The sequence below is a fragment of the Providencia sp. PROV033 genome, assembly GCF_028484855.1.
Taxonomy (GTDB): domain Bacteria; phylum Pseudomonadota; class Gammaproteobacteria; order Enterobacterales; family Enterobacteriaceae; genus Providencia; species Providencia alcalifaciens.
Genome location: NZ_JAMPSW010000026.1, coordinates 1 through 43,588, shown reverse-complemented (window position 1 = coordinate 43,588; position 43,588 = coordinate 1). Strand labels below are relative to the sequence as shown.

39 protein-coding genes and 1 pseudogene are annotated in these 43,588 nt (G+C 44.1%); 29 read left to right on the top strand and 11 right to left on the bottom strand.

Annotated elements, in window-relative coordinates:
• Positions 1-15: 15 nt before the first annotated feature.
• The 3 genes from PSF16_RS06835 to PSF16_RS06825 are packed head-to-tail and all read right to left on the bottom strand — an operon-like array spanning position 16 to position 4,413.
• Positions 16-204 carry a hypothetical protein gene (locus PSF16_RS06835; RefSeq protein ID WP_006658244.1) on the bottom strand — a complete coding sequence of 63 codons (189 nt, stop codon included), beginning with the start codon at positions 202-204 and terminating at the stop codon, positions 16-18.
• A complete protein-coding gene (locus tag PSF16_RS06830) occupies positions 201-3,305 on the bottom strand; it encodes a MexW/MexI family multidrug efflux RND transporter permease subunit (RefSeq protein WP_272689012.1) in 3,105 nt (1,034 codons plus the stop codon). The genes PSF16_RS06835 and PSF16_RS06830 overlap by 4 nt, the downstream gene beginning before the upstream one ends.
• A gap of 10 nt (positions 3,306-3,315) precedes the next feature.
• The gene (locus PSF16_RS06825) at positions 3,316-4,413 is read right to left on the bottom strand and encodes an efflux RND transporter periplasmic adaptor subunit (protein ID WP_006663344.1); all 1,098 of its coding nucleotides are present in this window, start codon (positions 4,411-4,413) and stop codon (positions 3,316-3,318) included.
• A gap of 86 nt (positions 4,414-4,499) precedes the next feature.
• Between PSF16_RS06825 and soxR the strand changes: the two genes are divergently transcribed.
• The 7 genes from soxR (at position 4,500) to PSF16_RS06790 (ending at position 11,243) form a co-directional block, all read left to right on the top strand.
• Positions 4,500-4,997 carry a redox-sensitive transcriptional activator SoxR gene (soxR, locus tag PSF16_RS06820; RefSeq protein WP_006658247.1) on the top strand — a complete coding sequence of 166 codons (498 nt, stop codon included), beginning with the start codon at positions 4,500-4,502 and terminating at the stop codon, positions 4,995-4,997.
• Between the two features lie 237 nt (positions 4,998-5,234).
• Entirely contained in the window at positions 5,235-6,020 is a 786-nt protein-coding gene (locus PSF16_RS06815; RefSeq protein WP_006658249.1) for an SDR family oxidoreductase, read from the top strand.
• 35 nt (positions 6,021-6,055) lie between these two features.
• Positions 6,056-7,303 carry a styrene monooxygenase/indole monooxygenase family protein gene (locus PSF16_RS06810; RefSeq protein ID WP_006658250.1) on the top strand — a complete coding sequence of 416 codons (1,248 nt, stop codon included), beginning with the start codon at positions 6,056-6,058 and terminating at the stop codon, positions 7,301-7,303.
• Positions 7,304-7,341: 38 nt separating this feature from the next.
• Positions 7,342-7,851 carry a flavin reductase family protein gene (locus PSF16_RS06805; protein ID WP_228075626.1) on the top strand — a complete coding sequence of 170 codons (510 nt, stop codon included), beginning with the start codon at positions 7,342-7,344 and terminating at the stop codon, positions 7,849-7,851.
• Positions 7,852-7,865: 14 nt separating this feature from the next.
• Positions 7,866-8,648, top strand: coding sequence for a cyclase family protein (locus tag PSF16_RS06800; RefSeq protein ID WP_006663342.1), 783 nt, complete (start codon positions 7,866-7,868; stop codon positions 8,646-8,648).
• Between the two features lie 3 nt (positions 8,649-8,651).
• Positions 8,652-10,265, top strand: coding sequence for a phytoene desaturase family protein (locus PSF16_RS06795; RefSeq protein WP_006663341.1), 1,614 nt, complete (start codon positions 8,652-8,654; stop codon positions 10,263-10,265).
• 81 nt (positions 10,266-10,346) lie between these two features.
• A complete protein-coding gene (locus PSF16_RS06790; RefSeq protein WP_272689011.1) occupies positions 10,347-11,243 on the top strand; it encodes a SphA family protein in 897 nt (298 codons plus the stop codon).
• Between the two features lie 156 nt (positions 11,244-11,399).
• Here the strand turns inward: PSF16_RS06790 and PSF16_RS06785 are convergent, their stop codons facing one another.
• Entirely contained in the window at positions 11,400-12,407 is a 1,008-nt protein-coding gene (locus PSF16_RS06785; RefSeq protein WP_006663339.1) for an AraC family transcriptional regulator, read from the bottom strand.
• Between the two features lie 721 nt (positions 12,408-13,128).
• On the opposite strand from PSF16_RS06785, the gene PSF16_RS06780 reads away from it, so the two are divergent.
• The 13 genes and pseudogenes from PSF16_RS06780 to PSF16_RS06720 all read left to right on the top strand — a co-directional run bounded on the left by PSF16_RS06780 (position 13,129) and on the right by PSF16_RS06720 (position 27,745).
• Positions 13,129-15,327 carry an indolepyruvate ferredoxin oxidoreductase subunit alpha gene (locus PSF16_RS06780; RefSeq protein WP_272689010.1) on the top strand — a complete coding sequence of 733 codons (2,199 nt, stop codon included), beginning with the start codon at positions 13,129-13,131 and terminating at the stop codon, positions 15,325-15,327.
• 8 nt (positions 15,328-15,335) lie between these two features.
• A complete protein-coding gene (locus tag PSF16_RS06775) occupies positions 15,336-16,844 on the top strand; it encodes an indolepyruvate oxidoreductase subunit beta family protein (RefSeq protein WP_272689009.1) in 1,509 nt (502 codons plus the stop codon).
• Between the two features lie 10 nt (positions 16,845-16,854).
• Positions 16,855-17,277 carry an acyl-CoA thioesterase gene (locus PSF16_RS06770; RefSeq protein WP_179897581.1) on the top strand — a complete coding sequence of 141 codons (423 nt, stop codon included), beginning with the start codon at positions 16,855-16,857 and terminating at the stop codon, positions 17,275-17,277.
• 29 nt (positions 17,278-17,306) lie between these two features.
• A complete protein-coding gene (locus PSF16_RS06765) occupies positions 17,307-19,622 on the top strand; it encodes a bifunctional salicylyl-CoA 5-hydroxylase/oxidoreductase (protein WP_036979025.1) in 2,316 nt (771 codons plus the stop codon).
• Between the two features lie 28 nt (positions 19,623-19,650).
• Positions 19,651-20,778, top strand: a complete 1,128-nt coding sequence (locus PSF16_RS06760) for a cupin domain-containing protein (protein WP_272689008.1) — start codon at positions 19,651-19,653, stop codon at positions 20,776-20,778.
• A gap of 80 nt (positions 20,779-20,858) precedes the next feature.
• Positions 20,859-21,770 (top strand): fumarylacetoacetate hydrolase family protein, encoded by a 912-nt coding sequence (locus tag PSF16_RS06755; RefSeq protein WP_272689007.1) that lies wholly within the window; start codon positions 20,859-20,861, stop codon positions 21,768-21,770.
• An 18-nt stretch (positions 21,771-21,788) separates the two neighbouring features.
• A complete protein-coding gene (locus PSF16_RS06750; RefSeq protein ID WP_006658263.1) occupies positions 21,789-22,820 on the top strand; it encodes a carbon-nitrogen hydrolase family protein in 1,032 nt (343 codons plus the stop codon).
• Positions 22,817-23,572: a maleate cis-trans isomerase family protein gene (locus tag PSF16_RS06745; protein WP_036959819.1), complete on the top strand. Its 756-nt coding sequence runs from the start codon at positions 22,817-22,819 to the stop codon at positions 23,570-23,572. The genes PSF16_RS06750 and PSF16_RS06745 overlap by 4 nt, the downstream gene beginning before the upstream one ends.
• An 85-nt stretch (positions 23,573-23,657) precedes the next feature.
• Entirely contained in the window at positions 23,658-24,110 is a 453-nt protein-coding gene (locus tag PSF16_RS06740) for a MarR family winged helix-turn-helix transcriptional regulator (RefSeq protein ID WP_006663331.1), read from the top strand.
• Between the two features lie 274 nt (positions 24,111-24,384).
• Positions 24,385-26,031: a Na+/H+ antiporter gene (locus PSF16_RS06735; RefSeq protein ID WP_006663330.1), complete on the top strand. Its 1,647-nt coding sequence runs from the start codon at positions 24,385-24,387 to the stop codon at positions 26,029-26,031.
• A gap of 246 nt (positions 26,032-26,277) precedes the next feature.
• Positions 26,278-26,693, top strand: a pseudogene (locus PSF16_RS06730) (YybH family protein).
• 164 nt (positions 26,694-26,857) lie between these two features.
• Positions 26,858-27,151: a zinc ribbon domain-containing protein gene (locus PSF16_RS06725; protein ID WP_272689005.1), complete on the top strand. Its 294-nt coding sequence runs from the start codon at positions 26,858-26,860 to the stop codon at positions 27,149-27,151.
• Between the two features lie 36 nt (positions 27,152-27,187).
• The gene (locus PSF16_RS06720) at positions 27,188-27,745 is read left to right on the top strand and encodes a class I SAM-dependent methyltransferase (protein ID WP_006663327.1); all 558 of its coding nucleotides are present in this window, start codon (positions 27,188-27,190) and stop codon (positions 27,743-27,745) included.
• Between the two features lie 47 nt (positions 27,746-27,792).
• On the opposite strand, the gene PSF16_RS06715 is transcribed toward PSF16_RS06720, so the two are convergent.
• Positions 27,793-28,413, bottom strand: a complete 621-nt coding sequence (locus tag PSF16_RS06715; RefSeq protein ID WP_036959812.1) for a flavin reductase family protein — start codon at positions 28,411-28,413, stop codon at positions 27,793-27,795.
• Positions 28,414-29,111: 698 nt separating this feature from the next.
• Between PSF16_RS06715 and PSF16_RS06710 the strand changes: the two genes are divergently transcribed.
• From PSF16_RS06710 to PSF16_RS06670, 9 genes are all read left to right on the top strand, one after another.
• The gene (locus PSF16_RS06710; protein WP_154601045.1) at positions 29,112-29,453 is read left to right on the top strand and encodes a helix-turn-helix domain-containing protein; all 342 of its coding nucleotides are present in this window, start codon (positions 29,112-29,114) and stop codon (positions 29,451-29,453) included.
• A 95-nt stretch (positions 29,454-29,548) separates the two neighbouring features.
• Entirely contained in the window at positions 29,549-30,100 is a 552-nt protein-coding gene (locus PSF16_RS06705; RefSeq protein WP_006658272.1) for a fimbrial protein, read from the top strand.
• Between the two features lie 61 nt (positions 30,101-30,161).
• Complete coding sequence (locus tag PSF16_RS06700) at positions 30,162-30,743, top strand: fimbrial protein (protein WP_006663324.1); 582 nt, start codon at positions 30,162-30,164, stop codon at positions 30,741-30,743.
• Positions 30,744-30,815: 72 nt separating this feature from the next.
• Entirely contained in the window at positions 30,816-33,320 is a 2,505-nt protein-coding gene (locus tag PSF16_RS06695) for a fimbria/pilus outer membrane usher protein (RefSeq protein WP_272689004.1), read from the top strand.
• Between the two features lie 37 nt (positions 33,321-33,357).
• A complete protein-coding gene (locus PSF16_RS06690; protein ID WP_006663322.1) occupies positions 33,358-34,086 on the top strand; it encodes a fimbrial biogenesis chaperone in 729 nt (242 codons plus the stop codon).
• A 30-nt stretch (positions 34,087-34,116) separates the two neighbouring features.
• On the top strand, positions 34,117-34,509 hold the full coding sequence (locus tag PSF16_RS06685) for a hypothetical protein (protein ID WP_006658276.1): 393 nt from the start codon (positions 34,117-34,119) through the stop codon (positions 34,507-34,509).
• Positions 34,502-35,032 (top strand): fimbrial protein, encoded by a 531-nt coding sequence (locus PSF16_RS06680; RefSeq protein ID WP_006663321.1) that lies wholly within the window; start codon positions 34,502-34,504, stop codon positions 35,030-35,032. Before PSF16_RS06685 ends, PSF16_RS06680 begins: the two co-directional genes overlap by 8 nt.
• The gene (locus tag PSF16_RS06675) at positions 35,032-35,565 is read left to right on the top strand and encodes a fimbrial protein (RefSeq protein WP_272689003.1); all 534 of its coding nucleotides are present in this window, start codon (positions 35,032-35,034) and stop codon (positions 35,563-35,565) included. Before PSF16_RS06680 ends, PSF16_RS06675 begins: the two co-directional genes overlap by 1 nt.
• Before the next feature lie 13 nt (positions 35,566-35,578).
• Complete coding sequence (locus tag PSF16_RS06670; protein WP_272689002.1) at positions 35,579-36,643, top strand: adhesin; 1,065 nt, start codon at positions 35,579-35,581, stop codon at positions 36,641-36,643.
• Positions 36,644-36,645: 2 nt separating this feature from the next.
• On the opposite strand, the gene PSF16_RS06665 is transcribed toward PSF16_RS06670, so the two are convergent.
• The 6 genes from PSF16_RS06665 to PSF16_RS06640 all read right to left on the bottom strand — a co-directional run bounded on the left by PSF16_RS06665 (position 36,646) and on the right by PSF16_RS06640 (position 43,265).
• On the bottom strand, positions 36,646-37,419 hold the full coding sequence (locus PSF16_RS06665; protein WP_272689001.1) for an AraC family transcriptional regulator: 774 nt from the start codon (positions 37,417-37,419) through the stop codon (positions 36,646-36,648).
• 183 nt (positions 37,420-37,602) lie between these two features.
• Entirely contained in the window at positions 37,603-38,304 is a 702-nt protein-coding gene (locus PSF16_RS06660; RefSeq protein WP_272689000.1) for a fimbrial biogenesis chaperone, read from the bottom strand.
• A 12-nt stretch (positions 38,305-38,316) separates the two neighbouring features.
• Positions 38,317-39,393: a fimbrial protein gene (locus PSF16_RS06655; RefSeq protein ID WP_272688999.1), complete on the bottom strand. Its 1,077-nt coding sequence runs from the start codon at positions 39,391-39,393 to the stop codon at positions 38,317-38,319.
• An 11-nt stretch (positions 39,394-39,404) separates the two neighbouring features.
• On the bottom strand, positions 39,405-41,912 hold the full coding sequence (locus tag PSF16_RS06650) for a fimbria/pilus outer membrane usher protein (RefSeq protein ID WP_272688998.1): 2,508 nt from the start codon (positions 41,910-41,912) through the stop codon (positions 39,405-39,407).
• Between the two features lie 14 nt (positions 41,913-41,926).
• Positions 41,927-42,619 (bottom strand): fimbrial biogenesis chaperone, encoded by a 693-nt coding sequence (locus tag PSF16_RS06645; RefSeq protein ID WP_272688997.1) that lies wholly within the window; start codon positions 42,617-42,619, stop codon positions 41,927-41,929.
• A 52-nt stretch (positions 42,620-42,671) separates the two neighbouring features.
• Positions 42,672-43,265 (bottom strand): fimbrial protein, encoded by a 594-nt coding sequence (locus PSF16_RS06640; RefSeq protein ID WP_006663314.1) that lies wholly within the window; start codon positions 43,263-43,265, stop codon positions 42,672-42,674.
• Positions 43,266-43,588: the final 323 nt, after the last annotated feature.

The window sequence follows — 43,588 nt, the reverse complement described above, 5'->3', positions numbered from 1 at the left end:
ATTTAAATCTAGAGGTTATTTACGCTGTGGATCTGTGACGTCCGAATGTGAGGTACTTAATGGATAAGGATGATAAATCATCATCATCGCGATGCTATTACTCATCGGGTTGGCAGAAAAATCAGTTGATTTATTGTCATGAGCTGCCCGTTTTTCCTTGCGTGTAGGCACCAGTGAAAGATGGTTTAACGATGAGTAATTCATGGCGCCGTCTCCTCAGAATGTTTAATTAGGCGGTTAGCTTCAGCAAGCTCATAACGTCTTGGGGTTAATGTCGTCGCATTGTGATTTCGAGCGAGTACGGAATAGATGGTCGGTAGCACAAACAGGGTAAATAGCGTGCCAACCAGCATGCCTGTGACAATCACTAAACCCAGACCAAATCGACTATTTGCACCTGCTCCTGTGGCAAACAGCAGAGGTACTAAACCAATAACCATTGCTGCCGTTGTCATTAAAATAGGGCGTAAACGAATTTGTGCAGCTTTTAAAATGGCGTGTCGCTTATCTAAGCCTTCATTGGCTTGGAGCTCGTTGGCAAACTCCACCATTAAGATCCCATGTTTACTGATTAACCCAATTAAGGTGACTAACCCAATTTGGGTATAAATATTGAGGGTGGCATAGCCGAGGGCGAGTGGGATCAAGGCGCCACAGATTGAAAGTGGCACAGTAATTAAGATAATCAAAGGATCGACAAGGCTTTCATACTGCGCGGCGAGCACTAAATAGATAATAATCAGCGCCGCCATAAAGGCAAAGGCGAGGGTGTTTCCTTCTTGTTTATATTGACGTGAATCAGATTGCCAATCATGGCTAAAACCGGCAGGTAGTTCGCTGGCCATCTCATCTAAATACGCTACCGCCTGCCCCAATGTTACTCCGGGAGCGGGGATAGCTTGAAAAATAGCGGCATTCTGTTGGTTGAATTGGGTCAGCTTATTTGGTTCAACTTGCGTAGAAATATCCACGACGGTTGACAGCGGGATCATGCTGCCATCCTCGGATTTCACATAATGGTGAGACAAAGCTTCAGGTGTGAGTCTTTGGCTACGTAAGCTCTGCGGGATCACGTCATAGGAGCGACCATCCATGCCAAAGCGGTTGATATAGTTCTCGCCGACGAGCAGTGTGAGAGATTCACCAATATCCTGCATGCGAATGCCAAGGCTATTGGCTTTTGAGCGGTTAATACGCACCTCAACGACAGGATTGTTGTAGTCGAGATCGCTATCTACCACCATAAACAGACCGCTTTCACGAGCGCGTTGTTTAATTTCTTCCATCGTACGATACAGTACCGGATAATCCTGCGGGCTTTTTAACACCATTTGGATTGGCAATCCGCCTGTTGAACCGGGTAGTGCAGGTAATTGAAAAACAAAGATACTGTTACCCTCCACATCACCAACTCGTCCTTGTAAATCAGATTGAATGGCTGAAGCAGGGCGCTCACGCTGTTCCCAGCTAGTGAGGTTAGTTCCCCCAAAGCTGGCGGACGGGCCATCAGTACCGTTGATAATCCACGTACTTTCCGTTTCGGGAAGCGCCGTAAAGACATCATGTAACTTACGTGAGAATCGCTCCACATATTCAAGGTTGGCATGCTGTGGGGACTTAATCGCGGTTAATACACTCGATTGGTCTTCAACAGGGGCGAGCTCTCGCGGCGCGGCGTGATACAGCATTGGCAAGCTGACCACGACACCTAACGCTAAGATTCCTGTCATCCAACGATTTTTCAACGAGAAATTCAAAATGGCAGTGTAATAATGGGCAAGCGTTTCGAAGAAGGTTTCTGCCATTCTCGCCATACGTCCTTCATTCTGTTTTGAATTCAGCATAAATGAGCTCATTACAGGAGAAAGCGTTAATGCCACGATACCTGAAACAATCACGGCACCGGCTAAGGTGAGTGCGAATTCTTTAAATAGCGCACCAGTTAACCCTGACATCAAACCAATAGGCGCATAGACCGCTGCGAGTGTAATGGTCATGGCGATAACAGGACCTGCCACCTCACGGGCACCAATTAAGGCCGCGAGAACGGGGGATTTCCCCTCTTCAATATGCCGATGGACGTTTTCCACGACCACAATGGCATCGTCCACCACCAACCCAATCGCCAACACCATCGCTAGCAGGGTAAGCAGGTTAATACTAAAACCGAACGCCATCATTAATGCAGCGGCACCCAACATGGACAGCGGAATTGCTAGGATAGGGATAATGACACTGCGAATAGACCCAAGACACAGGTAAATCACCGCAATAACGATTAGCAGGGCTTCAACTAAGGTACTGACCACTTGGTTGATAGAGGCCTTAATAAACCGTGACGTCTCGAAGGCCATTTCCACCTTCACATCTGGCGGCAGTGTTTTCGTGATATCAGGCATGAGTTTATTCATGCCATCCACAATGACCAGCGGGTTACCCGTTGGGGTGGCAAATAAACCTAAATAAATAGCGGGCTCGCCATTCATTAATCCGCTGGTTTCCGTGGAGGCGGCCCCAAGCTCAATGGTGCCCACATCTTTTAAGCGCACAAGCCCGTTGCCATCATTGCGGATCACTAAGTCTCGAAATTCATCCACATTGGTCAAATCGGTGTTCATATACACGTTGGAGATAACAAATTCTCCTTTGACCTTTCCGGGCGCCGCTTGGTAGTTATTTTGGCGTACGGCTTGCGCAACTTCAGCCGCAGAAATACCTCGACCGGCGAGTTTATCCGCGTCTAGCCATAGGCGCATTGCGAGCTGCTGCCCGCCAAATACTTGCACTTTTGCCACCCCATCAATCGCCGAATACATGGGTTCCACCACGCGGGAAAGATAATCTGTCAGAGCAGGGATAGCGAGTTCGGTACTGGAAAAACCAATATAAGCTACAGCGGTAGATTCCCCAGAAGAGAGTTCAATAACGGGGTCATAAGCTTCTTTGGGTAACTTATAACGAACTTGATTCACCTTTGCCATCACTTGGGTGAGCGCTTGAGTGGAATCGCGATTAAGCTCCATACGTACGGTAACGAGGCTACTGCCTTGAACGGATGATGATGATAAGTAATCGACCCCCTCTACGGAAGAGACGGCTTGTGCAATGGGCTGGGTAACAAATCCCTGCATGAGTTTTGCCGATGCACCGGGGTACTGAGTTGTAATGGTGATCGTCGAACTTTCTAGCTGTGGGTATTGGCGAATGGGTAACTTGCTCAGTGCGAAGAGCCCAATAAGTACAATCAAGGCACTCACCACTAAGGCTAAAACAGGGCGGCGAACAAACAAATCCGTGAATTTCATGATGCTGTCCTTATGAGCCTTGAGGCGTTTCAGATAATGTATCTTGTGCCACAGGAATAATCGCTGAGCCATTATTCAGGCGTAATTGCCCCGACCTCACGACTTGGTCACCTTCCATGAGCCCGTGCTCAATTTCGATATTGCCATCAAAACGCTGTCCTGTTTTTACAGAAACACGTTTAACGGTCATGGCATCAGCTGAACCTTCAGCGATAAACACCGTATCCCCATAAGCGGTATAAGTGACCGCAGTTTCAGGGACAGTTAGTACCGCATTATTGGCTTGGCGAACTACCGTGACATTAGCGTACATACCGGCTTTGAGTTTGCCATTGCTGTTATCCAATGTGGCTTGCAATGCAATCGTACGGGATTTACCTATCAGCGGATCAATGGCGGTTATCTTCGCGGGAAACGGCGTGTTTGGGTAAGCATCAACAGCAAGATCCACCACTTGCCCTTGATGCAATTCAGGGGAGGCTTGTTCATCTAATGAGAAATTTAGCTTCAAAGTTTGCGTATCCACCAGACTAGCAATGGTTTCCCCAGGGCTAAGGTATTGACCCTCATGAACTTGCCGGATACCGATGATGCCATCAAAGGGGGCATGAATGGCTTTTTGTGCAATTAAGGCTTGGGTTTGTTGAATTAACCCTTGCGCCATATCTCGCTCAGCACGCGTACTATCTACTTGAGCTTCGGCCACCAAATGTTGAGCAGATAAAGTCCGCGTTCTCTCATATAAACGAGCTGCATTACGATATTGCGCTTGATAGCGAGCCAAATCGGCTCTTTCTACGGCATCATTGAGTTGGACTAGCAGTTGCCCTTTTTTCACTGGCTGTCCGGATTCAAAACCGATTTTAGTAATGCGTCCACTGGTCTCAGCAGCCACCAATACTTGGCTGCCGGCTTCTAATTCTCCCACGCCGTAGAAGGTTCGGGGGGCATTAGCGAGCGTCACCGGCGCCAAAGCGACTTTTATAGGAGGATACTGATAAGCCGCTTGTGGTTTATCGTTTGAATTGGCGTATGTCGAGTAAATCACTGTTCCCCCACCTGCGGTGATAAGTACAGTGCATAGCAAAGTTAGCGTTTTTTTATTCATTATCATTGGCATCTTAAATTGACAATTAAAGAGGCTGGCACTATAAAACCTTAAGTTAAGTTGAGGTCAATAGGGGGTGGGCAAAAATGGTGGGCAAAACCATGAAGACGATAAAAACGCGGGAAATTGCGGCGGAAAAGGGGGATTTTTCACGAGCACTTACCGTGGGAGAAGTGGCAAAGCGCGCGGGTGTACCCGTATCAACCGTGCATTTTTATGAAGCAAAAGGGTTAATTCAAAGCGCTCGAACCCAAGGAAACCAACGACGTTTTCCACCTGTCGTTTTACGCTATATTGCCATCATTAAAGTGGCTCAAAGCACAGGAATTCCGTTAAAAGAGATCCAAGATGCGCTAGGTAAATTTCCTGCCAATAGCACGTTGACCGCAGAAGAATGGAAGAGCATGTCCACAGAGTGGAAAAGTTCTTTAGACAGACGAATCAAGCAGTTAACTCGATTACGTAATGAATTAGACCATTGTATAGGTTGCGGTTGTTTATCACTGCGTGACTGCCCATTGCGCAACCCTGAAGATATTTTAGGGAATCAGGGTCCGGGTGCTCAAATTCTAGAACGCCCATAAATCACACTTTTCACTATCTGGATAGTCACTGCAAAATGTGGCTATTTATTCAATATAATCATTAAGTTATTAATCAAATAGCCGCGCTGTGCGGATAATCTTTGCGCATATAGGCTACAGCGTTTTGCCTTTTTTGCGTAATGATGCGTCATGTTAATTTTTTGTGAACGCATTATTTTGTGAACATATTCTTTTGTGAACCTATGGTGAGCGAATGAGAGCAAAGAGGGCACAGCGATGAAAGGTCTGAACAACAAAATTGCCATTGTGACAGGTGGTGCAACAAAAATCGGCGCAACGGTGGCGAAAATCTTATGTTCTTATGGGGTGAAAGTGACCATTTTTGATATTGATAAAACCAATGGAGAAAGTGTGGCGCAATCGGAGCCCAATATTGACTTTCTACCTATCGATATCACCGATGACCAACAACTAAAACACGGTATTGACCGTGTTGCGCAAAAGTACGGTCAACTCGATTTTTTGGTTAATCTGGCCGCAACCTATTTGGATGACGGTCAAGCGTCTTCTCGCCAAGATTGGCTCACGGCACTCAATATCAATGTCGTGAGTGCGGTGATGGCAGCGCAATTTGCCAAACCTTATTTAGCGAAAGCAGACAAAGGGGCAATTGTTAATTTTACCAGTATTTCCTCTTCGGTCGCGCAAACAGGTCGTTGGCTCTATCCCGCGTCCAAAGCTGCCATGCTTGAAGTCACGCGCAGTCAAGCAATGGACTATGCTCCCGACGGTATTCGCGTCAACTCTGTTTCCCCTGGTTGGACATGGTCACGGGTCATGGATGAACTGACTGGCGGCGATCGTCAAAAAACCGACCGCGTCGCTGCGGATTATCATCTTTTACAACGTGTTGGCGACCCAGAAGAAGTGGCTCAGGTCGTGGCATTCCTACTTTCTGATCTGGCGAGTTTTGTGACTGGCTCAGATTACTCGGTCGATGGTGGATACTCTGCCATGGGACCTGAACAGGCGAAACCCGCCATTCCCCGTCTTGCTGAATAAGACACCCTTATTTTAATTTTATCGAGGAATTCACTATGCGTCGTATCGCAATCGTAGGTGGTGGTCAGGCGGGTATGCCATTGGCATTAGGGCTGCTAGACAAAGGTTATGATGTGACGGTTGCCACCAACCGTACCCCAGATGATGTGAAAAATGGCAGAGTTATGTCTAGCCAATGTATGTTTGATATTTCGCTGCAATTTGAACGCGATCTTGGCATTAATTTCTGGGAAGACAAATGCCCACCCGTTGAAGGAATCGGTTTTACTGTGCCACACCCAGAAAAAGCGGGAGAGAAAGCTATTACTTGGCGTTCTCGCTTAGATAATTACGCTCAAGCGGTTGATCAGCGTATCAAAATGCCCTATTGGCTGGAGTTGTTTGCTGCTCGTGGCGGTAACTTACTGATTGAAGATGTGGGTGTCGCTGAACTTGAACGCTTAGCAGAAACTCATGATTTAGTGATCCTCGCAGGAGGAAAAGGCGAAATTGTGAAGCTGTTAGAACGCGATGCATCCCGCTCGCCGTATGACAAACCACAACGTGCATTAGCACTGACTTATGTTCACGGAATGCTACCAACCCCTGAATTTTCACAAGTTTCCTTCAACCTGATCCCAGGAGTGGGGGAGTACTTTGTGTTCCCATCGTTAACTAACAGCGGTGATTGCCACATTATGGTATTTGAAGGTGTACCTGGTGGACCGATGGACCAATGGGGAGAAGCCCGCACGCCGCAAGAGCATCTGGCTTATAGCAAAAAAATCATCGATACCTACTTACCTTGGGAAGCTGAACGCTGCCGTCATATCGAGTTGACCGATGAAAATGGCATTCTGGCTGGGCGCTTTGCTCCAACGGTCCGTAAACCCGTCCTCACCCTGCCGTCAGGGAAAATTGTCTTTGGTTTAGGTGATGCATTAGTCACGAATGACCCACTGACCGGGCAAGGTTCTAACAATGCCACAAAAGCTAGCAAAGTTTACTATGACGCTATTTTAGCGCGTGGTGATAAGCCATATACCGCCGAGTGGATGAATGACACTTTTGAACAGTTTTGGAAATATGGTCGCCATGTCGTGGAATGGACTAACGCTTTGTTAGCGCCACCAGAGCCACATGTCCTGAATGTATTAGGCGCTGCTCAGCAGTTGCCAACCCTTGCTCATACTGTCGCGAATGCTTTTAACTACCCACCGGTACTTGCTCCGTGGTGGCACGATGCCCATGCCTGCGATACGTATATTCAATCGTTGATGCAAGAAGAAGTTCGCGCTTCGTAGGAGAGATCAGTATGTCGATGATTGCAGAGGACACACTTATGTGCGAGAGCGAATGGGGTCATACCGAGTTTGAATCGAAAACCTTACGCAATTTACTAGGCTGCTACCCCACAGGGGTCGCAGTTGTCACCACGCGAACGCCTGATGGACGTGATGTTGGTCTGACGATCAACTCATTTGCATCACTCTCATTGGATCCTCCTTTAGTGTTGTGGAGCCTAGTGAATCATTCCCCTAATCTTGCGGTGTTTCGTGATTGCCAGCATTTCACGATCAACATCTTGGGAAAAGATCACCAAGAGCTAGCTATGCGTTTTGCCAATCCGCGTGTTGAAAACAAGTTTGAAGATGTAGCGGTACATATGACACCTGAAGGGATCCCTGCCTTACATGGGGCGATCGTGACGTTGGTGTGTGAAAACCACAAACAAGATCATATTGGGGATCATTTACTGATGGTGGGGCATGTGCGTCGCATTGGTAGCGAAACCGGTAAGCCGTTAGTTTTCCACAGTGGCACATTTACAGCCTTACATGAAGCGCAATAGGCGCAGGAGATAGTATGGAACAGCAAACTTTGATGTCATTCGCCAGCGAGTTACAAAAAGGCAATATTCAGATTATCGACCTGACGCAAACCTTATCGCCTTCATTTCCTGCATTACAGCTACCCGCTGAATTTGGGCAAGTCTGGTCATTTAAAATGGAACAAATCTCCCGTTATGATGAAAATGGTCCCGCGTGGTATTGGAATAATTTTAGCTGTGGTGAACACACCGGAACCCACTTTGATGCACCTATCCATTGGATAAGTGGTAAAGATCAGCCGAAAAATACCGTTGATACTATCCCGCTTCACCACTTTATTGCCCCTGCGGTGGTGGTTGATGCCAGCAAAGAAGTCGCGAAAAACCCAGATTGGATCTTAACCGTGGATTTCCTACAAAAGTGGGAAGAAAAATACGGCAAAATCCCAAAAGCAGCGTGGGTCTTACTGCGTACAGATTGGTCAAAAAAATCGGATAACCCAGAAGCGTATGTGAATATGCGAGAAGATGGCGCTCATACCCCTGGTCCTTCTCAGGAAGCCGTAGAATGGCTTATTCATCAACGTGATGTGAAAGGATTCGGGGTTGAAACTATCAATACCGATGCTGGGCAATCTTATAGCTGGCCAGTGCCCTATCCCTGCCATACCTTAATGCATGGCAATAATAAGTATGGTCTGCAATGCTTAAAAAACCTCGATCAATTACCCGCAACTGGCGTGGTCATTGTGGCGGCACCACTGAAAATTGAGGGTGGTTCAGGTAGCCCACTGCGTGTGCTTGCGCTGGTGGGGTGAGGTATGGCGACCTTATCAAATCCTCAAGTGATTGTGGTCGGCAGTGGGATGAACTCGCTGATGTGCGCGGCGTTATTGGCGGTGCGCGGAAAATCCGTATTGGTATTAGAACGCAACGACCGCCTTGGTGGTTGTATTCGTACTGAAGCGCTATTTGACGGATACACTCACGACCTACTTTCTTGCTGGTATTCCCTGTTTGTGGGCAGTCCCGGTTATCAAGAACTCGCTCCTTTACTGCAGCAGCATGGCTTGGAATTTGCTCAGTGCGATTATTCCACCGGCTTGGTGCAACCCGATGGTAAATCGGTGGCATTAAAACGAGATATTGGTGCTGCCGCCAAACAGCTGGATGAAATCGCACCCGGTGATGGCTTTGCATTTCGCCAAATGGCAGAAAAATTGTTCAGTGAAGATGCCGCTCTGACCTTTGGTTTGTTGGGGCAGAACCCCTACAGCGGCGGCATGTTTAAACTGCTGTTTTCGGAATGGCGTAAACGTGGCGTCGACGGTCTACTGGATTTTGCCAAGTCTGGCGTGGAGAGTTTTCGGCGCTGGTCTGAGCGGGAATTGCAGCATGACTTTAGCCGAGCACTGATGGCACCGTGGGTGCTGCATACAGGGCTAGGGCCTGATGAAGCCAGCTCAGCGCTGATAGGAAAGCTGACTTTTGCGGCGGTAGTGGCGGGGGGAATGCCGGTCGTGAAAGGGGGAAGTTATCGGATTGTTGAAGCATTTACCAAAGTCATTGAGCAACATGGTGGTGAGCTGCGTACCCATGCTCATGTGGAAAAAATCATCACGAAAGGCAGTGGTAAAGCGAGCCGTGCGATAGGTGTTCGGGTCGATGGGCAGTTTATCCCCGCGAGTGAAAGTGTGGTGTGTAATGTGACACCAACTCAGCTGTATGGCAGCCTACTTGATGAGGTTTCCCCTCAAGTGAAGCAACATGCTAAGGGATACCGTTATGGTCGCGGGGGCATGCAAATTCACTTTGCGCTCAGTGCGCCGCCACCGTGGTGTAATCCAGAGTTACGCCATGTGCCATTGGTGCATTTTACAGAAAGTATGGAGCAAGTGTGTTTGTCTGTCACGCAGGCGAATAACGGATATTTACCAGATAGACCCACCTTTGGTATTGGTCAGCCAACAGCGTTAGATCCAAGTCGAGCACCTGATGGTGGCTGGATCTTATGGATCCAAATGCAGGAATTACCTCGCCATTTGAAAGGGGACGCGGCGGGCGAAATCACGGTACCTGAAGATGGTTGCTGGAATGAAACGGTGCGTGAAGCTGTAGCCGATCGTATTCAACAGCGTTTGGAAATGGTGATGCCAGGAGTGACTAACCTGATCATTGGTCGTAAAGCAATTTCTCCGGCAGATCTGGAAAACTACAACTGCAATTTGGTGGGGGGAGATCCTTATTCAGGAACTTGTTCTCCAGATCAATTCTTTTGGCTACGACCGTTTGCCGCTTCAGGACAAACTAAGGCACATCAAACGGCAGTCAAAAATCTGTTCCACATTGGGGCATCAACACATCCGGGTCCTGGTCTTGGCGGGGGCTCTGGGTATTTAGTTGCTGAGCAATTAGCAGCGAAGAAAAAGCGGTAATGGGCTTTACCAAATCGTAGGCAAGATAAACACAGCAAATATAAAAATCACCACCATAAAAACAACTATAGCGGCAGGTAAATGATGAATAAAGAAATGGTCAATAAGCTAATCGTCGGTTCATGCTTGGGGGCATTGTCGTTCGGTGCCGTTGCAACCGAGGGGGGGGGGCTTGGGATCTACCCAGATGGACTCGAAAACTTTATGTCTGGCGCATTGCCACCGCAAGGTGTGCATGTGTTGGTATATGGCGGTAATGCGCATTATGACAGTGTTCGTGATGATAAAGGCGATAAAATCCCTATTCCTGGCTTTAGTGTCAATGTGAATGTGCTCGCACCGCGTTTTATCTGGGTTACCGATCAAAAAGTGTTCGGTGGTGATTTGGCATTCCATACCATTCTTCCACTGCTTGATGTGACTGCAAAAGCGGCGGGGAATAAGGAAACTAGCCGTGGATTGGGGGATATCACTTTTGGTCCCGCATTAGGCTTCCATCCTTCAGCAGATTTACATTATGTGCTGGGCTTGGATGCTTATGCCCCAACCGGAAAATACAGTAAAACTGACCCCTCAAGCTTAGGGAAGAATTACTGGGTATTACAGCCAGTTTGGGCAATCAGCTATATTCCCCCAGTGGGCGTTAATGCGGATTTAAAAATGATGTATGACTTTAACTTCCGCAATAATGATACGGACACGCGTTCAGGTCAGGCATTCCACGCCGATTATGCGATCGGTTGGGGCTTTGGCAATGGTTGGGTTGCGGGTATTGGTGGATATGGGTTTATGCAAACCACGAATGACAGCGGTCCAAACTCCGCACAAGGTAAGGCTCAAGCTTTCGCAGTAGGTCCGTCAATCCGCTATGCTAACCCACAAGGCTGGTTATTTACGGCAAAATGGGAGAAAGATTTCTCGGTGAAAAATCGCCCTGAAGGTTCCCAAATTTATCTCAAAGCATCCATTCCGTTTTAATCCTGCCTTATTAATATTGGCAGCCGAAAGGCTGCTGATATCCCTATTAACGACTCGTTTCCAAGTGATGGTTGAGAGCATTATCGATGAAAAAAATAACCGCATGGCTTTTTCGCTATACGGTCATTTTAATCAAAGACTGCTTTAAGTTACGCGTTACGCTTTTTTCATACTTTGGCTTGGGCTTTCACCATAGCGTTGTTTATATTCGGCGCTAAAACGTCCCATATGAGCAAATCCCCAACGTAAGGCGACCCCCGTGACGCTGGTGGCTTCCCCTGACATCAATTCGGCTCGCACGCGTTCCATACGCAAATCACGTAAATACTGCATCGGGCTAATGTCCAAAAACTCTTTAAAACCGGCATATAGGCTGCGTAAACTGACTCCGGCAATGTGAGCCAGTTGTTCTACCGTAATGGGTTCGTGGGCATGGGCTTCAAGATACTCTTGAACGCGGCGCACATGGCGCGGACGAATAGTGGCACGGCGCATACCGGAATCTTCCAAATAATTATGCTGGTGTGTGGATAAGAGTGTGACAGAAACCAATTGTTCTACTTGAGTGGTAATAAGCTTATGTTGCAGCAAATCTGGCGTACGTGTTGCGCATTCAATCAGATAGTTCATCAACGTACGCCATGCAATACATGATTGCCAAGCAAACCCTAATTCAAAAACTAATGGTTTATCTAAAGTATGTCCAAGCTGCCCGACCAAAGTACGTTCTAATAAAGAACGGGAGATGCGTAGCATAAACTGGTCATTATCACTGTTCCAACGCATCACCGTAGACTCTTCAGGACTCAATAATGAGGCCATCAGTGGTGTCGATTCTACGGTTTTTCCGCCACTTTCAATGATGGCACTGCCTGATAGCGGCATCTGCACCAGAAAAAAATCTTCGAGTTGTCCTGGCGTGATAGCCACATCAGCACCATAACGTAGCCGACTAAGGGAAATGTCGCCCATTGGGATGTAATGCATGCGAGCATCAAGGCGCTGATGTTGATTAAGTAATTGAAATTGATGAGGTTTCATAACGCGCCCCACCATGGATTTGATCTCTTCAGGATCGGCTGAACTGAACAACAATCGTTCAGAAGAACAGAGTTGATTCTCTATTTGAGGTGCAGGTGCGTAAGGCCATGAGTTGCTCAACATAAGGAGGTGCCTCCAAAGTAAACACTGTAACCCTGATTGGCTTCCTAGCAGATAGAAGTCACTGGCTAGTGGGTCCTTTGAGGGTCTTTGTTGGGATATTTAGATATCTTATTGTTATTTTTTGACGACTTTCGACCCATCACAGGAATCGATTTTGTTAACATTTTATTAAACAATTTTTAACCAATTGTGCTTCGAACATAGCATAAAGGAATTTGCTTACCTAGCCACATTTGTGCAAAAACTATCCAAATACTGCAAAAAAGTGCAAAGAATGTGCTGATTGTGATTTCGGTAACAAACTAAAAAATAAAGTTATTTTTATTAATTCTTAGTTTTAAATATATGATTATTCATATAGTTATTTATATTTTGCTGCCTACTAGTTAATCAAAAAGTTATCTATATTGCCATATTGATTTTAATCAGATGAATACTCTAATTCCTTTCTATGAGTAAGGATTAATTGGAGTTAATGATTGATTAGTGAAAGTAATTAGCCAATAGTTTACTAGACTGAAATATTTACCTTTGAGCCTGTTCATCAGCATTTTTTCATTGTTTTACAATGATTTTGTCCGCTCTATGCACCTCTTATCCACTCTCTGCAAGAATCTAATATGCATGATTAATCATGGATTGACCATTTATTAACAAATGAGATACAAGAAGGAAACACAAAAAAGATAATAACGTGCCGACGTTGACTGGTGAGGTTAAAATGGCTGAGCGTTCGTTTGTCCAAGAAGTTCAAAAATTACGGCAGGGTGAAGGTGAAGTTTTCAGCGGTGAAGGGATCCTTGCGGTAACAAAAGCATTACTGGAATCGGGAGTTTCTTATGTCGCAGGCTATCAAGGTGCACCGATTTCCCACCTGATGGATGTACTGGCGGATGCACAGGATATTTTATCGGAATATGGTATCCGTTTTGAAAACAGTGCCAGCGAAGCAACCGCAGCCGCAACGCTTGCGGCATCGGTGAACTACCCTTTACGCGGTGCCGTGACATTTAAAGCGACAGTGGGAACCAACGTGGCGTCTGATGCATTAGCCAATTTAGCCTCTGGTGGTGTATTGGGGGGGGCGTTGATCATTGTGGGTGAGGATTACGGCGAAGGCTCTTCAATTATGCAAGAGCGTAGCCACGCCTTTGCGATGAAATCCCAAATGTGGCTACTTGACCCACGTCCTAACTTGCCTTCCATTGTACAGGCAGTCAAAGATGGTTTTGATCTCTCCGAAGCCAGTAATACGCCAGTTATGCTGCAAATGCGTATTCGTTCTTGCCATGTTCATGGACAATTTACCTGTTCAGATAACCAACATCCGAAATTCACGGTAAAAGACGCATTAGAGAACCCAACCCGTGATGTCAGCCGTATCGTTTTACCGCCGGCAAGTTTTTTACATGAAAAAGAAAAAATAGAAGCGCGTTGGCCCGCGGCTATCAAATTTATTCAACAGCGTGAACTGAATGAATTTTTTGCGGAAGATTCAGAGGATGTGGGAATTGCTTTACAGGGCGGTTGCTACAACACCTTGATTCGTGCATTAAACCAAATTGGCTTAGCCGATGTCTTCGGTAATAGCAAAATTCCACTGTATGTCATGAATGTGGCATACCCCTTAATTGATGATGAATTTGAACGTTTTTGTCGCAACAAAAAAGCGATTTTGGTATTGGAAGAAGGGCAGCCGAACTTCGTTGAGCAAAATGTGGCGAATATTTTACGCCAACGCAATATTGAGATAGCACTTCACGGTAAAGACATGTTGCCGATGGCAGGTGAATACAATACGGCAACTGTATTGGCAGGACTGCGTTCATTCTTCGAACGTTACGGCAAAATCGAACCTCAAGTGAAAGCGGCTGCTAAGCAGATCCGCATCCCAGCCATTAATGTCACGGCAGTGAAAGCGGATGATGACTTGCCGGATTACGTTAATGCGGCAGAGCCTACCCTAAATGACACTGTACATGCGCGCCCGCCAGGATTTTGTACCGGCTGTCCAGAACGCCCAATTTTTACTGCAATGAAGTTGGTTGAGCGTGAGTTGGGTGAGCATCATGTGAGTGCCGATATTGGCTGTCATTTATTCTCGATTTTACCGCCATTTAATCTTGGCAATACCACCATGGGTTACGGGCTTGGTGGTGCGGGTGCTGCGGCGTTGAACGCGAAAGCCAGTAAGCGCGCTATTTCGGTAATGGGAGATGGTGGTTTTTGGCATAACGGCTTAACGAGTGGAATTGCCAATAGCGTGTTTAACCGCAGTGATAATCTCACTATCGTAGTTGATAACAGCTATACCTCTGCAACGGGTGGACAAGATATTTTGTCGTCGACGGCGCTAAATCCTACTCGCAGCACTGGCCATGAGATTGAAAAAGCCGTTAAAGGTGTTGGGGTGAACTGGGTGAAAACCATCACCCGTACCTATGACCTAAAAGCCATGACAAATACATTACGTGAAGCTCTGACGACGACAGAAAGTGGTCCTAAAGTATTGATTGCCCAAAGCGAATGTATGTTGAACAAACAGCGTCGTGAAAAGAAAAAAGTTCGTGAAGACGTTTCAGCAGGCAAGCGAGTTGTCCGTGAGCGTTTTGGTGTTGATTCAGACACTTGCACAGGAGACCACTCCTGTATTCGTTTATCGGGTTGCCCATCGTTATCAATCAAGCCTAACCCAGATCCTTTACGGACAGACCCAGTTGCGACAGTGATGGATAGTTGCGTAGGCTGTGGGCTGTGCGGTGAAGTCTCCCATGCCGCCGTGCTGTGTCCTTCCTTCTTTAAAGCACAAATTATCACCAATCCAAATGGTTGGGACACATTGCGCCACCGTGTTCGCGGCTGGTTTATTGGCTTCTTGCAGCGTCGTGATGCACGCCGCCGTGAACAACTGAGTTTTTAGGGGGGCATATGACACAACCTTTAATGACCTTACAGCCTATCAAAATAGCCATCCTTGCAATGGGTGGGGAAGGCGGCGGCGTTCTCGCCGATTGGATTGTTAATCTTGGCGAAGAGAATGGGTATTTTGCGCAAACCACATCAGTACCGGGTGTGGCTCAGCGGACGGGGGCAACAATTTATTATGTTGAATTATTCCCTGGGGCTGATAACCCAGACACCCCTTCACCAGTATTAGCCCTAATGCCAATGCCGGGAGATGTGGATGTGGTTTTAGCTTCCGAGCTAATGGAGGCAGGACGTGCCGTACAGCGTGGTTTTGTGACTTCGGAACGTACTACGTTGATAAGCTCGACTCATCGGGTGTATTCGATTGCAGAAAAGTCGGCAATGGGGGATGGGCGCGTAGATAGCCAAGCGTTGATTCGTCATGCAGGACAAGCTGCCCGTCAATTTATTCATTTTGATATGGCACAAGCTGCGCAAGAGAGTGGCAGTGTCATCAGTGCCGTTCTGTTTGGTGCGTTGTTTGGTTCGGGGGTTTTGCCATTTAGCCGTGAACAGTTTGAAGAAACCATTGTTCGTGGTGGTGTTGGGGTGAAACCCAGTTTGCGTGCGTTTACGTTGGGTGCTGAAAAAGCGGCGCAACCAGAAGAAACGTATCAAGCGGAAGCTTCGCAATTGATTGAAAAAACACCAAAAAATAAACATGTTGCCGTTCTCCTTGCGCGTGTTGAGAGCCAATTCCCTGACCATGTTCATTACCTTGCCATTGAAGGCGTTCGTCGCTTGATTGATTACCAAGATCCTGCTTATGCAGAGTCGTACCTCAATCGACTTCAAGCGTTATTTGCGCAAAAAGGCGGCGATGATCCTCGCTTACAACGTGCTTTAGTTCGCCATTTAGCACTGTGGATGTCTTATGAGGACACCATCCGTGTGGCTGACTTAAAAATTCGTGATAGCCGTTTTGCGCGAGTCCGTAGTGAAGTCCAAGCACAAGATAACCAATTGCTCGATATCAATGAATTTATGCATCCAAGAATTGAAGAGATTTGCGAAACGCTTCCCAAAAGTTTAGGAAACTGGCTAATGAAACCACATTGGATTCACAAAGCCGTTCGCAAATTAACGCAAAAGGGACGCACGATCACTACCAGTTCGCTTTGGGGCTTTTTACAGTTATATGCACTCGCCGCGTGGCGAAGAGGGCGGCGCTCAACATTGCGTTATCAACTTGAAAATAACCGTATTGAAAAATGGTTAGATGCGGTGACGCAAGCGGCGAAAAGCAACCCTGCGCTAGCCACTGAGATTGCGCAGTGCCAGAGAGTGGTGAAGGGATATAGCGATACTCATGCCCGTGGTTTGCGCAATTTCCAAATATTGATGGAAATCGTTGAGCGTCATGGTAGCCAGTTAGCCCCCATTAATTTACGTGAACTGCGTGAAGCGGCTTTGGCAGATGAACACGGTAATGAATTGAAAAAATGCCGTCAGCGTTTGGCGATGGAATAAGGACCGCATCATGAGTTTATTGACCTTTTCTCAACACCATCGGATCCACTTTTCAGAGTGCGATCCCGCAGGAATTGTATTTTATCCGCAATATTTTGTGATGTTTAACAATCTCATTGAACGTTGGTTTGATGAGTTGATTCCTGAAGGATTCGCAGGGTACATCCTTGAGCAACGCTTTGGTTTACCCACGGTGCATTTAGAAGCAGATTTCAAAGCAATTAGTCGGATGGGGGATGATGTTCAGCTTGAGCTGCACGTTAAACGCATTGGCGGTAAGTCTCTGACTTTACACCAACGTTGCATCAGTCTTGATGGCGAGTTGCGCATGGAAGTGACACAAACTTATGTCACGACATCACTTATCACGCATCAGGCAATTCCTATCCCTGAAGCACTGTATAGCGCCTTAACCCAGCAGCAACCGGTGTAATGGCACAACGTAATTAAAGGAGAAATTCCATGAATATCGTTTGTATCGGCGGCGGTCCCGCAGGGCTTTATTTCGGGTTGCTGATGAAACTGCAAAATCCACAAAATCGGGTGGTGGTGGTTGAACGTAACCGTCCTTATGACACTTTTGGCTGGGGTGTCGTATTTTCTGATGCCACATTAAGTAATTTACGCAAAGCTGACCCTGTATCCGCAGAGACCATCAGCGCCGAATTTAGCCATTGGGATGATATCGACATTCATTTCAAAGGTAGCTGTAACCGTAGCGGCGGTCATGGTTTCATCGGTATAGGACGTAAGAAATTACTGAATATTTTGCAAGATCGTTGCCTTGAAGTCGGTGTCGAATTGGTTTTTGAAACTCAAGTTGTCGATGATCAGGAAATCGCACGCCAATATGATGCAGATCTGGTGATTGCATCTGATGGGATCAACAGCGCAGTCCGTACTCGCTATGAAAACGTCTTTAAACCGGATATCGATCAACGTCGTTGCCGCTTTGTTTGGTTAGGCACGAAAAAGATTTTCGACGCATTTACCTTCATATTTGCTGAAAATGAGCACGGTTGGTTCCAAGTTCATGCGTATCAATTCCAAGAAGGCTTATCTACATTTATTGTTGAAACGACGGAAGAGACATGGCTCAAAGCAGGCATCGACCAAATGTCTCAAGAAGATGGAATAGCTTACTGTGAAAAACTGTTTGCGCCATGGTTAGATGGTGAAAAGTTGATTGCGAATGCTGCTCACTTACGCGGTGCGGCGATTTGGATCCGCTTCCCGAGAGTTATTTGTGATAACTGGGTACATTGGACACATCCAACAAGCGGTAAAGATGTTCCCGTGGTTCTGATGGGTGATGCAGCGCACACCGCGCATTTTTCTATTGGGTCGGGCACCAAGCTGGCTTTGGAAGATGCCATCGAATTATGTGAAAGCTTGAAAGCCACCCAAGGTGATTTGCGCAAAGGATTAGAGCACTATCAAAAAGTACGTAGTGTTGAAGTGCTGAAAATCCAAAATGCAGCACGTAACTCGACCGAGTGGTTTGAGAATGTTCAACGTTACGAAAATCTCGACCCTGAACAGTTTGCTTACTCTCTATTAACCCGTTCTCAGCGCATTTCCCATGAAAATTTGCGTGTGCGTGATGATCACTGGTTAACCCACTATGAAAATTGGTTTGCAGAGAAATCAGGTTTACCAAGCGATCTCGCTAGTCAGAAAATTGCCCCGATGTTGACGCCATTTCGTTTGCGTAATGTCGAGTTGAAGAACCGTGTTATTGCTTCTCCAACACTGTTGTATTGCGCAACAGATGGGCTGGTAGGTGACTTTCACCTCGTGCATATCGGTAGCCGTGCATTAGGTGGTGCCAGCTTAATTATGACGGAAATGACCGCCATTTCTCCAGAAGCGCGAGTGACGACGGGCTGCCCAGGTATTTGGAATGATGCGCAAGTGGCGGCATGGAAAAATGTGACGCAATTTGTACACCAGAAAACAGATGCGAAAATTGGGATGCAATTGGGGCATGCTGGACGTCGAGGCTCTACGCAGCGCGGTTGGGAACAAGAAAACCATCCATTGAAACAAGGCAACTGGCCGTTAGTTTCAGCTTCCCCATTACCTTATTTACCGTCTCTATCACAGACACCATCTGCGCTGACCGAAGCTCAGATGGCAAGCATTATTGACCAATTTGTGGCGGCAACAAAACGTGCAGATCAAGCGGGTTTTGACTGGCTAGAACTGCAAGCTGGGCATGGTTATCTGTTATCGAGCTTTATCTCTCCACTGACTAACCAGCGCACTGATACATTTGGTGGGTCATTAGAAAACCGTCTACGTTTCCCGCTAGCAGTGGTTAGCGCGGTGAGGAAAGTGTGGCCTGAAGACAAACCGCTCTCGGTGCGAATATCTGCGACAGATTGGGTGGAAGGCGGAACGACAGTTGATGAAGCAGTGCTGATTGGACAGGCTCTGCATCAAGCTGGAGCCGATATTATCGATTGCTCATCCGGTGAGGTTTCCCCTCTTCAGCAGCCTGTTTATGGGCGTATGTATCAAACGCCAATGGCGGATCGAATTCGTAATGAAGGATCGGTTCCGGTGATTGCCGTTGGGGCAATCACCGATGCAGATCAAGTTAATAGCATTATCGCATCAGGGCGAGCCGATCTCTGTGCGTTATCTCGCCCGCTGCTTTCTGATCCTGCGTGGTTATTACATGAATGTGCGCGCTTTGGGTGGAACAGCGTAACTTGGCCAGCACCTTATGAATATGGTCGCCAACAATTAGTCCAACAATCGAAAAACCGCTAATGGCGTCAATGCGAAAGGGGGAAAAACCATGACGACTCAGTCCCATGAACAATACAGAGAGAATATCGCAGGACGCGCAGATGTAGCAGATACACCGGAATTGTTGGCGTATTACAAGCAGTTAGATGAATTAAAAACAGGTGCGCTCTGGACTGTTGCCAATAAAATTGAGCCATGGCAGCCAAAATCTCAGTCAGTGCCAGTGTTATGGCGTTACCAAGATTTACGCAAGCATGTTTTACGTTCAGTGGATTTAGTGACGCCAGAAAAGGCGGGTCGTCGCGTGATTTATTTAAATAACCCAGGTCGCCAAGATGTTGCTGCTGCGGTGGGATGGTTGTATTCAGGTTTACAGGTGATGCATCCCGGAGAAGCGGCTTCCGCTCATGCGCATTCATCATCTGCCTTGCGTTTCATTATGGAAGGGCGTGGAGCTTACACCATCGTGGAAGGGCAAAAAATGATTTTAGAAGCCAATGACTTTGTGCTGACGCCAAATGGTACTTGGCATGAGCATGGTGTTGAAGAAGGTGGGCTACCGTGTATTTGGCAGGACGGATTAGATATTCCACTCGTCAATGCCATGGAGGCTGGTTTTTACAAAGTTCACCCAGATTTACATCAAGCACAAACCCGGCCAGTTGATTATCCCGTTGGGATGTGGGGGGCAACGGCATTACGTCCGCACCATGTGGGATGGGATAAGCCTTATTCGCCATTGTTTAAATACCAGTGGGGGCCCACTTACGAAGCGTTACAGCGAGCCGCAAAAGTGACGGAAGGATCACCGTTTGATGATGTCTTAATGAATTACACCAACCCATTAACTGGCGGTCCTGTCATGCCAACCATTGGGGCAAGCATGCAGTTATTACGTCCTGGCTTTGTTGGTAAAGCTCATCGTCATACGGGTAGCTTTATTTACCAAGTGGCGAAAGGGTCAGGTTACTCGATTATTAACGGGCAGCGTTTTGATTGGCAAGAGCGCGACATTTTCTGTGTACCGTCATGGATGTTCCACGAACATATTAATACATCCCAAAGTGAAGATGCTTGTCTGTTCTGTTTTAGCGACTTGCCAGTGATGCACTCCCTTGGTCTCTATTATGAAGAGGCTTTGATGGAAAATGACGGTCACCAAAAAGTGATTTATTAACTATTTGATCTAATTATTGATTCTAACTATTACGTGAAGATTTTAGTGAGGTCTTGAGACCTGACTCAAGGAGAAAAATTATGCGTCTTATTACTTACCGTTCAGATGTTACCGCAGCAGCACGCTTAGGCGCGATTGTGGATGAGCAAGTCGTGGATTTAGCGAGATTGGCAGAGGAAAATGGTCAATATCTTCCTGATAACATGCTGGAATTTATTGATTTAGGTCCTCAAGGCGTGCGTGCGGGAACGGCGTTATTAAATGGTTATCAAGGGCAATTCCCAGCAGGAACGGCGTGGCCTGTACAAAATGTGAAAATATTAGCGCCAATTCCGCGCCCAAGAAAAAACATTTTTGGTATTGGCTTGAACTATGTTGAGCACGTTGCAGAGTCTAGCCGTACGTTGGATACATCTAAAGAATTACCAAAAGAACCTGTGATTTTTTCTAAGCCGCCGACAACCGTGATTGGACCGGGTGATGCCATTGAACATAATGCCCAAATTACTCAGCAGTTAGACTGGGAGGTCGAATTGGCGGTGATTATGGGAACGCGTGCTAAAGGTGTAGAGCCAAAAGATGCTCTGAATTATGTCTTTGGTTATAGCTTAATGATCGACATGAGTGCGCGTGATTGCCGCCGTGCGGGTCAATGGATCTACTCAAAAGGGCAGGATACCTACGCGCCATTCGGTCCTTGTATTGTCACTGCCGATGAAATTCCTGATCCACATTCATTGAATCTGAGTCTGAAAGTCAATGGTGTGACTAAGCAAGACTCCAATACACGTCATATGTTGTTTAACGTGAACGCATTGATTGCAGACATCAGCAAGGGTATTACGTTAGAACCCGGGGATATTATCGCGACAGGAACGCCTGAAGGTGTGGGAGCCGGACGTTCTCCTCAAGAGTGGGTGTGGCCAGGCGATGTGATTGAAGCTTACGTAGAAAAAATCGGTGAGTTACGTCATCCAGTGGTTGCAGTATAACTTAAGGGGGATAACTACATGTTGAATCTACCTCAATTTAAGGCGGCGGCAGTGCAGGCCGCCCCTGTATTTCTTGATACTGATGCCACTGTGGACAAAGTGTGTCGGCTTATTGAAGAGGCGGCTGATAATGGCGCTAAATTAGTCGCATTCCCTGAAGTGTTTGTGTCTGGCTACCCGTATTGGAGCTGGGTGATGAATCCGATTGATGGCAGCCCATGGTTTGAAAAACTGTGTAAGTCAGCGATTGAAGTACCGGGACCCGAAATTAAAAAAATTGCGCAAGCGGCAGCTCGTCACCATATCAATGTTGTTGTTGGGGTGAATGAACGTAATCCGAACGGCATAGCGACGCTGTATAACACGCTGGTGACTATTTCTGATGAAGGCAAAATTTTAGGGCGGCACCGTAAATTAGTGCCGACATGGGCGGAAAAGCTGACGTGGGCGAACGGTGATGCATCTTCTCTAAAAGTGCACCAAACGAGCATTGGTCCTCTAGGCGCACTGGCATGTGGGGAAAATACCAATACATTGGCGCGTTTCTCATTATTAGCTCAGGGTGAGCTGGTACACATTGCCAGCTATATTGCTCTGCCAGTTGCACCGAAAGATTACGACATGGCTGATGCCATTCGCTTACGAGCTTCAGCGCACTGCTTTGAAGGTAAGGTATTTACTATCATTTCTTGTTCAACGGTCTCTGAAGAAATCGTTGACGCCATGGCAACATCCCATCCTGAGTCTCGTGAATTACTGGCTCGTCCAAATAGTGCATTTTCCGGCATTATCGGTCCCGATGGGCGCGTTATTGGGGAACCTTTGATTGATAAAGAAGGTATTGTTTATGGTGAAATTGATTTGAATCGCTGCATTCAACCTCGTCAGATGCATGATATTACTGGGCATTATAATCGCTTTGATATCTTTGATTTACAGGTTAATCGACGTCCTTTAACGGCTGCCCGTTTCCATCATAGTGGGCAAGATATTGATGAACTTAATCAATTTGCTGAATCGGATGACTCTTCTTTGGAGAAAGGACTATGAGCTTAGCGCGTACATTTCGTATTGGGCAGATTGTGCCTTCGTCTAATACCACCATGGAAACTGAAATTCCGGCTATTTTACGTGCCCGTGAAGCCATGTTTGCCGAACGCTTTACATTTCACTCTAGCCGTATGCGTATGCAAAAAGTGACCAAAGACGAATTAGCTAAAATGGATTCTGACAGTGATCGCTGTGCTATTGAGTTGTCCGATGCTGATGTAGATGTATTGGGGTATGCCTGCTTAGTTGCCATTATGAGCATGGGTAAAGGCTATCACCGCATTTCGCAAAAACGTCTTCATCAATGCACGATAGATAACGGGCATCCAGCGCCGGTCGTGACAAGTGCAGGGGCTTTAGTTGATGGTTTACATGCAATGGGTGCCAAAAAAGTGTCAATTCTGACCCCATACATGAAACCATTAACACAGCTGGTTATCGATTACATCGAACATGAAGGTATTGAGGTGGTAGACAGTATCTCTCTAGAAATACCTGATAACCTTGAAGTTGGTAGACAAAATCCATTAGCCCCTGTTGAAATTACCAAAAAACTGAATACCAATGTGGACGTCATTGTTGCATCGGCTTGTGTACAGATGCCTTCACTGCCTTCAATTCAATTGATAGAAAATAGAGTGGGCTTGCCTGTCTTGTCATCATCCGTGGCAACGACATATATGATGCTAAAAAAATTGGGATTAGATACTCGAGTTGATGGCTTTGGCTCACTGCTTAGTGGCAGATTTTAGTTAAATTATGTTAAGAGTTCGGTTTCCTTCTGCTACTCTGCTAGCTTCTAACGTGATAAAACCAGAAGCTAAAAAAGAGGAATTGATGCCTAAATCGAAAGTCTTCGTTGATAATTACCTGCCCGCTCTGCTGGGGCAGGCATGGATGTTGGTTTCTTCTGAATTTCATGCGGTTGTGGAAGCTAACGGGTTATCCGTGTTGGAATGGCGAGTGCTTTCGACATTGGCGAATAATGGTTCGATGGGGATCACCGAGTTATCGCAAAAAACAGTCAGCAAGCAACCGACTATTACGCGGGTTTTACAGCGATTGGAGCAGCAAGGGCATGTAATCCGCCATAATAATCACTCAGGGAGTGACCGACGCGTGACATTAGTCAGTGTGACTTCGAGTGGAGTGGAGTTAGTGGAAGGGTTATTGGTTGCCGCAGAAGAGCATGAAAGGCAGGTTTTAGCACCATTAGGCGCTCGTAAAAGCAAAATGCTCAAACAAGTTTTACAAGAATTAATTGATAGACATAGCCCAGAAATCAAATAGATAAACTCCATCGAAATACTAGGATTCATCTGTTTTTGATGAGTATGAGAATTTTATAGGACGAATAATTATTAAACCCTGATAAAACACTAACATATTCATCATAAATGTAATGTGTTGGAAATTAAGTAATATTCTGTAACACAATGATTGCTATCGTAGTTTTTGATTTATTTTATTTTTTTTCTAGAGCATAAATTGTCACTTTACATTGATTTGATTTATCTATTTACTGCAAATCAGATAACTAAGATAAACCATTATGGAGCACTCAATGTCGGTAGTGACACTTGTACTCGTTTTTTTACTTGCAGTCGTCGTGAGCGTGTTCGTTTCACGATTACTTAAAGACATTATTCCATTACCTATTATCCAAATCGCGTTAGGTGCTGCCTTATCGTTTTATGGGTTTACAGTGGAATTTGAACCTCATCTGTTTCTATTTTTATTTATTCCTCCATTACTGTTTCTTGATGGCTGGCGCATTCCAAAAGAGGCGTTATTTCAAGAAATTAAACCAATTATATCGCTGGCGATCGGTCTGGTTGTTGTCACAGTGATTGGAATGGGCTTCTTTATTCATTGGTTGATTCCAACGATTTCTCTGGCGGTTGCATTTGCGCTGGCGGCGATTCTTTCGCCGACTGACCCTGTATCTGTATCCGCAATGACAGTGAATTCACCATTACCTTCGCGTATGGCGCACATTTTAGAAGGGGAGTCCTTACTCAACGATGCAACAGGCTTAGTATGCTTTAGCTTTGCGGTTGTCGCGGCACTGACAGGTGAGTTTTCTCTGACTTCTGCCGCAGGGCAATTTGTACTGGTGGCATTTGGCGGTATTGCGATTGGTTTATTAGTGGCATGGGCTATAGGTTGGTTAAACCAATTCTTGGTTAAGCGTACTGGTGAAGAACCTGCCATCCAAATCATGATTAGCTTATTAATGCCATTTACAGCCTATTTACTTGCTGAGCATTTGCATGTTTCTGGGATACTTGCCGCGGTCGTTGCAGGTATTGCGATGCACTATGAAAAAATTGCTGGGCGTATGCAAGCCGCAACACGCATGCAAAGTAAGGCAGTTTGGGATACAGTGCAAACGGGCCTTAACGGCATGATCTTTATCCTACTGGGTGAGCAGTTACCGGGAATGTGGACGAATATGCCACAGGTCGCTGAAGCAGCAGGTGCTAGCCACCCGTGGATGCTATTTGTGTATGTGGCAGTGATTACCATTGCATTAGGTGCATTGCGTTTTGCTTGGGTATGGATATCAATGACATTGACGGTGTTTCATCATCGACGTCGTGGAAAACAAGCGGATGAAGTGCGTATTCGTATGATGGCGGTGATGGCAACAGCGGGTGTGCGCGGTGCAATTACATTAGCGGGTATTTTGACCTTACCACTGTTGATGCCAGATGGTTCGTTATTCCCTAACCGTGATGTGGCAATCTTTCTCGCGATGGGGGTCATTTTATGTTCCCTGTTAATTGCGAGTATTGCTTTACCTATTTTAACCAAAGGGTTAGTTCAAGATTTACCCTACGATAACGACGAAATTCGTGCCCGCTTGGCGCTAAACGAAGCGGCAATGGCACATATTCGTGAGTTAATGAATCACCCTTCCGAAGATGTGGATGAGATTGCGATGCGTACCGAAGTCGGGGCTCAGTTGCTCGAAATCTATGGTCGTCGTTTAGATAACTCCGATGAAACTGAATCGGATGTCTTTGACTTACACCGTATGATCGAAATGGAACGCTCGATGTCTAATTCCGCTCTTAAGGCGAAGCGTGAAGCCTTATACCAAATGCGTAAAGGAAAAAACATCAACGAACGAGTGTATCATCGCTTACGTGATGAACTTGATTTAAAAGAAGAAACATTAAATCACCATAAAAGTTCAAAACACTGATTCATGAAATGTTGACCCTAACGGCTTAAGATACTTAAGCCGTTTTTACATCATCATTGAAATATATTTTATTACTGATAATGTATTTTCTAATTCTATTGAGGAAAAAACTATGTCGCAGCATGCCGCTCATTTAATGATGATGATGACCATCACTTAACTGGTGGGAGTCTGTGACATGCTCAACCCGCCAGATAAGGCGGGTTTTCTGTCCTTGTCTGGTTAACTCTCCACAAGGAACTATCAATGAATCTTCTCGATAATACTCAAAAACATACCCAAGATCTTGAAGCCTTAATTGCCAGCGCAGATCGTGCAATCACAGAAGAAAATTTCAGTTATTTAATGAATTTCTATTCTGAAAATGGCGCATTAGTGGTGAAAGATGGCTTACATGTCCATGGAAAAGAGGACCTCCAGAAAGCCTTTTCTGCTATTGCAGAATTTTTTAATCATACTCTGCAAGTTTCCCAAGGTGCGGTGAAAGTCATTTTTGGTGAAGACTGCGCCTTAGTGCTCGCTGAGACTCTTTTAAGTGCACAAATGCAGGATGGCACCGAATTTAATACGGCGCGAGAAGCACCTACGTTTTTAAACTGATTGAAGGCAAGTGGTTATGCGTGATTGATAATTCCTATGGCACATCATTGCTAAAATCGTAAAGCTCAATCATGGCTGCTGAGTCTATTTTTGTTGGTATAGAACAGCGAAATTCAGTTTACGTAATCAATGGTTTTTTATTGTAATTATTGAGTTTTGCTGTTGTGTTTGAAGTTAGCTCTAAGGTTTATACTCGTGTGAAGAATAACTGTAGAGGATATCTTTTATGTCAATTTTCAGCTGGTTATTTAATCTCAGTAAACATCGCAGCGGCGCTAAACACGGTGGCCAATATCAAAATAATTCAAGGCATGGTAGCGATTCTAAGCACAATAACGGTGATAAGCACAATTACCGTGATAAACACAATTACCAAGATAAGCACGGGTATGGTGCAAAACTGGGGGAGGGGTATCAATACGGTGACCGCCAAAACGCGGAAGGAATAATCTGCCGACAATGCCGCAGTATCGTCAGCCTAAATGCGAAATTTTGCAGCGAGTGTGGAACGGCAACTTAGGAAAATAGAAAAGGTATTCCGAGTTCAGGAGGAAGCATGATTGCATCGTTTTTTTCTCAAAAAAATCATTACCAACTCTATATTAAAAATTTTATTGCATCACCCGCCTCGATGGGAACAGTGATGCCATCATCTCGCTGGTTATGCTATGCAATAGTTAGCAATATAGATTGGAGAAATTGCATAAAAATTGCAGAGATCGGTGCGGGTAATGGTGTAATGACGCGTTACATTGCAAATGAAATTCCTGAGAAATCGAGTTTGGAGCTCTATGAAATTAATCGTGATTTTATTGCTATTTTAAATCAAATTGACGATCCTAGAGTAACAGTTAAACCTTGCTCAGCTGAATATTTACGTGGCGATTATGATCTGATTATTTCAGGACTCCCTTTCTTGTCTCTACATAAAAAAACCAGTATGCGAATCTTGAAAAAGGTACGCCAAAGCTTGCTCAAGAATCACGGTAGGCTGGTGCTATTTCAGTATACCCAAGGTTGCGAGCGGTTATTTTCTCGTTATTTTTCATTTACAAAAGAGCGGGTATATCGAAATTTCCCACCTGCTTGGGTGTATACCTGCGTACCCAAATAATGGGTTTTAAGACCAGCGTAATATGTGCTGGTCTTAGCCTCTATTGATTATTTAGGGCGATACATTTCGAGCTTTTGTTGTTCTTCAATCCAATAATAATCAGCGGGTCCTCCTGCACGCATCAGCGGTTTTTGGCGTGCGCTGTTATACAGGCCTTGCTCCAAGGTCGCTTTATCAATATGCACCATGACCACTTCCCCCATGACCATCCATGTATCCAGTAAGCTACCATCTGCTCGTTTTAATTGCTGATATTCGGTGACAACACATTCTAGAGAGACGGGTGTTTGGGCAATACGTGGAGGAGTCACCAATGTGGATGGCAAAGTAGAAAGCTGCGTGAGGTCAAATTCACTTTCTCCATGGGGTAGCATGGCGCTGCTTAGGTTGATCTGCTGAGCTAATTCGAGGGTCGCAAGATTATAAACAAACTCTCCCGTTTCGATTGCATTAGTGACAGAATCTTTTTTTCCAACACTGGAAAAGACCAAAATAGGCGGAGAATAATTAAAGATATTGAAAAAACTATAAGGTGCAAGATTCGTTCTACCTTGCTTATCACATGTGGAAATCCAACCTATAGGGCGAGGAGCGATCAATGAGGGAATAGGATCGTGGGGAAGACCATGACCTTGTTGTGGTTGGTAGCTGTAAAATTGAGTTTGCATTATTGGCTCCTTTTTTCATTATCCTAACGGATTAATTTATTTCAGTTAATATTTAAAAATGAAAAATGCATCATTTGTATAGTTTTAGCATGATATGGATAAAATAGGTTTTTATGATTGATTGATTGATAGGTTTCGATTTCCTTTTAGTGCTCTTTTTTAAATTATATTTTAAATCTTATGGGTTGAATTTATGTAACGCATATAATGTGTAATTTTAGGTTGTTTTTTATTTTTAATTAAATATTGTATTTTTAATTTTGATATTTTTAATTAAAACGAAAGTTCTTTTTTGGGCGTTTTTTTAGTGTCATCATCAAAAATGAAAATAGTTTCTTTTTATTAAAGGTAATTGATGTTTTTTTACAGGTTTTAGTATGTTTAATTATTGGGTATTTAAATAGTTACATAATTATATAATACATATGTAATTATGTAACTATTTGATAAATATTAGTGTATTTAATTTTACCTAGGTTGAAGGTGATCAATAAACTTAATTTGATAGATATTAACTATTAAATAATATAATTTCGATCGATATAAACGTATTTACAGATTTATTTCTTGTATCTATATTTTAATAAATTAATTTCCTGCACTTTGGATATATCCATTTTTTATTTAACTATTTACTCAATGATATGGCTACCTTTGAGTAAATAAAATTAAAGCTATTTAAATTTGGTTTTAATATTATGAAAAACAAATATCGACTACGTGAAGAGGTTGGTTCATTTATTAGGGAGGCTAGGCTTAATTGTTCACTGACTGGTGAGGAATTAGGTAGGATGCTCCATATTAGTCAACAACAAATATCCCGATATGAACGTGGTATTACGAGTGTGAGCATTGAAACTCTTGATGCCATATTAAATAAATTAGGCAAAGATTGGTCTGACTTTTTTTTTAAAGTTATAGCCAATTATTCAGATGAAGTAGCAGAAATAAAACTACAAGATAATTTTTTATTTCAAGATAAAAAATCAAAATATTCATATTACGATAAATTGAAGTTCAGGGCATTACATGAGCTTTAATACCCAATAATGATATTTAACATGTTGTTATCTCCATTAATTATTTAATGGTGTTTTGTATTTCTCTCATCTTTAAACGAAAGGAAAGTCATTCTATGAAACTTAATCAGTTAGCAACCATGACGCTGCTGGCAGCATCGGCGACTTCTTTTGGTGTTATGGCGGAGAATACCGGTACGGTGAATTTTATCGGTACAGTTGTGACTTCGCCCTGCAATATTGCTCAGTCTTCTTTGAAGCAAACCATTGATTTTGGACAGCTTTCTCGTCGAGGCTTAGAGAATGGTCGCAATGCGGAGGTGGATTTTAATATTGAATTAACGGGATGTGATTTTTCAGATTACACCAAAGATGCCGCAGGAACACCTGCGGTAGTGAAAAGTATGGAGCTGGTTTTTACAGGGCAAAATTACGCGGATGCGGGTAATACCTTGCTCTCAACGTCTGCTGGCAATGCAAATAACGTGGGGATTGGTATTGATGGTTTTGAGTTTGGTAAAGCCAAAGATATTTTTTCCCGTATTATCAATAAGAAGGGTGATAACACTTTAACGTTCAAAGCATTAGCTAAAGCCATTGATACGAATAAAGATGTCGCTGAAGGTAAATTTAGTGCCGTAACTAACTTCCGCATTACTTACCAGTAAACATCTGAGTCTACCGCTGGCATTCGCTGGCGGTATTACGACTGAGTTGAGGGAGGAAACTGTGATTGTTTATCGATGGGTCACTCGCCAATTAGCACAATTGATAATGGTCAGTATTCTGGTATACCCAGTCATTTCAGGGGCTGAAAGCAAGAAAAAAATTGAGCTTAATGGAAGCGCAACTCTCAAAGGTATTGTGATTGCGACACCGTGTTCGGTTGTGATGCAAAATAGGTTCCAAACGATTGATTTCTCGCCGCTAGCTATCACGATGCTCGGGACTAAATTGCAACGTGAACAGCATAATCAACCTTTCATTCTTGAGTTAAGAGATTGTGGAAGTCTTTATTCTTCGCTTGATGTTAAAACGTGGTCTATTCGCTTTATGGGACAAACCGCGGAACACATTAATGGGTTTGTCTTGCAAGGAGCTTCACGAGGTCTTGGGGTTTCGGTACTGGATAATCGTTTAAATGCATTGGTGCCGGGTCAATATTATTCTTTGTCAGACAATGTGTTACTGCATGATAAATCAGAGAAAACGCTCTTTTTACAGTACTTTTTACGTTTGGAGCTGACAGGAGAACCGATCCAAGCGGGTAACTATCAAGGATTAATCCGCTTTTTCATCGATTATCAATAAATTGCAAATAAACATAATCTCGAAATTCCTTTCGAGAGGGGCACACTCGTCGCATTTGGGGTGGTATAGGGCATGATGTTCAAACATAGCAAACTAAGACTGGCGATTTTATTAGCGTTAAGTATGGGGATCGGAAATGCGCATGCTGCTGAATTTAATACAGATGTATTAGATGCTGAAGATATTAGTAACATTGATATGAGCCAATTCTCTGTCGCTGGATATGTTCCACCAGGTGATTATATCTTGACCGTCTTTGTGAATGGTCAACGCTTAGGGGAACCTCGAGATATTGCTGTTTTTGATGAGAAAAATACACAGAAAACGTTATCTCAACAGGTGTGTCTTGCACCTCAGTTGCTGGGATTAATGGGACTCAAAAAATCAGCAGAGGAAAAAGTCACACTGTTTCGCGATGACCAATGTTTGAATTTTTCTGCACTTTCAGGCGTTCAAACTAAAGTCGATTTACCCACAATGTCTCTGAAAATGACGATCCCGCAGATGTGGATGGAGTATCGAGATCCTTATTGGATCCCGCCTAAGTATTGGGAAGAAGGGATCAATGGTGCGTTTGTGGATTACAGCGCGAATGTGTCTGCAACAAAAGAAACCGAAGGGGATAAGCGTATTTATTTATCTGGCAATGGGACATCTGGGATCAATATTGGTGCTTGGCGTTTACGTGGAGACTTTAGCGGGACTTATCAAGAACAGCATGGTGGAGTCTATTCGCAAGAGAAACATAATTTTGATTTCAGTCGGTTATATGCATTTCGTTCATTGAAGGACTCCGCGGCACTGCTCACCTTAGGGGAGAACAATTTTTATTCAGATGTATTTGATTCTTGGCAGTATACGGGGATTGCCGTTGAAAGTGATGATCGCATGTTGCCGCCAAAACTGGTGGGGTATGCGCCTGAAATTATCGGAGTCGCAAAAACGAATGCCATTGTTATTGTGCGTAGTCAGGACCGAATTATTTCAGAAACTTCAGTACCACCGGGTCCATTTCGTATTCAAACCTTAGATAGTGGGATCCGTGGTGTGTTAGATGTGAAGGTGCGTGAAGAAAATGGGGAAGAGAACAAATTTAGCCTTAGTACGGCTTCATTACCTTATTTAACGCGCCCTGGACGGATAAATTATAAAGCTGCGGTGGGGAAAACACGTTATGACAATCGACATTTAACGGGAGATCCCGTCATTAGTGGTGAATTGTCATACGGTGTATCAAATGCGTGGTCGCTTTATGGTGGTACTCAGCTTAATGCGTATTATCAAAGCGCGGCATTAGGGATTGGTCGAGATCTGTTTTCTTTCGGGGCTGTTGCTGTAGATATTACGCAATCCTTTGCTGATTATTCTGATGATGACAAGGGGCACTTACAGGGGCGCTCTTATCGTTTTAATTATGCAAAGTCATTCGATGATTTACGAACAGATATTACCTTTGCAGGTTATCGTTTTGCAGACAAAGAATATCGCACGTTAATGCAGTATATGGATGAGGATCGAACGGGGCAGACACCTCGCGCAACCAAGGAAAACTACCAAGTTTATTTAAATAAATATTTTGATGATTTTAATCTGTCATTAAATTATCAGTACAGCACTTATTGGCAGGATGATCCTCAAACTCAATATGGTTTATATGCCAATACCAGCCTCAGTTTTCCATCTCTTTCTCAATACAACGGCAATATTGCACTTTCTGCGACGCGAACCGAGCGAAGTAATGGCTATGAAGATGATGCGATTAACCTGTATTTGACCATCCCGCTATACAGTGGGCATAGCCTCACGTTCTCCGAGCTGTATTCTCGCTCAAATAAACAGAACCAATATAACCATAATGTGGGGTATAGCGGTTATGGGGAGCGGGATAACTATAGCCTGACGATGGGATATAACCATGGTCAAGATATGGATAGCCAAACGAGTTTTAGTGGTTTTTATTCTCGTGACCTCTCAGATGCCAACGTCTCGGTTAATGGCAGCTATGTACCGCATCAATATCGTAGTGTTGGCGCCTCCATTAAGAGTGGGATAACGGTAACGGGTAAAGGAATTGCGTTACACCGTTCTGCGCATGGGGATACACGTCTTATGGTCGAAACCTCGGACATAAGTGGTGTTCCTCTGAATCAAGGGGTGACGAAAACGAACCGTTTTGGCTTAGCGGTGCTCCCAAATATGAACAGTTACCGTAAATCTACGGCTTCCATCAACACCAGCAAATTACCCGATGACATTGAAGCATTGAATGCAACCAGCGATATCACATTGACGAAAGGTGCTATTGGCTATCGCAGCTTCCCTGTTATGAAAGGCGAAAAATTGTTCTCAGTGATTACGTTACAAAATGGCAAAAATCCACCTTTTGGTGCCAGTGTACGTAATGAGGCAAATCAAGAGTTAGGAATTGTGGGGGAGGATGGCGTGACGTGGCTGGCTGGCGTCGTAAGACAAGAGCCTTTATGGGTCTATTGGCACAGCCAAAAACAGTGCCAGTTAACTTTGCCTGACTCGTTAAACACCACGTCGTCAATGCTGTTATTGCCATGTGAAAAATAACGGAATATTTCATCGTACCTATCTTATGAGGTTGATTATGTTTAATTTTAAATCAATTTATGCTGCATTGATAAGCTTGCTAATGATTATGTCACAGGCTTCCTACGGTGCAGTGACACTGGATCGAACGCGCATTGTTTTCCCGGGAAATGAAAAATCGATTAATGTGCGTATTTCCAATGATAACCCTGAGGAGGCGTATTTAGCGCAAAGTTGGATTGAAGATTTACAAGGCAAGAAACTTACCCAGGGCGCTATTCTTGCGACTCCACCATTACAACGTGTGGAAGCCAATAGCCACAGTTTGGTACGCTTGAGTAAAACACCTTTATTGAGCCAGCTACCTGATGATAGAGAATCGGTTTTCTATTTTAATCTGCGGGAAGTCCCACCAAAATCTACCGAAGAAAATACTCTGCAAATTGCGCTCCAGTCACGGGTGAAATTGTTCTATCGCCCTGAAAAAATTCTAGAGATGTCCCAGACGAAATGGGCTCATAACATCACTTTACTGAAAACGGCGAAAGGCTACCGTTTGAATAACACCACCCCCTTTAATTTAACGGTGATTGGCATTGGTAATAGTAAAAAACAGTCGGAAGAGAGCTCATTCGAAGTCGTCATGGTGGCACCAAAATCCACTTTTGATATCACCACGCATTCACTCACAACACCGTATCTGACCTACATCAATGACTATGGTGGTAAGCCAACATTGGCATTTCGTTGCAAAGGAGACACCTGCACCGTCTCTGGAGAACAGTAATTTTACGAAGACATTGAGGGGGAAAATCGGATGAAAATGATCCGGCTAGGATGCGCAATTATCACCATGGCAATGACGACGGGGGCGCTAGGCGATAAATTTTTAGGCAGTGTGCCACCCACTGAATCACATTATGAATCCCCCCACATGGGGTGGTTTTTGGTTAATGCCACGTTATTTAATGCGCCATGCAGCTTAGCAGTAAAGGAGAAGCCCGTATTGACTCAATGCGGTGCTGGCTCAGCATTCAGTGAAAGCGACAGTGGAGCAAAAACACCCGCAATGTTGTTAGTGGTGGATGCGGCGACAGGGAAAAGAGTGGTTCATTCCTCTGTTAACTTGGTGAATGGGAATAATACAGTGCAGCTACCGAATACCATCGATCCAGCTCATTTACTGAGATTGGAGGTGAGCTATGAATAAGCTAACACTATTTTGGTGGTTACTTGCGCCGCTTTTTTGGAGCCTTTCTGGACGAGGATATGCCCAGTTTTTGGATGTGGAGTTTAGCGGTGAATTGGTTCATTTGTCTTGCAAAGTCAGTGCGGGTTCAGTGAAAAAAGAGATTCAGCTTGAGGCGTTACGCATGCAGTCTCTCAATCAAGGAGATGTGAGCGAAATAACACCGTTCTCCATTGAAATTGACCATTGCCAGCAATCAGACATGGGGAAGTTAATCAAAATGACGTGGCATGGAACGCAGTTAGTGGATATTGATGGGCATAGTTACCTTATTACTCAAGGTGATAGCGATGTGGTGCTCGGTCTAGTGGACGGCGAAGGTAAACCGATTATTTGGGATGAACCCATTGATGTGGGGCATGTATCAGTGGTGAAAGATGAGCAGTCTCTATTATTTGGCGTTGTGGCGCGTAAGCCCCCATTTGGTTACGTCAATGCAGGGAATTTTTCTGGTTGGGTTACTTTTTCCGTGGAGTATGAATAGTGAAACAAATCAATAAAGTAAAAAACTATTGGTGTGGTTTGCTGTTACTCATTTCACCAATAGTTTATGGGGATGTTTTAGTGAATGTCGCTGCGACGATGGTGGATCCGGCTTGTCATGTTCGTAGTGAAGATGGCAGCTCTCCGCTGCAAATTAATTTTGGTGTGGTTGAAATCAATAGCGCTCCTGAGGTTTCGTTAACCAAAGATTTTCCCGTGTATATCAGTGGATGCTCAGGGAGAAAAACGCTGTCAGTGTTACTCAACCCGAAAGGCTACGGAACAGAGGAGTATCTCGGTAGACATATTTTGTCAACCAGTGCGAAAGGGCTGGGGATCCATTTTCTTGATGTCACTGATGGGCAAGCGATTCCTTTAGAATTAAATCAATTACAGGCGCTCACCCCTCAGCCCATAAGTACGACCGAACACCGGATTGACCTACAAGCACAGTTGGTGAATACACGACCATTAAACCAGCTCCCTGCAGGGAGATTCACATCTGCAATGATGATTTCAGTCACTTATAACTAGTGGGAAAACCAATATGTTGAAGATTAGGCTCATAGCATGGGCATGTAGTTTGGTTGGTGGGCTTATATTGTCAATGATGGCGAAAGCGGATTATGCCGCACAAATCATTGATCCCAATGGCGGTTATACCATACGGGTGAATAACAACAGTACACTGGCGGATCACCCTGACGTCGGCTCTGATGGTCAAAACTACTACCAAGTTGGTGAACCCTTTGTCATCGATAGCAACCGTGCTGAACCTAAAGGTTTGGTTAAGTGTATTGGGCGACGTTGGGGAAGTACCAGTACACAAATTTTGCCTTCAAATGCTTTTCATCGGCTATTTATGTATGTGCCTGAAACGGGGTTTTCTCTCGGAGGACTCAAAGCTTATCGGCTAAATGCCAACTTAGTCATGACAGTAGAAGCTGACATGATGGAATGGACCAACCGAAGCTCTGGAGTTTGTTCAATGGCGAGTGAGGAGACTGTATTTGATGTTCCAAGGTTTGATAACCATTTTCCTATCACGATGACGTTTTATATTAAAGAGCAGATTATTGATGGGCAGCTAGTGATTAGTGAAATGCCCTTAGCAGGCTATGTACGGGCATTTACGAATCCAAAAGTGGCACCGCCTTATGATAGTTGGTCACTCAATGAATCTTCAGTTCCCCTACGACTAGCTGCATCACAAATTAATATTGGTGCAAAGTGTTCTACCAGTACCAGCAGTGGAGAAAAAAGTGTATTGAATTTACGCCATGGGCAATTAAACAGCCTGCAATATGACAACCGTGCTAGCGGTCAAGTCACTTATCATTGTCTCTTTCAATCCTCCACAAAAGTGCGTTTACGTTTGGATTACACACAAGATGACGATCCACAAAAGCGTTTACCTATGACGAATGGGGATAACGATACGATCTACAGCGAATTGGTGATCACCGATCTTGAAACAGGGCAATCTGGTAAAGAAATCAAAGCCGAAATTCACAGTATGAAAGAGTTTGAAATTAGTAGTCACCTGCAGGGAGAAAATGCGCAAGCCGGTGATTATCAAGGATCCGCGTGGCTAATCGCCACACTGGATTAGCGCTATTGCTCAATACGTTGAATAAAGCTTGAGGGAGACTGTCCTAACCATTTTTTGAACATAGTCGAGAAGGATCCTACATTGCTATAGCCCAGATCGAATGCCACTTCCGTGATCGACTTACCCGCTGAGATCCGGCTAATTGCATTGAGTAAACAGGCTTGTTGTCGCCAGTCAGAGAACGACAAGCCTGTTTGCGCCCCAAAAAATCGGCTAAACGAGCGCTCACTTTTATGTAATTTTGCTGCCCAATCTTGGGGTAGTGAGGTTATTTGCGGTGATTTTAAAAACGCTTTGCATAAGGTCGCGAGGCTTTCATCACGAGGAATTGGTGCGAAAAATGGTAAGGGTTCCGCCCGAGCCACTTCATGGAGAATCAACAGCATCAGCACGCCATCGCGCCCAGTGAGATCATATTCCAGCGGAACATCAACCGCTTCAAGGAGCAATTGACGCAATAGCGGTGTGACGCGTAGGACTTCACACTTATTACTGTTACGGGGCGCGGCAGCAGGCTCGATATATAAACTGCGGGTGCTGACATTTAGCATACGCGTTTCATGAGCGGTATTTTGAGGGATCCACACGCCGCTATCGGGAGGGATCACCCATTCACCATCTTCAGTGCTCACCTCAATTAATCCAGTGGCACCATATAGAAACTGTGCGCGTCGATGCTTGTGGGAATTCAATAGCACATTGGGTAGGTAGTCGGTACCGAGTGCTAAAACATCGCGTGGAACGTGATCAATAGTATTAAGTGGAATATTTCTCATTGGTTGTGTTCTTGTCGAAATCGCGATGGCTGAAATTCAAATATTCATCATTATTTTTCGAATATAGGCAATTTTTATTGATATAACCACATGTTTTACGTGGTTGGCTGAAATTCCAATGCCTTTGGCGGTTTTTCAAAAGTTGGCTCAGTAGGAAATGTTTACCCTAACTCGGCTCGGTACCTAATTGATGCTCATTGTATGGTTTACGAGGCTACCTTGATCATTGATATACACCGCAATAAGTTTACCATTTTGCCGATGACTCCCTTCTAGCTTTTCGGTTGAATACGGTGGGATCATAACGCTTTTCGCGATGGGGGTATTTTGGCTATTTTCATAATAGAGCTGTGAAATATTCAAAAAATAAGGGGTAGGATTTTTAATTGAAAGCTGATTCTCGGAATGTGAGGCACTCACGTTATTGATAAATGACTCTACGCCACTGGCAAGCGCTGCGGGTCGATAAAAAACTTTGATACGAATTTGTAGCGCTAACTGAATAATATTCATGCCTTCTTTGTTTTGAGGTTTTGGCGAGATATCAAGTACATTCAGGTAAAAAACAGATTCTCTATCTTGCGGTAAATTCCCACCAATAAATCGAATCCGTAATTGCGCGCCATCATGAGCGGCGATTTTGGTCACCGGCGGCGTCACAATAAACGGCGCCTCTGTTGTTTCAGGGGTGGAATGGATATTGCCCTCATCAACCCAACTCTGTACTAAGCTTGCTTGTTCACTGTCATTAATGGTTTGAATATTGGCAGATTTTTGGTCGCTTAAGTAAATCAAACGCGTTTTTTTGAGTATTAAGCTCGCGTGCGTCTGTGAGCTGAGAAGGAGCAACATTAAACTGTAAATAATCCCTTGAATATGTCGCATTTTTTCATCCTTCTAATTATAAGACATGACCACCGTTGCGGTGCTGGATACAGGGCCTTGCGTCACGATAGCAGGGGTATAAGGGTAATAGTAAGCCCCCATGTTGAGGGTAAATGATGGGGAAATAGGACTCCCTTTTGCCACAGTGAAAATAGACGTTGCGGTATTTTGTGCAGCCACGCTATCGGAGAGGGTAATTGGGTTGGTGGGATTACTTGCAGTGACCAATCGGAAACCTACACCTGCGGCGCCTTGGCTGGCAGTATTATTCATGGTGGTTTTATCTGTTGCGAGTAAGCTGCTGCTGGATAAGAAAATCTTGATGTCCCTTGATGCATTACCTCCTGCCAGAAAATCTTGACAGGTAAAATTGAGATTAAAGGGCGTATAACCCGCGCGTGTTGCTGATTTGACGGTACTGATACTGACGGGGGGCAGAGTCACCACTAACCCTTGGTTAGCAAAGTTACACGTGGTGGTGATTGGGTTATAGGTGACTTGAACGGGTTGTAAGTAAATATCATCAGGTTGAGTGGTCCAATTGAGTCCAAGCAAAAACGCGAGGAGTCTGGTCACCACATCAATAAGCCATTGTACAAGACCTAAAGTGGATGCATCCGAAGCAAAAACAACGGGGTTAATGGTTATACTGCTTCCTGCAATTTCAACATAATTTGAGCTCGGTTTGACGGTCACAAGGGTAAATTGTATGGTGAAATTTACATTGAGTTCATTGGCATTGTGAGAACCGACAGATAGGTTTGACACATTGTTTTTTTCTAATTTGGTGACGGTCACTTCGACTAATTGTTTACCTCCATTAAATCCCACCGTTGCTTTGCGACCTTGAAATGGTGAGGCAATACCAACGACATTAGGGAGTAGTCCATTATTGGTACAAGTAAATGTCCCGGAAAATATGGTTCGAGAGTCTTTGGCCACGACAGTCGATGAGTTGCTTAAATCGTTTGATATATCAAACGTAATCGGGGACGCCGTGACTGTTGTCGCTTGTCGACAGTTCGCAGAGGCATACTGGCTGACGGCAAGTAAACTGGAAAATAATAATGCCAATGTGGTTTTTTTCATTGGATGTTCCTTTATTGACAGCGGTTTTTACCTTTATCCATCGTGTTAATTGGTTGATGAATGACGCACTCTTTTTCCCCTTTCAGCTTGATGTGTAAGGCTGAAGGTAGTTGTTCACTCTTAAGGTACCGCACGCCAGATTGCCCTACATATCCAATGTTTTGCTGCTGTGGATCGACGACTTCTGTCCCGAATGGCAGGCTATGACCATCTGTTTTTTCACCACGTAAAATAAAGGTTTGTCGAGTGTCTGTTTCTAACTTGATGTAGTTAACTGCGCCTTGGTACGGGCTGATGTTTGCCATATTTCCGAGCACTTCAGCGCCAGCCGTGTTTTCGGTATCAGACAGGGTATAAGAGTTAGCGCGATAAGGGGTGCTGTTGGTCACGAGCACCACACCGCGCTGATTGGTTAGCGTGGTTTTATCGTCATTGACCATCATATTATTAGCCATTGGGGCATCAATGATGGTGTAGGTATCCCCGGTATCACCCGATAAGGCGATATGGTTAGGGATAGCAACCAAGGTACCTCGGGCACCTAACCCTGCCTGACGATAATCATTCGCTTCGGTGTAAGAACCGGATAATGTGGTGTAAGGGTGTTTATAGGTAATATTTCCACCGAGGACATTGTTACCCCCAGACTGATTCGTGCCTGTCACGGTGTAATTAATTTGGTTATCTTTCCCCGCGATGCCACTGACACTCATGGCAGTTTGTTCATAGTGAGAATCAGTAAAATAGCTGCCTAAGCTCACGTTAGCGCGTTTTTCGAATAGGCTAATGGGAACGCTGATATTCATATAAACGCGGGTTTCTTCTTTATTATCATAATTACGCACCCGTGATACAGATACGTTGTAGGAAATGTCGTTGTAGTTGTTGGCATAACCAACTTGATATTCTCGGCTACTGCCGTGAGTATTCCAGTAATCACGATGGGTTCCAGAAACAAAAACAGAGCCATAATTGTCGCCAAGTTGCTGATTCAAGTTAACGGTGAAGGTATTTTTCGCCCGTGAGCCTCGTAAGGCATCGAAGTTACTTAGCGAGAGATCGGAATTGTTATTATTATTGCCAATTTGGTTGGTATTTTCGTCTTGATATCGCTGCCAGGCTTTATAGTTATCATGAGAATAAATTGAATCGACAAAGCTATAGTAGCCGCTAGTGGAATAGCGGTATGTGGCGAGCGTTAAACTGGTCGAAGTGGCATCAATAAATTTACTGTAGGTTAAACGATAGCTTTGACCACTCTTATCTCCACTATCCAATTTAGTTTTGGCATGAGTGACGTCTGCGGAGATAGCACCAAAGCGAAAGTTCCAACCACTTCCAATGACGGCGGAATAATATTTCTCACTGAGTAGAGCGCCGGAATAGAGCGTCACTAAGTTATTCAAGCCGTAATGATATTCACCTTGAATAAATTTAGGTTGGTATGAGGTATTGTCGATTTTTGCTTGCCCAGCAAGAATGTTATAGTTGGAAACACCCTCTTTAAGCATGTCGGGTACGGCGGAGTAGGGAACAGAGAATGATTCTTTTCGACCATCCGCTTCTTGTATTACCACCAATAAATCACCGCTTCCCGCGCTAGGCTGAATATCGTTAAATGCGAATTCACCTGGCGGCACGTTTTCTTGATAGACCAAATACCCATTTTGATAAACGCTGACTAAGGCGTTGGTTTGTGCGACGCCCCGAATAATCGGCACAAAGTTTTGGTTTGAGTTTGGCAACATACCCACTTCCGTTGCGAGCATTATTCCTCGCATACGGATGCTATTAAATAGCGCCGTTGGTGTATAAAAATCGCCAGCCTTCAGCCCTGAGTTAATCTGGCTGATTGGGCGGTATACATAGCGGGTGTTATTGCGCCATTTTTGCGAGCCATGGGATGAATAGCGATAACTGGATTCATCACGAAATTGCCATGCACCTAAATTGACACCCGAGTTGAGGGTGGCATAGAAATTCTCATTATTTCTCTTTTCGTGTTTCTTCTCTTTATAAGTGTAATAGTTTGTATTATAAGCAAAAATAATGGCTGGCACGCCATGTTGCCACAAGCTGGGATCGACATAACCAGATTCAGATTGTTTAATCGACACTTGTGGAACTGTAATGTTTAGTCGTAATTCGCTGATTTTAAATTGGTAATGTAAATTGGGTGCCAGTGAGCTGAGTTGAACATATGCGTTATCTTCAGTCTGATCTGTTTGGTTAGGTGTGGTTTTTAAACCGAGCTTAGGGACATCACTTTGCGCAATGCTGATTTGCTTACCATTATCTTCAACATTGATGTCAAACTGTCCTTTCCAAACCTGATTAACATAGATGTCCGCAAGTTGTTTGCCCGCTGGAATTTGTCCATCCGAATAGAAACGAGAAATATCTCCTTTTGCAGATTCACCCACCAAAAGGGAGGTATCGAATTCATCTGCAAATGCATTTTTTAGATAAGTCTGTAGCCCTATTAAAATAAGGATGTAGAGATAATGTTCTTTTTTCATGATGGTTTCTTCTGTTAAAGCTGAAGGTTTTTAGATTTGAAAACACCATAGTCATCAACATAAGTCAGAATAAGATTGTTACCTTTTAACTGCTTTTTTAACGGCAGTGTTTTGGATGTGTGGGGTGGAACCATCTCTGAATCAACAAGCGTTGTTTTTTTATCTTCAGGCGTTGTAATAGCAGCAATTGTAAAGTGGTATTGGGAATTATTATTCACGACAATACCGTTATTATTTAGCTGGTAATTAATATTGTCCGTGATATTTTCAGGTGATTCAGTTAATCCCTTAGGTCGATAAAATAATTTTATTCTTGAACGCGCCGCTAATTGAATGACATTTTTCCCTTTCATTGAATCTGGCGCTTTAGGAATATCTAGGACATTTAAATAAAAAATACTTTCAACATTATCTGGAAGTTTTCTATCTGTTTTTTTAATTTTTAATTGTTGACCTTGAAAACCCTCTATTTTGATAATAGGAGGATAAAGATAAAACGGTGCATCTGAATTTTCAGGTGTTGAGTTTATATTGCCATCATCAATCCAAGATTGAACTAATGACGGTGTTTTACTGTTATTAGTTAATTGCACGGACATGCTTTGTGCATCTTCAGGATATATAATTCTTGTTCCTGTAATAATAACGTTTGAAAATGTTTCTTTAGAAAATAATAAAAGAAGTAAGAATAATAATTTTATTTTCATAATAAATTCTCACTAAAAGCTAGGTTCAGAGGAACCTAGCTTGAGTTTATTGTTATAGATATGAAACGGTATAAACAACGTTTGATTGCAGCGCACCGACAGATGCGGCAGTCGCATTTGTTTTGTAGTAGCTAGCAATTAAGTTCAATGTTGCACCCGCAGCTGAAGTGGTATTGGCTGCGGTTAACTGAGTATCAAAGGTCGTATTTAATGGAATAGCAACGGTTGGTGATCCCGTCTGTGACAAGCTAAAGCCCACGTTACGAGCAACGGCCGGATCATTTTCGTTCACTGTTGTATTCATTAAATACAGGCCTGAAGGCGAAATATTACTTGAAGAGAAGTGAAGTTTTAATGTCCCTGCTGGCGTACCTCCACCAACAATTGCACAGTTTGAAAAGGTAAGCCCAAAGGCTTTTTGGTTTTTTGTAATAACTGTACTTGCCGTTGTTCCTGCATCAGAAGATATAATCGGATCTAAAGCAATCGACATATCAGCGCTGTTATTACCATTAATCGTACAGGTAGTATCACTAATTGCACCGGAGAAAGAAATAATACCTCCAGGGCTATTTGTGGCAGCAATTACTGAGCCAGATAACACGGATAAGGACAGTATTGATAGAGAAAGTATATGTCTAGGCATAATTAACCCCATCGAGGTTCTCGATTAATTAAAATAAGTGATTTTTTTTGGCGAGTCAGAATTGACTGGCTTTTTAAGCTTAGACAAGGTTTAAAGATCTTCAAGATATGTAAAGTGGAATTCTTTGGTTTATAAAACCAATGATTTTAAATTTTTAGATTAAAAAAACTGAATTTTTTATTTTTAATTATCTTATATACTGTTTTTTGCTTATGATGAGTGATGTTGCTTAGTTAAGTATAGATAATATAAGGAAGATTTTATTTCTTGTTTTTTTATTTTATTTTTATTCTGGCATTTTTTGTTTTTATTTATCTTTAATA

Bases quoted from the DNA above. Each gene is read 5' to 3' on its own strand.
- soxR (WP_006658247.1), top strand. From the start codon at position 4,500: ATGGTGGGCAAAACCATGAAGACGATAAAAACGCGGGAAATTGCGGCG.
- PSF16_RS06705 (WP_006658272.1), top strand. From the start codon at position 29,549: ATGAAACTTAATCAGTTAGCAACCATGACGCTGCTGGCAGCATCGGCG.
- PSF16_RS06770 (WP_179897581.1), top strand. From the start codon at position 16,855: ATGAGTTTATTGACCTTTTCTCAACACCATCGGATCCACTTTTCAGAG.
- PSF16_RS06720 (WP_006663327.1), top strand. From the start codon at position 27,188: ATGATTGCATCGTTTTTTTCTCAAAAAAATCATTACCAACTCTATATT.
- PSF16_RS06645 (WP_272688997.1), bottom strand. From the start codon at position 42,619: ATGAAAATAAAATTATTATTCTTACTTCTTTTATTATTTTCTAAAGAA.
- PSF16_RS06805 (WP_228075626.1), top strand. From the start codon at position 7,342: ATGTGCGAGAGCGAATGGGGTCATACCGAGTTTGAATCGAAAACCTTA.
- PSF16_RS06830 (WP_272689012.1), bottom strand. From the start codon at position 3,305: ATGAAATTCACGGATTTGTTTGTTCGCCGCCCTGTTTTAGCCTTAGTG.
- PSF16_RS06690 (WP_006663322.1), top strand. From the start codon at position 33,358: ATGTTTAATTTTAAATCAATTTATGCTGCATTGATAAGCTTGCTAATG.
- PSF16_RS06640 (WP_006663314.1), bottom strand. From the start codon at position 43,265: ATGCCTAGACATATACTTTCTCTATCAATACTGTCCTTATCCGTGTTA.
- PSF16_RS06725 (WP_272689005.1), top strand. From the start codon at position 26,858: ATGTCAATTTTCAGCTGGTTATTTAATCTCAGTAAACATCGCAGCGGC.
- PSF16_RS06715 (WP_036959812.1), bottom strand. From the start codon at position 28,413: ATGCAAACTCAATTTTACAGCTACCAACCACAACAAGGTCATGGTCTT.
- PSF16_RS06670 (WP_272689002.1), top strand. From the start codon at position 35,579: ATGTTGAAGATTAGGCTCATAGCATGGGCATGTAGTTTGGTTGGTGGG.
- PSF16_RS06740 (WP_006663331.1), top strand. From the start codon at position 23,658: ATGCCTAAATCGAAAGTCTTCGTTGATAATTACCTGCCCGCTCTGCTG.
- PSF16_RS06800 (WP_006663342.1), top strand. From the start codon at position 7,866: ATGGAACAGCAAACTTTGATGTCATTCGCCAGCGAGTTACAAAAAGGC.
- PSF16_RS06655 (WP_272688999.1), bottom strand. From the start codon at position 39,393: ATGAAAAAAACCACATTGGCATTATTATTTTCCAGTTTACTTGCCGTC.
- PSF16_RS06825 (WP_006663344.1), bottom strand. From the start codon at position 4,413: ATGAATAAAAAAACGCTAACTTTGCTATGCACTGTACTTATCACCGCA.
- PSF16_RS06785 (WP_006663339.1), bottom strand. From the start codon at position 12,407: ATGTTGAGCAACTCATGGCCTTACGCACCTGCACCTCAAATAGAGAAT.
- PSF16_RS06790 (WP_272689011.1), top strand. From the start codon at position 10,347: ATGATGAATAAAGAAATGGTCAATAAGCTAATCGTCGGTTCATGCTTG.
- PSF16_RS06775 (WP_272689009.1), top strand. From the start codon at position 15,336: ATGACACAACCTTTAATGACCTTACAGCCTATCAAAATAGCCATCCTT.
- PSF16_RS06765 (WP_036979025.1), top strand. From the start codon at position 17,307: ATGAATATCGTTTGTATCGGCGGCGGTCCCGCAGGGCTTTATTTCGGG.
- PSF16_RS06685 (WP_006658276.1), top strand. From the start codon at position 34,117: ATGAAAATGATCCGGCTAGGATGCGCAATTATCACCATGGCAATGACG.
- PSF16_RS06750 (WP_006658263.1), top strand. From the start codon at position 21,789: ATGTTGAATCTACCTCAATTTAAGGCGGCGGCAGTGCAGGCCGCCCCT.
- PSF16_RS06815 (WP_006658249.1), top strand. From the start codon at position 5,235: ATGAAAGGTCTGAACAACAAAATTGCCATTGTGACAGGTGGTGCAACA.
- PSF16_RS06795 (WP_006663341.1), top strand. From the start codon at position 8,652: ATGGCGACCTTATCAAATCCTCAAGTGATTGTGGTCGGCAGTGGGATG.
- PSF16_RS06695 (WP_272689004.1), top strand. From the start codon at position 30,816: ATGATGTTCAAACATAGCAAACTAAGACTGGCGATTTTATTAGCGTTA.
- PSF16_RS06735 (WP_006663330.1), top strand. From the start codon at position 24,385: ATGTCGGTAGTGACACTTGTACTCGTTTTTTTACTTGCAGTCGTCGTG.
- PSF16_RS06835 (WP_006658244.1), bottom strand. From the start codon at position 204: ATGAATTACTCATCGTTAAACCATCTTTCACTGGTGCCTACACGCAAG.
- PSF16_RS06745 (WP_036959819.1), top strand. From the start codon at position 22,817: ATGAGCTTAGCGCGTACATTTCGTATTGGGCAGATTGTGCCTTCGTCT.
- PSF16_RS06710 (WP_154601045.1), top strand. From the start codon at position 29,112: ATGAAAAACAAATATCGACTACGTGAAGAGGTTGGTTCATTTATTAGG.
- PSF16_RS06660 (WP_272689000.1), bottom strand. From the start codon at position 38,304: ATGCGACATATTCAAGGGATTATTTACAGTTTAATGTTGCTCCTTCTC.
- PSF16_RS06680 (WP_006663321.1), top strand. From the start codon at position 34,502: ATGAATAAGCTAACACTATTTTGGTGGTTACTTGCGCCGCTTTTTTGG.
- PSF16_RS06810 (WP_006658250.1), top strand. From the start codon at position 6,056: ATGCGTCGTATCGCAATCGTAGGTGGTGGTCAGGCGGGTATGCCATTG.
- PSF16_RS06650 (WP_272688998.1), bottom strand. From the start codon at position 41,912: ATGAAAAAAGAACATTATCTCTACATCCTTATTTTAATAGGGCTACAG.
- PSF16_RS06665 (WP_272689001.1), bottom strand. From the start codon at position 37,419: ATGAGAAATATTCCACTTAATACTATTGATCACGTTCCACGCGATGTT.
- PSF16_RS06780 (WP_272689010.1), top strand. From the start codon at position 13,129: ATGGCTGAGCGTTCGTTTGTCCAAGAAGTTCAAAAATTACGGCAGGGT.
- PSF16_RS06760 (WP_272689008.1), top strand. From the start codon at position 19,651: ATGACGACTCAGTCCCATGAACAATACAGAGAGAATATCGCAGGACGC.
- PSF16_RS06755 (WP_272689007.1), top strand. From the start codon at position 20,859: ATGCGTCTTATTACTTACCGTTCAGATGTTACCGCAGCAGCACGCTTA.